The sequence below is a fragment of the Agromyces mariniharenae genome, assembly GCF_008122505.1.
Lineage (GTDB): Bacteria > Actinomycetota > Actinomycetes > Actinomycetales > Microbacteriaceae > Agromyces > Agromyces mariniharenae.
Genome location: NZ_VSSB01000001.1, coordinates 227,755 through 285,425, shown reverse-complemented (window position 1 = coordinate 285,425; position 57,671 = coordinate 227,755). Strand labels below are relative to the sequence as shown.

Below are 57,671 nucleotides of genomic sequence, written 5' to 3'. Positions count from 1 at the left end.
CCGGTTGCCGCCGACGCACGGATGCCGCGGGCCCGTGCGGCCCGCGGCATCCTTCGCTGCCCGGATTCAGCCCGAGATGGCGCCCTGCGACGAGCCGCCGGACTTCAGCGCGGCGAGGCGGGCGTCGACCTCGGTGAGCTCGCCGAGGTCGTCGAGCTCGTTGAACTGGGCGTCGAGGCTCGAGGCGGTGAGCTCGGCCTGGCCGCGCACGACCGCCTCCTCGCGGCGGATCTTCTCCTCGAAGCGGCCGATCTCGCTCGTGGGGTCGAGGATGTCGATCGACTTCACGGCGTCGTGGACCTGGCGCTGCGCCTGCGCGGTCTTGGCCCGGGCGATGAGCTCGGAGCGCTTGTTCTGCAGCTGGACGAGCTTCTCCTTCATGCCGTTGAGGCCCACCTTGAGCTTGTCGACCACCTCGGTCTGCGCGGCGATCTGCGGCTCGGCCGCCTTGGCCTCGTTCTCGGACGAGATCTGGCGGCTCAGCGCCACCTTCGCGAGGTTGTCGAACTTGTCGCCGCCCGACGCGTCGCCTGCTGCGCGGAGCTCGTCGCCCTTGCGGCTCGCCGCGAGGGCCTTCTCGCCCCATTCGCGGGCCGCCTCGACGTCCTCGCGGTGGTCGTCCTCGAGGAGGCGCAGGTTGCCGATCGTCTCGGCGATCGCGGCCTCGGCGTCGGCGATGGAGTTGGTGTAGTCCCGCACCATCTGGTCGAGCATCTTCTGCGGGTCCTCGGCCTCATCGATGAGGGCGTTGATGTTCGCCCGCACGAGCTGCGAGATGCGGCCGAAGATGGACTGCTTCGTCATGGTGTTCCCTTTCCTGTGGTGCGTGTCCGTCGTGTCGTGGTCGTCGTGTCGTGTGATGGTCGGGTGTGTCGGCGGGTCGTCGCGTGGTGTCGGCGGGTCCTCCCGGAGTGGTCGGTGGGGCTCAGAAGCGGCCTCCGCTCCCGCGGCGCGATCGCGTGCCCGATCCGCCGAAGCTGCCGGGCGAACGTCGTCCGCCGCCACCGAATCCGCCGCCGAATCCGCCGCCGCTGCTGCGGCCCCCGCCGAACATGCCGCCCCCGCCGCCCCCGCCGCCGCCGAGGACCGAGTTGATGAGGATGCCGCCGAGCACCGCGCCGAACAGGTCGCCGCCTCCGCCGCCCTGCTGGCCGCCGTAGCCCGCGCCGAAGCCGCCGGCCATCCCGCCGCCGAAGCCGCCGACGTCCTGCTGGGCGAGCGAGAGCGCCGTGCGGGCGAGCGATTCGGCCCGCTGCGCGGTCGTGAGCGCGCCCGCGGGGTCGGTCGGTGCGAGCGCCTGCGCCTCGACGAGCAGGCGGCCGGCCTCGGCGAGGCGCGTGCGGGCCTCGGCGCCGACCGCGCCGCGCCGGGCGACGAGGTAGTCCTCGGCGGCCTGCACCTGCGCGCGTGCCGTCGCGAGCGAGCGGCCGAGCTGCGCCTCGGCCCTGGCGCGCTGCTCCGCGGCGTTGCGCACCCCGGCGATCGCGGCATCGATCTCGGCGTTCACCTGCTCGACGCGGGCCTGCGCCGCGAGGGGATCGCGTCCGGGGGCGCCGAGCCCCGCGCGCAGTGCCGCGGCCTCGCCCGCGACGCGGTCGGCGAGCGTCGTGGCGCCCGGGTCGCCGAGCCCGCGCGCGGTCTGCACGTCGGCCTCGAGGTCGGCGACGCCGGCCGACACGGCCTGGTCGGCGGCGGCGAGGTCGGTCGCGAGGCGGTCGATGGCGTCGGCGAGGAGCACGGCCTGGTCGACCGACTCCTCGGCCGCGCGGATGCCGACGGCGGCGTCGCTCGCGCGCTGTGCGGCGACCGCGGTCGAGGCCTGCGCGAGCTCCTCGCGCGCGAACGCGAGCCGGGCGTCGGCCTGCGCCGGGTTGTCGGCGACGGGGGCCACGGCGGATGCCGCGTAGGTGCCGGTGAGGGCCGCGAGCCGCTGCGGTGCTGCGGAGACGCGCGTCGCCGCGGCATCCGCCTCGCCCTGCACGCGCTGGAGCTCGGCGGGCGCGTTCCGCTCGAGCGCCCGCAGCTCGTCGAACCGGTCGGCCTGCTCGTCGAGGATCGCATCGGCCTCGCCCGTGAGCCGGATGATGCCCGAGTACCAGGCGCGGCGCTCCTCGTCGGTGTCGGGGTCGGCGTCGTCGAGCTGCTGCTGCAGCGAGAACGCCTCGGCGACCTTGGCCTTCGCACCGTCGAGGGCCGCCTTGAAGTCGGCCGTGGCCTCCTCGCCGTAGGACGCGACCGCGAACCCGAGTTCGTCGTCGCTCGTCTTCACCGCGTCGTCGGCCTGCACCAGGGCGCTGCCCGCCTGCCGCCGCAGCTCGTCGATCGAGGGCTGCGGCGGACCGGCCGGCCCGGCCTCCGCCTCCGCCTTCCGCCTGCGGCGTGCGAGGACGATGGCGATGATCGCGACGATCGCGGCCGCGATGACGAGGAAGAGCACCCAGCCCCAGCCGCCGCCTCCTCCTCCGCCCGTGCTGCCGCCGCCGATGGCGTCGGCGGCGGCGATCGCGGCGCCCGCCCAGTCGCCGTCGCGCAGCATCGGCTCGATGACCTGCTGGCTGATCCGCGTCAGCTCCTCGTCGGAGAGCGATGCGTTCGCGTCGGCCGAGAGGTAGTAGGCGCGACCGTCGACGGCGACCGCGAGGAGGTAGTCCTCGGCGCCCATGTTGTTGCCGATCGCGGTGTCGTTCGCCCAGGCGTCGGCCGCCTCGGGGTTGGTGAACTCGTCGACGTAGGCCACGAAGAGCTGGCGGCCGCTCGCGTCGGCGGCTCGTTCGATCGCCGCCTCGACCTCAGCGGTGTCGGCGCCGAGGGCGCCCACCGTGTCGACGATCGGGCCCTGCCCGAAGTCGACCGGATCCTCCGCCATGGCGGGCGCGGTCGCACCGAGTGCGAGCACCGCGCCGACGATGATCCCGAGAACAGCTGACGTGCGACCTCGCGACGACATGCACCAGTGCCCTTCCCCCGCCCCCGCGGGCCATCCCGAGTCTATGGGGGAGTCGGAGGCCCCGTCCATGCCGGACGCGTCCGCTCGCAGCGGCTCCACAGGTGCCGGGGGATCAGCCGACCGTCATCGGCACCAGCGGGGACGAGAGCAGCAGCACCATGCCCTCCGCGGGCGTCGAGAAGGCGACGGCCGCACCCAGGCCGTAGGGCCCGGGGGAGAGGGGCGGGAGGTCCGGTGGAAGGCCCGTGCCGTCGTCGTCCGCCGCCGTGCAGCGCAGCGCCTCCACCACGCCCGGGAGGGTGACGGACTCGCCCGGCGCGAGCGAGATCCCGATGGCGCCGGCCTCGGACGTGCCGGTCGAGTGCCAGGCCACGACGTCCACGTCGGCCACCGTGATCGCCGGAACGCGCGAGAGCTCGCCCTCGATGAGAACGGTGCCCGTGTTCGTGACCGTGACCATGACGGATGCCGATCCGCCGGGCGGCACCGGCGCGACCGGCGGCGCCACCGTCACCGCCAGCGGCGCGCCCGTCGGATCCGCGACCGGAGCGACGGCCGCCCCGCAGCGGTACACGCGCTCGGGCATCGCGAGCATGAGGCCCGAGCCCGCGTCTCCCTGCCCGGCTTCGGCCTCCCCGTCGGCCGACTCCGACACGACGGGCGCGTCGGCGGTCGACGAGCCGCCGGAGACGCCGCCGCCGCGCAGGCCGATCACGAGTCCGCCCACGACGAGCACGGCGGCGAGCGCACCCGCACCGCCTGCGATCGCCGTGCGTCGGGTCCGGCGTCGGGAACGGCTCGCCACGAGCACGGCGTCGATGTCGACGGGACGCGGCGTCGCGGCATCCGCTGCACGCTTCAGGCCCTCGCCGAGGCCGTTGGTGGGATCAGGTGCTGACATGGTCGCCTCCCGTGCGCGCGGCGCGCGTCGCGGCCGGATCGAGGGAGGAGGCGAGCGCGTGCAGGCCATCGCTCAGGTAGCGCTTCACGGCGCCCGAGCTGATGCCGAGCACGGCGGCGATGCCGTCGACCGTGAGGTCCTCGTAGTAGCGCAGCACGATGCACGCCGCCTGCCGGGGCGGGAGCGCCCGGATCCGCTCGAGCAGGTCGAGCCGCTCGTCGGTCGCCGCGTTCGGCGAGTCGACGCTCGACGGCGCGGCCGCCAGGTGCCGCACCCGCCGCCAGGTGCCGTCGCGCCGGGAGCGGTCGATCACCTGGTTGAGGATCGCGCGGCGGACGTACGCCTCCGCGCGCGGCAGCGTGAGCCCGAGGCGGGGCGTGCCGAAGGTGCGGACGAGGGCGTCCTGCACGAGGTCGGCGGCGTCGTCGACGCTGCCGGTGAGCAGGTAGGCGTAGCGGCTGAGCGCGTCGCCGCGCTCGACGACCAGCGCCGTCGCCACCTCGTCCCACGGGCGCGCCACCCGAGTCCTCCTCCCGACGGCGGGACTCCGCCGTCACCTGTACCGACGAACGAGCGGGCCGTTTCGTTGGGTGCGCGGGCGGATGCCCCGTGCCGGAGTCGCGCGCGGCGCCGGCACGTCAGCGCGATCGCTCGGACTCCGACGCGCCGACATGGGCGTCGAGCCAGTCCGTGAGCGGGCGGGACGCGCGCAGCGCGTCGACGACCCGGTCCTCGGCCTCGGGCGTGTGCAGCCACGGCTCGACCGGCCAGTCGACCCACGCGGTGAGGTCCTTGTCGCGCAGCAGGTCGGCTCGCGGGTGGTCCGCATCGTACCCGCGCGGCACGCGCTTCAGGCGGTCGCTCGCCGAGACGCCGACGCCGCCGGCCTCCACGGCGGACACCGCCGCGACGAGCGCCTCGCCGCTGCGATCGTCCGCGACGGCCGCCCGGAAGCGTGCCAGCTGGTCGGGGGCCATCACGTGGCATCCGGCACCGACCCCGAGGCCGGACGCGGAGAACTGCACGTAGCCCGACCCGCCGACCGTCGCCCCGATCGCGGTCTTGTAGGGCGACTTGTCGGCGCTGAACCGGATGTCGCGGTACGGCCGGAAGACGCGACCCTCGCCGAACTCGCCGGCGAGATCGTCGAGCAGCGCCTGCATCGGAGCGAGCACGAGCTCGTCGTACTCGGCGCGATGCTCCGTGAAGTACGCCTTGGAGTTGTCGGCCTCGAGGCCCTCGTAGAACGCCACGGCACCCGGGAGCCAGCCGGTGAACACGCTCATCTCCGCCTCCTCTCGGGAGGTTCGGAACGGCTCGGCGAGGCTATCGCCTGGAGTGCCCCCGGAGGGATTCGAACCCCCGACCTACGGTACCGGAAACCGGCGCTCTATCCCCTGAGCTACGGAGGCGCACAGCAGTAGACACTACCACTGCCGGGGCCCGCGTTCCGACCACCGACGGCCCGACGAGGCCGCTTCGGGCGCCCCGATCGCCGGTCAGGCGAGGCTGACGCTGGCGACCGTGTCGAGCAGCTCCTCGCGCACGCGGGCGGCGAGCTGGATGCGCGCGCCGCGGAGCACCGGGTCCCGGTCGACCCGGGTGGCGACCACCTCGGGGTACCAGCGGCTGATGCGACGGATGCCGCGCTCCACCTCGGCCGCGAAGGCGTCGCCGCCGAGGCTCGCGGAGGGCCCGGCGAGCACGAGGCGCCCCGGGTCGAGGGTCGCGAGCAGCGGCAGCGCGACGTGGGCGACCCGCTCGGCGAGGTCGTGGAAGACGCCGGCGCGAACGGCCTCGGCGTCGGGCTCGGCGAGCGCCTCGCGCACCGCGTGGTAGCCGGCCACGTCGAGGCCGTGCCGACGCGCGAGCAGGGCGACGGCGCGGCCGCCGACCAGGTCTTGCGCGGTGCGCGCGCTCGGGTCGAGGGCGCTCGCCGCGACCGACAGCGGCAGGAAGCCGATCTCGCCCGCGCCGCCGAAGCTGCCGCGGTGCAGGTCGCCCGCGACGTCGAACGAGGCGCCGACGCCGTTGCCGAGCCAGAGCACCGCGAACACGTCGCGGTCGACGCCCGCGCCGAGCTCGCGCTCCGCGACGGCGGCGAGGTTCACGTCGTTCTCGATGCGCACCTCGCGCCCGAGCTCGCCCTCGAGGATCGACCGCAGCCCGCGCACGGGCCACCCGGGCAGGGTCTCGCTGAACAGCTCGCCGGTCTCGCCGGGGTCGACGTAGCCGGGGATGCCGATGACGACCGAGTGCACGACGTCGGGGTCGGTGCCCGCGGCTTCGCTCGCGTCGGCGATCGCGCGCGACACCTCGTCGACGGGGGAGCGCTCGGTCGGGTCGTGGGGGAGCGTCCGGCGCACGACGGGCCGCTCGTCGCCCGTCGCGTCGACCACGGTGGCGCGCAGCTCGAACGCGTCGAGGTCGAGTGCGACGCCGAGCGGGCGGTCGGTGCGCGCGGCGTACACGACGGCGCTGCGTCCGGCCGAGCCCGACGTGCGCCCGCGCTCCTCGATGAACCCCGCTGCGAGCAGCCGCGACATCATCTGCGAGGCCGTGGGCTTCGACACCCCGACGAGCTCGCAGATGCGGTTGCGCGTGAGCGGACCCTGCTCGAGCAGCACTGCGAGCCCGGCGCGGTCGTTGACGGCGCCCAGCCACGAGGGCGTTCCCGTCGAGGAGTTCGCCGCCATGCGCCGCCCCGTCAGGCCGCGGGCAGGTTGGCGATCACCGAGGCGACGAGCTGTGCCGCGTCGCCCGGCTCGAACAGCGCGGGCGACTGGATCACGATCCAGTACGGACCGTGGAAGACCTGCGCCTCGCCGGTGCCGCCCGCCTGCGTGAAGTAGCCCTCGACGTCGGGCGGGGTGCCGTAGGTCGGCACGGGTTTCGACGAGAGCGCCGCCTGGTTCCGGCGCTCCTCGCCGGCCGCGGTCGTCGGCGTCGCGACGCCGACCTCGATGACCTCGCCGCTCGTCTGGTTGAGGTAGCCGCACGCCGTGCCCGCGTCCTCGTCGACGAGGGTCGCGATGTCGTCGCCGTCGGGCTCGTAGCCGGGGTCGGCGCCGACGTTCGGGTTGTAGGCGTAGAGCTGGTCGGCGGTGAGCAGCGCGTCGCACGCGATCTCGAACGGGACGGGCGGCTCGGCCGACTCGGTCGGCTCGGGTGCTGCCGTCGCCGAGTCGCTCGGCGAGGTCGTCGCGGCCGCCGTCCCGGTGGGTTCGGCTGCGTCGGGAGTGCAGCCGGCGAGCAGTGCCACGGATGCCGCGGCCACGAGTGCGAGGCCGGCAGGACGGGTACGGGCGAGGTGGGGCGAGCGCGGCATGTGCGAAACCCTATCAACCGTGCCGGGTAGGATTTGCGGGTGACTCCCGACGATCTCTCGCGTGCCCTGTTCGACCTCGTGAACGGGCTCGTGGAGCGACGCCGGGCGGCCGGCGCGGAGGTCTCGCTGGAGCTCTCGCCCGACCAGGTGACCCTCGAACGACCCAAGCTGCGCGAGCACGGCGACTGGGCGTCGAACGTCGCCATGCGCGTCGCGAAGCCCCTCGGCGCCAACCCCCGCGAGATCGCCACCGAGCTCGCCGACGCGCTCGCCGGTCTCGACGGCGTCGCCAGCGCCGAGGTCGCGGGCCCCGGCTTCATCAACATCCGGCTCGAGGCGGCCGCCGCAGGTGCGCTGGCGAAGGCCATCGTCGAGGCGGGCCCCGCCTACGGCCACAGCGACTCGCTCGCGGGCGGCGCCCGCGTCAACCTCGAGTTCGTCTCGGCCAACCCGACGGGCCCCCTCCACATCGGCCACACGCGCTGGGCCGCGCTCGGCGACTCCATCGGCCGCGTGCTGCGCGCCGCGGGCGCCGACGTCGCCAACGAGTACTACATCAACGACGCCGGTACCCAGATGGACAGCTTCGGGCGGTCGGTGCTCGCGGCGGCGAAGGGAGAGCCGACCCCCGAGGGCGGCTATCCGGGCAGCTACATCGCCGACCTCGCGGGGCGCGTGCTCGAGCGCGAGCCGAAGCTGCTCGAGCTCGACGAGGCGGTCGCCCTGCACACGGCCACCGAGATCGCCTACGAGCTGCAGCTCGCCGAGATCCGCGCCTCGCTCGAACGCTTCAACGTGCACTTCGACGTCTGGACCAGCGAGCGCCGCCTGCAGGACAAGGGCGACGACGGACTCTCCGACGTCGACACCGCCGTCGAGCGCCTCAGGGCGCAGGGCCACGTCTTCGACGCGGACGACGCCGTCTGGGTGCGCACGACCGACTTCGGCGACGACAAGGACAGGGTCATCCGCCGCGGCACCGGCGCCTACACGTACTTCGCCGCCGACGCGGCGTACTACCTCGACAAGGGCGACCGCGGGTTCGGCCACAAGATCTACCTCCTCGGGGCCGACCACCACGGGTACGTGCACCGGCTGCGCGCGCTCGCCGGGGCCGCGGGCGACGACCCCGAGCGCGACATCGAGGTGCTCATCGGGCAGCTGGTGAGCATCAACGGCGCGAAGCTCTCCAAGCGCGCAGGCAACATCATCGAGCTCGACGACCTGCAGGCGTGGCTCGGCACCGACGCGCTCCGGTACACGCTCGCGCGCTACCCGGCCGACTCGCCGCTCACGATCGACCCCGAGGTGCTGAAGCGCCGCACGAACGACAACCCCGTGTTCTACGTGCAGTACGCGCACGCGCGCACGTCCGCGGTCGCCCGCAACGCGGCATCCGTCGGCGTCGACCGCTCGTCGTTCGCGCCCGAGCTGCTCACGCACGAGACCGAGTCGGCGCTGCTGGGCGGCCTGCAGGAGTTCCCGCGCATCGTCGCGCAGGCCGCCGAGCTGCGCGAGCCGCACCGCGTCGCACGCTACATCGAGGAGCTCGCGGGCCTCTACCACCGCTGGTACGACAACTGCCGCGTGCTGCCGCTCGGCGACGAGCCCGTCGGCGACCTGCACCGCACGCGCCTCTGGGTGAACGACGCCACCGGCCAGGTCATCCGCAACGGGCTCGACCTGCTCGGCGTCTCCGCTCCGGAGCGCATGTGACGCAGGCGGTTCCGTCGACGGATGCCGCGGGGACGCCCCCGCGGCGGCGGAACCGCGCCGCCCGCGTGTGGATCACGGTGCTCGTGATCCTGGGCGTGCTCGTCGCGCTCGCCGTCGTCGCCGACCTCGTCGTGCGCAACGTCGCCGAGCAGCGCGTCGCCGAGCAGCTCGAGCAGAACCTGCCAGAGGGCGTCGAGGGCGACGTGCAGGTGCGCCTCGGCGGGTTCTCCGTCATCGCGCAGTACCTCTCGGGGTCGATGGACCAGGTCGAGCTCTCGGCGCCCGAGCTCACCGTGAACGGCGTGCCCATCGCGGTGCACGTCGAGGCGCAGGACGTGCCGCCGGGGCTCGACGCGCCCGTCGGCCGGGCGACCGCCACGATCCAGGCGACGGAGGCGGCGGTCAACTCGCTCATCGAGGTCCCCGACGTGCAGGGCGACGTGGTGCTCGGCGACGGCGCCGTCGCCTACTCCGACTCCGTGCGGGTCCTCGGGCTGCCGATCGACTACACGGTCACCGCGCGGCCGACGGCGGCCGGCGACACCGTGCTCCTCGAGCCCACTGGAGTCGAGGTGGGGGCGGGCGGCGGCGCCATCGACGTCTCGGGGCTCGTCGACCGACTCATGGGCGACGACCCCATCCCGGTCTGCGTCGCCGAGTACCTGCCAGAGGGCGTCGAGGTGCAGCAGATCACGGTCGAGCCCGGCTCGGCGACCGTCACGCTCGGCGCGACCGGCATCAGCCTCGACGAGCAGAGTCTCGCGACGCGCGGCAGCTGCGGCTGAGTCCGGGGCCGGCAGCGCGCGGTCGCCCGGCCGCACTCCGGATGCAGGAAGAACCCTGGTCCCGTCGGCATGTCGAGGATTCCGTCCCGGCGTGTCGGACGGGAGTTCCTGCATCCGCTTCGCGGACCGTCACCGATTCGGCCCGGCATACGACCCTCGGTAGACTCGCGGTGAGTCGCCCCACAAGGGCGGCGCGCAGCAGGCTTCAGGAACCGATCCGGGTTCGCTCGCCGCGAGCGACCCGTCGACACTCCGTCCCGTGAGGTTTCCCCCGTGGCATCCACCGCAGCAGTTCCCGGCTGGCTCCGCGTGCCCGACGACCCCAACGCCCTGGCGCCCCAGGTGTGGCCCGGGCGCGCGCACCGCGACGCCGACGGCCGCCTCGTGATCGGCGGCGTCCCGGCCACCGATCTCGCCGCCCGGTTCGGCACGCCCCTCTACGTCGTCGACGAGGCCGACGCGCGGGCGCGCGCGGCGCGCATCCTGGCCGCGTTCGAGGCGGCCGCGGCATCCGTCGGCACGACCGTGACGGTCTATTACGCGGGCAAGGCGTTCCTCTCCGGCGCCATCGTGCGCTGGGTGACCGAGGCCGGCCTGTCGGTCGACGTGTGCACGGGTGGCGAGCTCGCCGTTGCGCTGGCGGCGGGCGCCGACCCCGCGCGCATCGGCTTCCACGGCAACAACAAGTCGGTCGCCGAGATCGAGCGCGCCGTCGGCGCCGGCGTGGGCGCGATCATCATCGACTCCGAGGTCGAGGTCGAGCGGGTGGCGGATGCCGCGGCGCGCGCCGGTCGCGTGCAGCGGGTGCGCCTGCGCGTGAACAGCGGCGTGCACGCCTCGACGCACGAGTTCCTCGCCACCGCGCACGAAGACCAGAAGTTCGGCGTCTCGCTCGATCGCGCGGTCGAGATCGGCACGCGCATCCGGTCGCACCCGTCGCTCGACCTGCTCGGGCTGCACTGCCACATCGGCTCGCAGATCTTCGACTCGGCGGGCTTCGCCGAGTCCGCCGAGCGCCTGCTCACCGCGCACGCCGAGCTCGCGCGCGTCGCGCCGCTGCCCGAGCTCAACCTCGGCGGCGGCTTCGGCATCGCCTACACCTCGGCCGACGACCCGACGCCCATCGAGGAGATCGCGCTCGGCATCGCCGAGGCCGTCGCGAGCGGATGCCGCGACCGCGGCGTGCCCGTGCCGAAGCTCGCGTTCGAGCCCGGTCGCTCGATCATCGGCCCGGCCGGCGTCACGCTCTACACCGTCGGCACGGTGAAGCCCGTGCCGCTCGACGGCGGCACCTGGCGTCACTACGTCTCGGTCGACGGCGGCATGAGCGACAACGCCCGCACCGCCCTCTACGGCGCCGACTACACGGTGCGCCTCGCGGGGCGCGTCTCCGACGAGCCGCCCGCGCTCGTGCGCGTCGCGGGCAAGCACTGCGAGTCGGGCGACATCGTCGTCGACGCCGACTACCTGCCGCACGACGTCGCACCGGGCGACCTGGTGGCGGTCGCCGCCACGGGCGCCTACTGCTGGTCGCTCGCGAACAACTACAACCACGTGCCCCGGCCGCCGGTCGTCGCCGTGCGCGACGGGGAGGCCCGGGTGATCGTGCACGGCGAGACCGAGGCCGACCTGCTCGCCCGCGACGCCGGGCTCGAGGCATCCGCCGGCCTGGAAGGGACCCCTGCATGATCGAGTACCGCTCCATCCGCGTCGGCCTCCTCGGCGCCGGATCCGTCGGCTCGCAGGTGGCCCGGCTCCTGCTCGAGCACTCCGACGAGCTCACGCAGCGCATCGGCGCGCGCCTCGAGCTCGTCGGCATCGCCGTGCGCGACCCCGACGCCCGCCGCGACGCCGACCTGCCGCGCGACCTGTTCACGACCGACGCCGAGTCGCTCATCCTGGGCTCCGACATCGTGATCGAGCTCATGGGCGGCCTCGAGCCGGCCCGCACGCTCGTGCTCGCCGCCATCGCCTCGGGGGCCGACGTCGTCACGGGCAACAAGGCGCTCCTCGCCACGCACGGCCCGGAGCTGTTCGCCGCGGCGCAGCAGGTGGGCGCGCAGCTCTCCTACGAAGCGGCCGTCGGCGGCGCCATCCCCATCATCCGGCCCTTGCGCGACAGCCTCGCCGGCGACCGCATCGACCGCATCCTCGGCATCGTCAACGGCACGACGAACTTCATCCTCGACCGCATGGACACGACGGGCGCGTCGCTCGAGGACGCCCTCGCCACGGCGACCGAGCTCGGCTACGCCGAGGCCGACCCGACCGCCGACATCGGCGGCTACGACGCCGCGCAGAAGGCGGCGATCCTCGCCAGCCTGGCGTTCCACACGAGCGTGCCCGTCGACGCGGTGCACCGCGAGGGCATCACGGGCGTCACCGCCGCGCAGGTCGAGTCGGCACAGCGCGCCGGCTTCGTCGTGAAGCTCCTCGCGATCTGCGAGCGGCTCGTCGACGACGAGACGGGCGAGGAGGGCGTCTCCGCCCGCGTCTACCCGGCGCTCGTGCCGCGCAGCCACCCCCTCGCCGCGGTGCACGGCGCGAACAACGCCGTCTTCGTCGAGGCCGCCGCGGCCGGCCCGCTCATGTTCTACGGCGCCGGCGCCGGCGGCGTGCAGACCGCGTCCGCCGTGCTCGGCGACCTCGTCGCCATCGCCCGCCGCCACGTCATCGGCGGCCCCGGCACGGCCGAGTCGACCCACGCGGAGCTGCCGGCGCTCGACATCGGGAAGATCACGACCCGCTACGCGATCACGCTCGAGGTGGCCGACGAGCCCGGCGTGCTCGAGCGCATCGCGCACGTCTTCGCCGAGCACGGCGTCTCGGTCGAGCAGCTCCAGCAGACCGTCAGCAGCGCGACGGAGCGGGCTACGCTGGTCATCGGGACGCATGAGGCGAAGGAGTCCGCGCTCGCCGAGACCGTCGCCGCCCTCGCACAGAGCCCCGTCGTCGCATCCGTCGCGTCCGTCCTCCGAGTCGAAGGAGCAGTGTGAACCAGCCCACCCCCAAGCCGTGGTCGCGCCAGTGGCGCGGCGTCATCCGCGAGTACGCCGACCGCCTCGACGTGACGGATGCCACGCCGGTCGTCACCCTCGGCGAGGGCGGCACGCCGCTGCTGCCGGCGCCGGCGCTCTCGCGTCGCACGGGCGCCGACGTCTGGGTGAAGTTCGAGGGCATGAACCCCACGGGCTCGTTCAAGGACCGCGGCATGACCATGGCCGTGACGAAGGCCGTCGAGCGCGGCGCGAAGGTCGTGATCTGCGCGTCGACCGGCAACACGTCGGCGTCGGCCGCCGCCTACGCCACGCACGCGGGCATCACGGCCGCGGTGCTCGTGCCCGAGGGCAAGATCGCCATGGGCAAGCTCAGCCAGGCCATCGCGCACGACGCCGAGCTCATCCAGGTGCAGGGCAACTTCGACGACTGCCTCGACATCGCCCGCGACCTCGCCGAGAACTACCCGGTGCACCTCGTCAACTCGGTGAACAACGACCGCATCGAGGGCCAGAAGACGGCCGCGTTCGAGGTCGTCGAGGTGCTCGGCGACGCGCCCGACTTCCACTTCATCCCGGTCGGCAACGCGGGCAACTACACCGCGTACACGCGCGGCTACCGCGAGGACATCACCGCGGGCAACGCCACGCGCCTGCCCCGCATGTTCGGCTTCCAGGCCGCGGGCTCCGCGCCCATCGTGCGCGGCGAGCCCGTGCGCGACCCCGACACGATCGCGAGCGCCATCCGCATCGGCAACCCCGCGTCGTGGGAGCTCGCCCTGCAGGCGCGCGACGAGTCCGACGGCTACTTCGGCGCGATCGAGGACGACAGGATCCTCGAGGCGCAGCGCATCCTCTCGGCCGAGGTCGGCATCTTCGTCGAGCCCGCGTCGGCGATCTCGGTCGCGGGCCTCCTCGAGCGCTCGGCCGCGGGCGTCGTCCCGCAGGGCGCGCGCGTGGTGCTCACCGTCACGGGGCACGGCCTGAAGGACCCGCAGTGGGCCCTCCGCACCGCCGACGGCTCCGACGTGCAGCCCACCGTCGTGCCGGTCGACACGGCGCAGGTCGCCCAGGTCCTCGGACTCACCTCATGACCAGCGCGACCGTCGCCCCCGACTCGGGCGTCGCGGCATCCGTCGTCGGCCGCACCGTGCACGTGAAGGTGCCCGCCACCTCGGCGAACCTCGGCCCAGGCTTCGACACGCTCGGCCTCGCGCTCGCGCGTTACGACGAGCTCGAGATCGAGGCGACGGATGCCGCGACCCACGACATCCAGGTGCACGGCGTGGGCGCCGGCGAGGTGCCGCTCGACGAGACGCACCTCGTGGTGCGCGCCATCGCGCACACGTTCGACCGCGCGGGCGTGCCGCTGCCCTCGCTGCGACTCGTCGCCCACAACGCGATCCCGCACGGGCGCGGCCTCGGCTCGTCGGGCGCCGCCATCGTGGCGGGGGTCATGGCGGCGAAGGGCCTCCTCTCGGGCATCGTCGAGTTCTCGCCCGACGACCTGCTCGAGCTCGCCACCGAGCTCGAGGGGCACCCCGACAACGTCGCCCCCGCGCTCTTCGGCGGGCTCACGATCGCGTGGACGACGCCCGACGGGCCCCGCCACAAGAAGCTCATCGTGCACCGGGGCGTCTCGCCGCTCGTGCTCGTGCCCGAGCACGAGATGTCGACCGCGCTCGCGCGCTCGCTGCAGCCCGAGTCGGTGCCGCACGAGGACGCGGTGTTCAACGTCTCGCGGTCGGCGCTGCTCGTCGCGGCGCTCATCCAGAGCCCCGAGCTGCTCCTGCAGGCGACGGAGGACAAGCTGCACCAGAACTACCGCGCCCAGGCCATGCCCGAGACCGACCGGCTCATCCGGGTGCTGCGCGCCGCGGGGCATCCGGCCGTCGTGTCGGGTGCGGGCCCGTCGATCCTGGTGCTCGCGAGCGACCCGAGCGAGCGGGCCGACGCGATCCGCCTCGTCGAGGAGTCGGCCGAGACGGCATGGCAGGCGCTGCCGCTCGCGGTGGACTTCCTCGGGGCGACGGTCGTCGACGTCGAGCGGTAGCGACGGCGCCCCGGGGCATCCCCGGCGGCCTCGCCGTCGCGACCGGCGCGTCGCGCGTCCGGCGGACGTCCGTCCTGGTGTTAGGATTGGACAGCACCCGGAAGGCGACGCATCGTCAGCGTTTCCCACCCCGCTCGTGCATTCCCCAGCAATCATTTGCATTTCGCCCTCGCGCATGTCTGCGCCCCCGCGCACGACACGGCTCGTGCCGGCGATCAGCTCTCCTGGGTCGGCACCTCTTGCGACCAGGGGAAAGGAACATACCCAGTGACCAACGGAACCGACCACGCCGACGTGAGCGTGGCGAACCGCACCCGCCTGAACGGCCTCAAGGTCGCCGAGCTCCAGGAGCTCGCCGCCTCGCTCGGCATCGCAGGTGCCTCGAAGCGCCGGAAGGGAGAGCTCGTGGAGTTGATCTCGGCCCACCAGGACGGCGCCGAGGCGCCCGCGCTGGTCGACCAGGCCCTCCTGACCGTCGAGCCGACGTCCGCTGCTCCCGCCGCCGAGGCGCCCGAGGCGCCCGCCGCCGACGCTCCGGCCGTCGAGGCGCCCGCTGCGCCCGAGGCGCCTGCTGAGGCTCCCACCGCCTCGGCTCCGGCTGAGGCTCCCGCCGCCGAGGCCGCTCCGGCCGAGTCGACGGATGCCGCGGCCGACGCGGCGCCCGCCACCGCGCCGCCCGCGCGCCAGGGCCGCCAGCCCCGCCGTGCGACGAGCGCCACCACGGCCGCCGCGCAGCACGTGAACGCCGGCGGAGCCGGCGTCCCGCTCGTCCCCACCGACGCCGAGGCCCGCGAGGCCGCCCGCGCCGCCGTGCGCGAGGAGCTCGCGGCCGCCACCGGCGAGGGCGCCCGCAACGGGCAGCCCGCCGAGGGCGAGGGCGAGCAGCCCGCAGAGCAGCCCCGCCAGGGCCGCGGCCGCAACCGCGGCCGCCGCGGCGGCGACCGCGCCGAGCGTGGCGGCGACGACCAGCAGAAGCCCGCCGAGGAGCGCCAGGGCCGCCAGGCCGCCCAGGGCGGCAAGGGCGACGAGCAGGGCGGTCGTCCCGCCCGCGAGCGCCAGGCCGAGGGCGACGGCAAGCAGCAGGGCGAGGGCCGCGGCCAGCAGCAGCAGGCGCGCGGCGACCAGCAGCAGGCCGAGGGCGAGGGCGGCCGTCGCAGCCGCTACCGCGACCGCAAGCGTCGCGGCCAGGGCACCGGCGACGACCTCGAGCCCGAGATCCTCGACGACGACGTGCTCATCCCGATCGCGGGCATCCTCGACGTGCTCGACAACTACGCCTTCGTGCGCACGACGGGCTACCTCCCGGGCCCGAGCGACGTCTACGTCTCGCTCGGCCAGGTGAAGAAGTACAACCTGCGCAAGGGCGACGCGGTCGTCGGCTCGATCAAGCAGCCGCGCGACGGCGAGTCGAACAGCCGCCAGAAGTACAACGCGCTCGTCAAGGTCGACTCGGTCAACGGCCAGACGCCCGAGGAGTCGGCTGCGCGCGTCGAGTTCCAGAAGCTCACGCCGCTGTACCCGGCGGAGCGGCTGCGCATGGAGACCGAGCCCGTCAAGCTCACGCAGCGCATCATCGACCTGATCGCACCGATCGGCAAGGGCCAGCGCGGCCTGATCGTCTCGCCGCCCAAGGCCGGCAAGACGATCGTGCTGCAGCAGATCGCCAACGCCATCGCGATCAACAACCCCGAGGTCCACCTCATGGTCGTGCTCGTCGACGAGCGCCCCGAAGAGGTCACCGACATGCAGCGCACGGTGAAGGGCGAGGTCATCGCCTCGACCTTCGACCGCCCGGCTGAAGACCACACGACGGTCGCCGAGCTCGCCATCGAGCGCGCCAAGCGCCTCGTCGAGCTGGGCCACGACGTGGTCGTGCTGCTCGACTCGATCACCCGCCTTGGCCGCGCGTACAACCTCGCGGCGCCGGCCTCGGGCCGCATCCTCTCGGGCGGCGTCGACGCTTCGGCGCTCTACCCGCCGAAGCGGTTCTTCGGCGCGGCGCGCAACATCGAGAACGGCGGCTCGCTCACCATCCTCGCCACGGCGCTCGTCGAGACCGGGTCGAAGATGGACGAGGTGATCTTCGAGGAGTTCAAGGGCACCGGCAACTCCGAGCTGCGCCTCTCGCGCCAGCTCGCCGACAAGCGGATCTTCCCGGCCGTCGACGTGAACGCGTCGTCGACGCGTCGCGAGGAGATGCTGCTCTCGCCCGACGAGGTCAAGATCACCTGGAAGCTGCGTCGCGCCCTCGCGGGCCTCGAGCAGCAGCAGGCCCTCGAGGCGGTGCTCGGCCGGCTCAAGGAGACCCAGTCGAACGTCGAGTTCCTCATGCTCATGCAGAAGTCGATGCCGGTGGCCAACGGCGCGGCGCACTCGCACGGGCACGAGACCGACCACCGCTGAGCCGATGTTCGAGTCCGTCCAGGCCCTGCTCGCCGAGCACGGCGAGCTCCAGCAGGAGCTCGCCGACCCGGCGCTGCACGCCGACGCCGCGCGCGCGAAGAAGGTGAACCGGCGCTACGCCGAGCTCAGCCGCATCGTCGCCGCGCACGACGCGTGGCAGCAGGCGGGCGACGACCTCGAGGCCGCCCGCGAGCTGGCCAAGGAGGACGACGCGTTCGCCGAGGAGATCCCCGACCTCGAGGAGGGGCTCGCGCAGTCGCAGGAGAGGCTGCGTCGGCTCCTCATCCCGCGCGACCCCGACGACGGCCGCGACATCATCATGGAGATCAAGGGCGGCGAGGGCGGCGCGGAGAGCGCCCTCTTCGCGGCCGACCTGCTGCGCATGTACATCCAGTACGCGCAGTCGAAGGGGTGGAAGACCGAGCTCCTCGAGCGGAACGAGTCCGACCTCGGCGGCTACAAGGACGTGCAGGTCGCGATCAAGTCGAACGCCTCCGACCCGTCGCAGGGCGTCTGGGCGCACCTCAAGTACGAGGGCGGCGTGCATCGCGTGCAGCGCGTGCCGGTGACCGAGACCCAGGGCCGCATCCACACGTCGACGACGGGCGTGCTCGTGTTCCCCGAGGTGGACGAGCCCGAGGAGGTCGACATCAACCAGAACGACCTCAAGATCGACGTCTACCGCTCGTCGGGACCCGGCGGCCAGTCGGTGAACACGACCGACTCCGCGGTGCGCATCACCCACCTACCCACGGGCATCGTGGTCTCGATGCAGAACGAGAAGTCCCAGCTGCAGAACCGCGAGGCGGCGATGCGCGTGCTGCGCGCGCGGCTCCTCGCGCGCCAGCAGGAGGAGCTCGCGGCCGCGGCATCCGATGCCCGCAAGTCGCAGATCCGCTCGATGGACCGCTCGGAGCGCATCCGCACGTACAACTTCCCCGAGAACCGCATCGCCGACCACCGCACGGGCTACAAGGCGTACAACCTCGACCAGGTGATGAACGGCGCGCTCGACCCGATCATCGACTCGGCGATCCAGGCCGACGAGGAGGCCCGCCTGGCCGACCTCGCCGCCGAGTGACCCGCCCCTGACCCGGCGAGCTTCGCCCGACCTTCTTCTGCGCCACTTCGACGCCCTCTGCGCCAGTACATGTGGCGCAGACGACCGCAAGTTGGCGCAGGGGCCACCTCGGTGACCGCTCCTCAACAGGTCGAGGAGGGCGCCGAGCGTCGAGATGACTCCGGATGCCGCATCAAGCCGCCCGCTGTGCGGCGATGCTGTCGACGTGGACCTCGACTCGCTGCCGCGTGCCGCCGGAGCGGTGATCCCCTCGGCGCTGGCGCGTGCAGCCGGGGTCTCGGCCACGCTCCTGACGGCGCGCGACGCGGGTCGGCTCGTCGCCGTTCGCCGCGGCGTGTACGTTCCCTCGGCGGGCCGTGACGAGCTCGCGTCAGTCGTGCGCCACCGCGAGATGGCGTTCGCCGTCGCGCACCAACGGCCCCGAGTCGTCTTCGCCGGCATCACCGCGGCCGTGCTGTCGGGGATGCCGATCGTCGGAGGCGCGCCGCACGACGTCGTGGTTCTCGCGACCGGGAGCTCCGGGCGACGACGCAACGGCGTGGTCGAGATCGTTCGGCGAACGGACGCGCCTACCCTCACCGACGACGGAATCGCCGTGACGCCGGTCGTCGACACCCTGATCGAGGTCGCTCGCAGCAGGCCGCAGCTCACGGCCCTCACGATGGCGGATGCCGCGCTCTGGGTTCCGCGGTTCGGCTCGGGGCATCCGGCGACGACGATCGAAGCACTTCGCGACGCATTCGAGGCCCGATTGCCGTTCCCGGGCAGTCGCAGGGTGGCCGCGGTGCTCGACCGCGCGTCGTCGCGTGCCGAGACGCCGCTCGAGACGCTCAGCCGACTCCGCATCGAGGAGCTCGGGTTCCCTGCACCCGAATTGCAGCTCCGCGTGGATCGGCCACACGGGCGAGGGCCGGCGTTCCTCGATTTCGCGTGGCCCGACCATGGAGTGTGGGGCGAGGCGGACGGAGGAGGGAAGTATCTCGGCAGCGGGGTGGTCGACCGTGTTCGGCGTTCGCCCGCCGAGATCGTCCGCGACGAGAAGGAGCGCGAGAACGACGTGCGATCGGTGACCGGATGGACGTGCGGCCGCTGGGACTGGGACGAGGCGTGGAACGGCGGCGCGCTCCGCCGTATCCTGCTCCAGGCAGGACTGCCGCTCGTGCGAGCGGCTCGACGCTGACTCACGGGCAGCGACGCGTCACTGCTGCGCCCGTTTGGCGTCCGTTGCGCCACTTCAACTGGCGCGGAGGGCGTGCAAGTGGCGCAGACCGCGTGGGCGGGCGGATGCCGCGCGACGCGCACAGCGTGGGCGGGCGGATGCCGCGCGACGCGCACAGCGTGGGCGGGCGGATGCCGCGCGACGCGCACGCACAGCGTGGGCGGGCGGATGCCGCGCGACGCGCACGCACAGCGTGGGCGGGCGGATGCCGCGCGACGCGCACAGCGTGGGCGGGCCGCACCGCCCGGCGCTGCCGGATCCTGGCGCTGCCAGCCGGCGCTAGATGTGCCAGTCGTGCACGCCGCGGGCGGCGTCGGCGGTCGCGTGCGAGAGTGGGCGGACGCTCGCCGGCACGCCCACGAGGAGCGAGTGCGGGGGAGCGGGCTTGGTCACCACGGCGTTCGCGCCGACCGCGCTCCAGGCGCCGATGACGATGTCGCCGAGGATCTTCGCGCCGGCGCCGACCGTGACGCCGTCCTGCAGCGTCGGGTGGCGCTTCGTGCCGGGCGGCGTGTGGCGCGGCGCCTTCCCGCCGAGCGTGACGCCGTGGTAGAGCATCACGTCGTCGCCCACGATCGACGTCTCGCCGATGACGACGCCCATGCCGTGGTCGATGAAGAAGCGCCGGCCGATCGTGGCGCCGGGGTGGATCTCGATGCCGGTCAGGAACCGCACGAGCTGCGACACGAGCCGCGCCGGCAGCCGCCAACCGGCGACCCAGAGCCGGTGCGCGAGCCGGTACGACCAGATGGCGTGCAGCCCCGAATACGCGAGGAAGACCTCGAGATCGCTCCGCGCAGCGGGATCGTGCGAGCGAGCGGTCGCGAGGTCTTCCCTGAACGTCCTGAGGATGGGCACCCGCTCAGTCAAGCAGACCTTCGTACAGGACCGTGGACAGGTACCGCTCGCCGTAGCTCGCGACGATGACCACGATGGTCTTCCCGGCGTTCTCGGGGCGCTTCGCGAGCTGCGTCGCGGCGTAGACCGTGGCGCCCGACGAGATGCCGCCGAGGATGCCCTCCTCGATGCCGAGGCGGCGCGCGGTCGCGACGGACTGGTCGATGTTCACGTCGATGATCTCGTCGTAGACCTGGCGGTCGAGGATCTCGGGCACGAAGTTGGCGCCGATGCCCTGGATCTTGTGCGGGCCGGGCTGGCCGCCGTTGAGGATGGGCGACTCGGCCGGCTCGACGCCGACGACCTGCACCTCGGGCTTGCGCTCCTTGAGCACCTGGCCGACGCCCGTGATGGTGCCGCCCGTGCCGATGCCCGACACGAAGATGTCGACGCCGCCGTCGGTGTCGTTCCAGACCTCCTCGGCGGTGGTGAGCCGGTGGATCTCGACGTTGGCCTGGTTCTCGAACTGCTTCGCGAGCACCGCCCCGGGCGTCTCGGCCGCGATCTGCTCGGCGCGCGCGACGGCGCCCTTCATGCCCTCGCCGCCCGGCGTCAGCACGAGCTCGGCGCCGTAGGCGCGCAGCAGCGCGCGGCGCTCCTTCGACATGGTCTCGGGCATCGCGATGATGACCCGGTAGCCGCGGGCGGCGCCGATCATGGCGAGCGCGATGCCGGTGTTGCCGCTCGTGCCCTCGACGATGGTGCCGCCGGGCTGGAGCGCGCCGGCCGCCTCGGCGGCGTCGACGATGCCGATGCCGAGGCGGTCCTTCACGCTCGCGCTCGGGTTGTAGAACTCGAGCTTGGCGAGCACGGTCGCCTCGGCGCCGTCGGTCACGCGGTTCAGCCGCACGAGGGGCGTGCGACCGAAGACCTCGGTGATGTTGTCGAAGACCTGGGCCATGGCTGCTTCCTCTCGGATGGCGTCGTCGTCGGCGACGACCGGGTTCGCTGGCGGGGGCGGATGCCGCGGCCCAGCCTACGGCGGCGCCTGCCGGCGGTCACGTGCGTTACATTCCATTTCGTGGATGAGCGCGCGGATCAGGCCGGAGGACGCGACCTGCGCGCGGTGCGCGACGAGACGGTCGGGCGCCTCGCCGCGGCCGGCGTGCCCGACCCCGAGGTCGACGCCGAGCTGCTCCTCGGCCATGTGCTCGGGCTCTCGCGGGGCGGCGTGCAGGCCCGGCTCGTCGTCGGCGGTGCGCTCGGCGAAGCGGATGCCGCGACGCTCGAGTCGCTCGTCCGCCGCCGCGAACACCGCGAGCCGCTGCAGCACCTGACGGGCCGCGCCGCGTTCCGCTCGCTCGAGCTCGCCGTGGGACCGGGGGTCTTCGTCCCCAGGCCCGAGACCGAGCAGGTCGCCCAGCTCGCCATCGACGCGCTGCGCGCGACGGCCGAACCCGAGCCGATCGCGATCGACCTCGGCTCGGGCAGCGGGGCGATCGCGCTCGCGATGGCGACCGAGGTGCCGCACGCCCGCGTGTGGGCGGTCGAGAACTCGCCCGCGGCGTTCCCGTGGACGCGTCGCAACGTCGAGGAGGTCGGTGCGCCCAACCTCGAGCTCGTGTTCGGCGACCTGGCGACCGCGCTCACCGAGCTGGACGGGCGAGCGGCGGTCGTCATCTCCAATCCGCCGTACGTGCCGGCCGGCGAGCTCCCGCGCGATCCCGAGGTGCGGCTGCACGATCCCGAGGCGGCCCTCTACGGCGGCCCCGACGGGCTCGATGTCGTGCGCGTGCTCTCGACCCGGGCCGCCGAGCTGCTGCATCCTGGCGGCCTGCTCGTCATCGAGCACGCCGAGACGCAGTCGGCGCCGATCGCGGCGATCCTCGCGGCCGACGGCTGGCGCGCCATCGCGCACCACCGCGACCTCACGTCGCGCGACCGCGCCACGACCGCCCTGCGCTGAGCGGATGCCCCGGGGCGCGCGACCGGGCCACGACCGCCGTACCCTAAGCCCGCGGCATCCGTCGCGTCAGCGCGCCTCGTGGCGCGTCCGCGCCTCGCGCACCGCCTGGCGCTCCACCTTGCGCGCGTCGCGCAGGCGCTTCTCGGCCTCGCGCACGGCCTTGCGCGACTCGCGCACGCGCTTGTCACCCGACACCGCGGCCGGCTCGTGGGGCACGGCCGGGGGAGCGGGCCGCGGACCCTGCTCGCGCTTCGCGACGTAGTCGGCGACGCCGTCGAGCACCCGCTCGAGCCCGAACGCGAACGGGTCCTCGCCCTCGGCGAAGACCCCGGCGTCGACCGCACGTCGCAGCGCGGGGAACTCCTCGGCCGTGACGAACGCGTCGAGCACGGCCGACCGCCCGTCGTCGATCGCCTGCGGGTCGATCCCCGCCGCCCCGGCGGCGACCTCGTAGGAGCGCTCGATGGTGCTCTGCCACCGCAGCTGGCCGGTCACGAGCAGGATGACCGCCACCCGCTCGTCCTCGTCGAGCGGCACGTCGGACAGGGAGCCGAGCATCGCGTCCATCCACGCGAGGTTGTTCGGCGTCACTGGCGTGCCCTGGATGGGGATGTCGAGCAGCCACGGATGGACCCGGTGCATCTCGAGCTGCGCCCGGCCGATGGCCCGCAGGCGCTCCCGCCAGTCCGTCGGGTCGACCTCGGGATCGGGCTCTGGGGGCAGGCCGGTGCCGCGCTCCTGCATGAGCACGAGCAGGTCGTCCTTCGCGGTGACGTACCGGTAGAGCGACATCGTCGTGTAGCCGAGCGACTGCGCGACCCGGCTCATGGACACCGCCGCGAGCCCCTCGGCGTCGGCGATCTCGACGGCCGCGTCGACGATCCGCTCGATGCTCATCTCGCGCTTCGGGCCGCGCTGGGGGTTGGCGGCGACGCCCCACGCGAGGGCGACGCCCCGCGGCAGCTCGGGCTCGACGGGTGTCTCGGGGGTCATCCGGCTCCAATCGGCGGGAGATGCTTGCGTCCAGTGTAGAACTGTGTATTACTTAAACAGTCGTGCATGGCATAAACAGTTTAACTCGTACACCGGAAAGGCGCAGTCCATGACCCTCGCGATCGACGCGCGCGGCATCGCCAAGCGATTCCGCTCCACCGAGGTCCTCCGCGACCTCGAGCTCGCGGTCGAGACCGGCAGCGTGTTCGCCCTCCTCGGGCCGAACGGCGCCGGCAAGACCACCACCATCAACATCCTCACGACGCTCGTGCGGCCCGATGCCGGCACGGCCCTCGTCGCCGGCGCCGACGTGCTCGCCGACCCCGACGGCGTGCGCGCGCGCATCAGCCTCACCGGGCAGTCGGCCGCCGTCGACGAGGTCCTCACCGGGCGCGAGAACGTCGTCATGCTCGCGCGGCTCTCGGGCCTCGGCGCCCGTGCGGCCCGGGCCCGCGCCGACGAGCTGCTCGACCGGTTCGACCTCGCCGAGGCATCCGCCCGACGCGTGGCCGCCTACTCGGGCGGGATGCGACGGCGACTCGACCTGGCGCTCAGCCTCGTCGTGCCGACCCCCGTGATCTTCCTCGACGAGCCGACCACGGGCCTCGACACGCGCAGCCGGCAGGAGCTCTGGCGCATCATCCGCGAGGTCGCCGACCAGGGAGCGACGGTCTTCCTCACCACGCAGTACCTCGAGGAGGCCGATCGGCTCGCCGACCGCGTCGCGGTGCTCGATCGCGGGCGGATCGCGGCCGAGGGCACGGCGAGCGCGCTCAAGGCGCAGGTCGGCGGCGAGGTCGTCGAGCTCCTCGGGCCCCACGACGAGGTGCTCGCCGAACTGCCCACCGACGGCACGGTGCACGGGCTCCGCGCCGCCGTCGACGAGCTCGACCGCCTCGCGGCATCCGCCGTCGAAGGAACCCGCGTCGCGATCCGCCGCCCGAGCCTCGACGACGTCTTCCTGGCCATCACGTCGCACCCGGCGGAGTCCGGGCGCGAGGCCGACCTCATCGGAACGAAGGGCTGACCATGACCACCCTCATCGACACCGCACCGTCGCGCGCCGGCTCGGCACCCGCGCTCGTGCGGTCCCGCCCCGCCGGGCTCACGGCCGAGGCCGTCTTCATCCGCCGGAGCATCACGCACTCGCTGCGCGACACCGAGGCGCTGCTCATGGCGGTGTTCCTGCCGACCATGCTCATGCTGCTCTTCACGTACGTGTTCGGCGGCGCGCTCGATCCATCGGGCGGCTACGTGAACTACGTCGTGCCCGGCATCATCCTGCTCTGCGCGGGGTTCGGGGCGAGCTCGACCGCGATGTACGTCGCACGCGACATGACGACGGGGATCATCGACCGCTTCCGCACCATGCCGTTGCGCGCAGGCGCCGTGCTCACCGGCCACGTGGTGGCGAGCGTGCTGCGCAACCTCTTCGCGACCGGCGTCGTCATCGGCGTCGCGCTGCTCGTCGGCTTCCGTCCGACGGCGACGCCGCTCGAGTGGGTCGCCGCGATCGCGCTCATCGCGCTGTACATCCTCGCGATCACGTACCTGTTCGCGGCGATCGGCCTCGCGGCGGGAAGCCCCGAGGCGGCGAACGCGTACGGCTTCATCCTGCTGTTCCTGCCGTACCTGTCGAGCGCGTTCGTGCCCGTCGAGACGCTGCCCGACTGGCTCGCGTGGTTCGCCGAGCACCAGCCGATCACGCCGATCATCGAGACGATCCGGAGCCTGCTCATGGGCACGCCCATGGGCGACTCCGCCTGGTGGGCCGTGGGCTGGTGCCTGCTGTTCATCGCGGTGGCCGCGGTGTGGGGCGCGTGGCTCTTCCGCCGCAAGGCGGGCCGCCGCTGACGCGAGCGCGAACGACGACGGATGCCGCGGGCCGCACGGGCGCGCGGCATCCGTCGGCCCGTGCGAGCGCGCTGCCGCGGGCGACGCGCAGGGCCGTCCCCATGCCCCGGGGACGAGGAGTCCGCTGGTCTAGAATCGAGCGGTCATGACCTCCATCTACGACTGCTCGGTCGATTCCCAGCTGCTCACCGGCATGCGACTCGCACGTGGCGCCATCAGCCGCGGCGAGCTCGTCGTGATCCCCACCGACACGGTCTACGGGGTCGCCGCCGACGCGTTCGACCCGAAGGCCGTGGAGCGCCTCCTGCACGCGAAGGGCCGCGAGCGCACCTCGCCGCCCCCGGTGCTCATCCCCGGCATCCCGACCCTCGACGCGCTCGCGACCGAGGTGCCCGAGCCCGTGCGCCGGCTCGTCGCCGAGTTCTGGCCGGGCGGGCTCACCGTGATCCTGCACGCGCAGCCGTCGCTGCAGTGGGACCTCGGCGAGACGCGGGGCACCGTGGCCCTGCGCATGCCGGCCAACCAGATCGCGCTCGAGCTCCTCTCGGAGACCGGGCCGCTCGCGGTGTCGAGCGCGAACCTCTCGGGGCAGCCGTCGGCGACCACGGCCGTCGACGCGCAGGCCATGCTCGGCGAGTCGGTGGAGGTCTACCTCGACGGCGGCCCCGCCGGCGAGGAGTACGAGGCCATCGGCGAGCGGCCGGGTGACACGAGCTCGACCATCGTCGACGCGACCTCGTTCACGGGCGAGGGCGGCCTGCTGCGCATCGTGCGGGCCGGCGTCATCTCCCGTGAGCGCATCGCGGCGGTCGTCGGGGAGGAGCTCCTCGCGCCCGCCGACGGCGAGGAGGCCGCCGAGACCGTGCCGGTCGCGCCCGAGGACGAGGCGATCGCCGTGGAGGATGCGGCACCCGAGGCGCCCGCGGCATCGGAGGCGCCCGTGGCACCCGAGGCGCCCGCGGCATCCGCTCGCGCCACCGCCGACGATGGAGCGGATGCCGCCGCCTCATGACCCTCTTCCTCGCGCTCGCCCTCGTGGCCGCGCTCGTCACCTTCGGCGGCTCGGTGCTCGTCTGGAAGCTCAGCCTCAAGTACCGCCTCTACCCGAAGATCCGCGAGCGCGACGTGCACACCCGCCCGACGCCGAGGCTCGGCGGCATCGCGATGTTCGTCGGCATCCTGGCGGCGATCGGCGCGGCGGCGTTCGTGTCGACGCTCGGCTCGTCGCGGTTCTCGGTGGTGTCGATCATCTTCCAGAACCCGACGCAGATGCTCGCGATCCTCGGGGCGGCGCTGCTCATCGTGCTCATCGGCGTCGCCGACGACATCTGGGACCTCGACTGGACGACGAAGCTCGCCGGCCAGTTCATCGCGGCGGGCCTCATCGCGTGGCAGGGCGTGTCGATCGTGTCGCTCCCGATCGGCGGCATCACGGTCGGCTCCTCGTGGATGAGCGCGACGATCACCGTCTTCACGATCGTGCTCGTGATGAACGCGATCAACTTCATCGACGGCCTCGACGGGCTCGTCGCGGGCGTCGCGCTCATCGCGAACGGCGTGTTCTTCCTCTACACGTACCTGCTCGTGCAGAAGACGTCGCCGCTCAACTACTTCAACCTCGCGTCGCTGCTCGCCATCGTCGTGGTGGGCGCGTGCGCCGGGTTCCTGCCGCTGAACTGGCATCCCGCGAAGCTCTTCATGGGCGACGCCGGCGCGCTGCTCATCGGCCTGCTCATGGCGACCTCGGCCATCGCGGTCACGGGCCAGATCGACCCGGCGTCGCTCGGGCTCGGCGAGCTGTTCCCCGCGTTCATCCCGATCATCCTGCCGTTCGCGGTGCTCGTGATCCCATTGCTCGACTTCGGGCTCGCGGTCGTGCGACGGCTGCGCGCCGGCAAGTCGCCGTTCGCGGCCGACCGCAAGCACCTGCACCACCGCCTGCTCGACATGGGCCACTCGCACCTCAACGCCGTGCTCATCTTCTACGGGTGGACGGCGGTCGCCTCGGTCGGATGCCTCCTCTCGTTCGTGTTCCCCGTGTACTTCGGCATCCCGTCGGGATGGGCGTTCCTGCTGCTCGGCATCGGGTTCCTCGTGTGCGCGGTCTTCACGCTCGCGCCGCTCGGACGACGCAAGCGCCTCACGGTCGCGGCCGAGGCCGACGGCCACGACCGGGTTGCCGCGACGGTGTTCGACGAGCTCGAGTCGTCCGAGCCGGTGGCGGTGGCGACGGGTGCGGTGCCCGTGGCGACGGGTGCGGTGCCGGTGGCGACGGGTTCCGTGCCCACGGGGTCCGGCGACGCCTCCGGTCCGGCTTCAGGTCAGGGCCGCCCGGTAGAATCGGGCGACCCCGAACTGGAGCACGATGACCGACGCACGTCCTGAACCCGCCGACCGCACCCCCACCTCGAACCCGGTGCTCCGCAGGGCGCTCCTCTGGGGCGGGCTGCTCGCCGCGATCGTCCTCGTGGTGAGCGGGGTCCTCGGGCTCGTGTTCGCCGGCACCGAGGGGCTCGTGAGCGCCCTCGTCGGCACGCTCATGGCCGTGGTGTTCATGGGGATCACGGCGGCGAGCATCCTGCTCGCCAACCGGTTCGCCGCAAGCGACGTGTTCGTCGGCATCTTCTTCGGCGTCGTGCTCGGCGGCTGGCTGCTGAAGTTCATCGTCTTCATCGTGCTCGTGGTCGTGCTGCGCGACGCCGACTGGCTCAACCCGACCGTGTTGTTCCTCAGCCTCGTCGGTGGCGTGATCGCCTCGCTGGTGGTCGACGTGATCGTCGTCGCGACCTCGCGGATGCCCTATGCGAGCGACGTGAAGCTGCCCCAGGCGCCGACCGACGACTGAGCCCCATCTCGAATTCGTCTGCTCGTAGAAGTCTTGCTAGAGTAATGGCGATCCCCCCGGTTTCCGCGCTTTTTCACGTGTGCGGAAACTGTTCCGATGTTCGACGACGCGAGAGCCGAGCTCCACGCCCCGAAACAGGAGATAGCGCTGCTAGCTAACGCTCTGAACCTGCTGGTTCCGACTGCAACCGATGATGGTGAGTTCCACGGGCCGTCGATCATGGAGTTCTTCCCCGACCCGATCGCGTTCGAGGGAACCCCCTTCGAGATCAACCGCATCATCCTGGTCCGCTGGGTCGCCGTCATCGCGCTGCTCCTCGTGTTCTGGCTCGGCACGCGCCGCATGAAGGTCGTCCCCGGGCGGTTCCAGAGCCTCGTCGAGATGGGCCTCGACCTCGTCCGCGTGAACATCGCCGACGACCTGCTCGGCAAGAAGGACGGCCGTCGGTTCCTGCCGCTCCTCACCACGATCTTCTTCCTCGTGCTGTTCATGAACCTCACGGGCGTCATCCCGTTCCTCAACATCGCCGGCACGTCCGTCATCGGCGTGCCCCTGGTGCTCGCGATCGTCGCCTACGTCACGTTCATCTACGCGGGCATCAAGAAGAGCCCCAAGAACTTCTTCAAGAACTCGCTGTTCCCCTCGGGTGTCCCGTGGCCGGTGTACATCATCGTCACGCCGATCGAGCTGATCTCGACGTTCATCATCCGTCCGATCACGCTCACCCTCCGACTCATGATGAACATGATCGTCGGCCACCTCCTGCTCGTGCTCTTCTTCGCGGCCACGCAGTTCTTCATCTTCAACCTCGGCGGCTGGTACACGGCCCTCGGCGTCGGGACGCTCGCCTTCGGCCTCGTCTTCACGCTCTTCGAGGTCCTCGTCGCCGTCCTGCAGGCCTACGTCTTCGCACTCCTCACCGCGGTCTACATCCAGCTCGCGGTGGCGGAAGAGCACTGAGCCCGGGCACCCGCCCAGAACATCCCTAGGAAAGGAAAACCCCAACGTGGACGCAACTACCGTTCTCGCTGAGATCAACGGCAACATCGCGACCGTCGGCTACGGCCTCGCGGCGATCGGCCCGGCCATCGGCGTGGGCATCGTCGTCGGCAAGACGATCGAGGGCGTCGCCCGCCAGCCCGAGCTGGCCGGCCGCCTCCAGGTGCTGATGTGGATCGGCATCGCCTTCACCGAGGCGCTCGCCTTCATCGGCATCGCGACCTACTTCATCTTCGTCTGATCGACCCCGCGCACCTGAGGAGGCCAACGTGCTTCATGCAGTACTGAGGGCTGCTGAGGAGGGCCACGAGACGACCCCGAACCCGGTCCTGCCCGCGACCTACGACATCGTCTGGTCGGCAGTCTGCTTCGTGGTGATCCTCGTGTTCTTCTGGATCTACGTGCTCCCGCGCGTTCGGAAGCTGCTCGATGAGCGCGCCGAGGCGATCGAGGGCAACATCGCGAAGGCCGACGAGGCCCAGCGCAAGGCCGAGGCGGCGCTCGAGGAGTACACCGCCCAGCTCGCCGACGCGCGGGCCGAGGCCGGCCGCATCCGCGAGACCGCCCGCGACGACGGCCGGAAGATCGTCGCAGAGGCGAAGGACCAGGCGACCAGCGAGGCGGCCCGCGTCACCGCGACCGCTCAGGCGCAGATCGAGGCGGAGCGCCAGTCGGCGCTCGTGTCGCTGCGCTCGGAGGTCGGCACCCTGGCGATCGACCTCGCGTCCGGCGTCATCGGCGAGAGCCTCACCGACGACCGCAAGGCGCAGAACGTCGTGGACCGCTTCCTCGCCGATCTCGAGGCGAGCGAGCAGGCTGCTGCCGGAGGGAAGAAGTAATCCATGGGTAGCGCTACGAGAGGGGCCCTCGCCGGCACGCGAGCCGCGCTCGCGCAGCTCGGCCGGGCCGAGCTGCAGGTCGCAGAGGACCTCCTCGCGGTCGGCCGGGTCGTGGGCTCGTCGTCGCAGCTGCGCTCGGCGCTCATCGACGCCGAGGCGGATGACGCGCAGAAGCGCACGCTCGTCGAGTCCGTCTTCGGCGCCAAGGTCACGGCCGACGCGGTGACGCTCGTCACCGCGGCCGCGACGCGGCGCTGGTCGACCGGCGACGACTTCATCGCCGGTCTCGAGGACCTCGGCTACCGCGTCGCGGCGGAGTCGGCCCGCGAGGGCGTGGAGATCGACGCCGAGCTCTTCGCGTTCGAGCGCGCCGTGGCATCCGACGCCGAGCTCGAGCTCGCGCTCGGCAGCAAGCTCAGCCCGCTGCCCTCGAAGCTCGCGCTCGTCGACCGGCTGCTCGGCGGCAAGGCGTCGCCGCAGACCGTGGCGATCGTGCGGCACCTCGTGCAGCAGCCGCGCGGCCGCCGCATCGGCGAACTGCTGCGGCACGCGGCATCCGTCGTCGCCGACCAGCGCGGCTTCGACGTCGCGACGGTCACGACCGCGGTGCCGCTCACGGCCGAGCAGCTCGGCCGGCTGGCGCAGGGTCTCGTCGCGCAGGCGGGCCGCCGGGTCCGATTCGACACCATCGTCGACCCCGCCGTCATCGGCGGAGTCCGCGTGCAGATCGGCGACGACGTCATCGACGGCAGCGTCGCCTCGCGCCTCAGCGAGCTGAGGCAGAAGCTTGCCGGCTGACGCCGGATGAAACGACCGGCGCCCCGCGCCGAGACACACCAGTAGCTGGTCAACCGGCACAGAAAAGGGCCCGGCCCTTCAGAAAAGGAAATGGCAATGGCAGAACTCTCCATCAGCCCTGACGAGATCCGTTCCGCTCTCTCGGAGTTCGTCTCGTCGTACGAGCCCGGCCAGGCGCAGAAGACCGAGGTCGGGTACGTCAGCGACGCAGCCGACGGCATCGCGCACGTCGAGGGCCTGCCCTCGGTCATGGCGAACGAGCTCGTGCGCTTCGCGGACGGCACGCTCGGCCTCGCGCTGAACCTCGACGAGGACGAGATCGGCGTCGTCGTGCTCGGCGAGTTCACCGGCATCGAGGAGGGCATGGAGGTGACCCGCACGGGCGAGGTCCTCTCGGTGCCCGTCGGCGAGGGCTACCTCGGCCGCGTCGTCGACCCGCTCGGCAACCCGATCGACGGCCTCGGCGAGATCACCGGCATCGAGGGCCGCCGCGCCCTCGAACTCCAGGCGCCCGGCGTCATGCAGCGCAAGTCGGTGCACGAGCCGCTGCAGACCGGCATCAAGGCCATCGACGCGATGATCCCGATCGGTCGCGGCCAGCGCCAGCTCATCATCGGCGACCGCCAGACCGGCAAGACGGCGATCGCGATCGACACGATCATCAACCAGAAGGCCAACTGGGAGTCGGGCGACCCCTCGAAGCAGGTCCGCTGCATCTACGTCGCGATCGGCCAGAAGGGCTCGACCATCGCCTCGGTGAAGGGCGCCCTCGAGGACGCCGGTGCGATGGAGTACACCACCATCGTCGCGGCCCCCGCGTCCGACCCCGCCGGCTTCAAGTACCTCGCGCCGTACACCGGCTCGGCCATCGGCCAGCACTGGATGTACGACTCGAAGCACGTGCTCATCATCTTCGACGACCTGTCGAAGCAGGCCGAGGCCTACCGCGCCGTGTCGCTGCTCCTCCGCCGCCCGCCGGGCCGCGAGGCGTACCCGGGTGACGTCTTCTACCTGCACTCGCGCCTGCTCGAGCGCTGCGCGAAGCTGTCCGACGAGCTGGGCGCCGGATCGATGACGGGCCTGCCCATCATCGAGACGAAGGCGAACGACGTCTCGGCGTACATCCCGACCAACGTGATCTCGATCACCGACGGCCAGATCTTCCTCCAGTCCGACCTGTTCAACGCCAACCAGCGTCCCGCGGTCGACGTCGGCATCTCGGTCTCCCGAGTCGGCGGCGACGCGCAGGTCAAGTCGATCAAGAAGGTCTCGGGCACGCTGAAGCTCGAGCTCGCGCAGTACCGCTCGCTCGAGGCGTTCGCGATGTTCGCGTCCGACCTCGACGCGGCGAGCCGCCGCCAGCTCGCGCGCGGCGCCCGCCTCACCGAGCTCCTCAAGCAGCCGCAGTACTCGCCGTACCCCGTCGAGGAGCAGGTCGTGTCGATCTGGGCCGGCACCAACGGCAAGCTCGACGAGGTGCCCGTCGAGGACATCCTGCGCTTCGAGCGCGAGCTCCTCGACTACCTCGGCCGCAACACCGACGTGCTCAGCCAGCTCCGCGAGACCAACGTCCTCTCGGACGACAACGTCTCGACGCTCGAGGCCGAGGTCGACAAGTTCAAACTCGAGTTCCAGACCGGCGAGGGCAAGCCGCTCGCCTCGGTCGGACGCGAGGAGTTCGAGGCCAGCGCCGAAGAGGACGTCAACCAGGAGAAGATCGTCAAGGCTCGCCGCTAGGCGACCGCGATCGACGACGAACTCTAGGGATACAGGAGAGACATGGGAGCGCAACTTCGGGTCTACCGGCAGAAGATCAGGTCTGCCCAGACGACGAAGAAGATCACGAAGGCGATGGAGCTCATCGCCGCCTCGCGCATCCAGAAGGCGATGGCGCGCGTGACGGCTTCGTCGCCGTACTCGCGCGCCATCACCCGCGCCGTGTCGGCCGTCGCGACGTACTCGAACGTCGACCACGTGCTCACGACGGAGCCCGAGAAGATCGAGCGCGCCGCCGTGGTCATCCTCACGTCGGACCGCGGCCTGGCCGGCGCCTTCAACTCGCAGGTGCTCCGCGAGGCGGAGGAGCTCAGCGAGCTGCTCCGCTCGCAGGGCAAGGAGGTCGTCTACTTCCTCGTCGGGCGCAAGGCGGTGGGCTACTTCCAGTTCCGTCGCCGGGCGTCCGAGCGGCAGTGGACCGGCAGCTCCGAGAACCCCGAGTTCGAGCTCGCCAAGGAGATCGCGGACGCGGTGCTCGAGGTGTTCCTCCGCGACGCGGCCGACGGCGGCGTCGACGAGATCCACGTCGTCTACAACCGGTTCGTCAGCATGATGACGCAGTCGCCCGAGATCGTGCGCCTCCTGCCGCTCGAGGTCGTCGAGGGCGTCGAGGAGCCCGACGCCACGGTGCAGCCGCTCTACGAGTTCGAGCCCGACGTCGAGACGGTGCTCGACTCGCTCCTGCCGGTGTACATCGAGAGCCGCATCTTCAACGCGCTCCTGCAGTCCGCGGCCGCGAAGCACGCGGCGACGCAGAAGGCGATGAAGTCCGCGTCCGACAACGCCGACAAGCTCATCACCGACTACACCCGGCTGGCGAACGAAGCGCGCCAGGCCGAGATCACGCAGCAGATCGCCGAGATCGTGGGCGGCGCCGACGCGCTCGTCGCAAAGAAGTAATCCAGAAAAGAGAGAGCCAGAATGACTGACACCGCAACCGCGCCGGTCGCCGCGTCGACCGCCGGCGCCGTCGGCCGCATCGCCCGTGTGACGGGCCCCGTCGTCGACATCGAGTTCCCGCACGACTCGATCCCCGACATCTACAACGCTCTCAAGACCGAGATCACGATCGGCGACGAGACCTCCATCCTCACGCTCGAGGTCGCCCAGCACCTCGGCGACGACCTCGTTCGCGCCATCGCGCTGAAGCCCACCGACGGGCTCGTTCGCGGCCAGGAGGTCACCGACACCGGCGAGGCGATCTCGGTGCCCGTCGGCGACGTCACCAAGGGCAAGGTCTTCAACGTCATCGGCGAGATCCTGAACGGCGAGCCCGGCGAGCAGGTCGAGATCACCGAGCGCTGGCCGATCCACCGCAAGCCCCCGGCCTTCGACCAGCTCGAATCGAAGACGCAGCTGTTCGAGACCGGCATCAAGTCGATCGACCTCCTCACCCCCTACGTGCAGGGTGGAAAGATCGGCCTCTTCGGTGGTGCGGGCGTCGGCAAGACGGTCCTCATCCAGGAGATGATCCAGCGCGTGGCGCAGGACCACGGTGGTGTGTCGGTGTTCGCCGGCGTCGGTGAGCGCACCCGTGAGGGCAACGACCTCATCCACGAGATGGACGAGGCGGGCGTCTTCGACAAGACCGCCCTCGTCTTCGGCCAGATGGACGAGCCGCCGGGGACGCGTCTGCGTGTCGCCCTGTCGGCGCTCACGATGGCGGAGTACTTCCGCGACGTGCAGAAGCAGGACGTGCTCCTCTTCATCGACAACATCTTCCGCTTCACGCAGGCGGGCTCCGAGGTGTCGACGCTGCTCGGCCGCATGCCGTCCGCGGTGGGCTACCAGCCGAACCTCGCCGACGAGATGGGCATCCTCCAGGAGCGCATCACCTCGACGCGCGGTCACTCGATCACCTCGCTGCAGGCGATCTACGTGCCGGCCGACGACTACACGGACCCGGCGCCGGCCACCACGTTCGCGCACCTCGACGCCACGACCGAGCTCTCGCGTGAGATCGCCTCGAAGGGCCTCTACCCGGCGATCGACCCGCTGACCTCGACGTCGCGCATCATGGACCCCCGCTACCTGGGCGAGGACCACTACCGCGTGGCGACCACGGTCAAGCAGATCCTCCAGAAGAACAAGGAGCTGCAGGAGATCATCGCGATCCTCGGTGTCGACGAGCTCTCCGAGGAAGACAAGATCACCGTGGCCCGCGCGCGCCGCATCCAGCAGTTCCTCTCGCAGAACACCTACATGGCGAAGAAGTTCACGGGTGTCGAGGGCTCGACCGTTCCGCTCAAGGACACCATCGAGTCGTTCGACGCGATCGCCCGCGGCGACTTCGACCACGTGGCCGAGCAGGCGTTCTTCAACGTCGGCCCGATCTCGGACGTCGAGGAGAACTGGGCTCGCATCCAGAAGGAGAACGGCTGAGCATGGCCGCCCTCAACGTGAGCGTCGTCTCGGCCGACCAGGAGGTCTGGTCGGGCGAGGCGTCCATGGTGGTCGCCCGCACGGTCGAAGGCGAGATCGGCATCCTGCCCGGACACGAGCCCATGCTCGCGATCCTCGCCGGCGGCGAGGTGCGCGTGACGCTGCCCACTGGCGAGAAGGTCATGGCCACCGCCGAGGACGGCTTCCTGTCGGTCCAGTCGGACTCGGTCCAGGTGGTCGCGTCCCGCGCCGAGCTGTCCTGAGGAGTTCCGGATGCAGGGGGAGCAGCCGATCGACCGCCAGTTCGGTGACCTGAGCGTCACCCAGCTCATCGTCATGGCCGGGTTGCCGGGTGCGGGCAAGTCGACGATCGGGGAGATCGTCGGCGCCCGCCTCGGCGCCACGGTCGTCTCCGTCGACCCGATCGAGTCGTCCATCCTGCGTGCCGGGATCGACTCCGACCAGCCGACCGGCCTCGCCGCGTACCTGGTGGCCGAGGAGATCGCCGAGAAGGAGCTGCTCTCGGGGCGCACGGTCATCGTCGATGCGGTGAACGCCGCCGAGTCGGCCCGTCTGCAGTGGCGCGACCTCGCCGCGCGCACCGACGTGCGCCTGCGCGTGATCGAGGTCGTCTGCTCCGACGAGGCGCTGCACCGCGCGCGGCTCGAGAAGCGCGAGCGCGGACTGCCGCACCTCGAGGAGACCACCTGGCGGGCCGTCGAGCAGAGCCTCGACGGGTACGCGCCGTGGACGGGGCCCTCGTCGGCGTTGCCGCGCATCACGATCGACAGCGTCGAGTCGCTGGGGTCGAACGTCGACGCCGCGCTGTCGTTCATCGCCGCCTAGTGCTGCTCCTGCTGCCGCCGTCGGAGACGAAGCGCGACGGCGGGGACGGCATCCTCGACCTCTCGGCGCTCTCGTTCCCCGAGCTCACCGCAGCACGTGCCGAGCTCGTCGAGCGGGTGGTCGAGCTCGCCGAGGACCACGAGGCCGCGATGCGCGCGCTCAAGCTCGGGCCGCGTCAGGCCGCCGAGGTCGATCGCAATCGCGCGCTCCGCGAGGCACCGACGATGCCGGCGATCGACCGCTACACGGGCGTGCTGTACGACGCCCTCGACGCGCCGACGCTCGACGCCGAGGCCCGCGCCTTCGCACACCGCGCGGTGGTCGTGCACTCGGCGCTGTTCGGCCTCGTGCGGGCGATGGACCCGATCCCGGCGTATCGCCTCTCGCACGACTCCCGGGTGCCCGAGGTCCGGCTGCGCCGGTTCTGGCGCGAGCCGCTGTCGGCCCGGCTCGCCGCGACGCCGGGTGTGATCCTCGACATGCGATCCGAGGGATACGCCGACCTCGGGCCCGCGCCGGCGCGCGAGGGGAGCGTCTTCGCGCGCGTCGTGTCGGTGGAGGCCGACGGACGCCGTCGCGCGCTCAATCACTTCAACAAGCACGCGAAGGGCCGGTTCACTCGCGCGTTCGTCGAGTCGCGGCCCGAGATCGGCTCGCTCGAGGAGCTCGTCGAGTGGGCCCAAGCCGAGGGGTTCCGCCTCGATCTGCGGGAATCCGACCGGCCCGACGCCGTGCGCGAACTCGAACTGGTCGCCTGAGCGAGCGAGCGAGCGGTCGGGCGGGCGGGGCCGATTCGGCCGCCGACGCGCCCGACCCGCCGCGCGATCAGGCTCGAACCGCGGCGGCCGCCTCATCGGCGTGACGCTCGGCGTTCGAGCGGAAGCAACCGGCGAGGTGGTCGTCGACCATGCCCGCCGCCTGCATGAGCGCGTACATCGTCGTGGGACCGACGAACCGGAAGCCCAGCTTGCGCAACTGCGTGCTCATGGCGGTGGACTCGGGCGTGGTCGACGGCACCTCGGCGAACGAGACGGGCGAGTCGTCGCGGGGCGACGGTGCGAAGCTCCAGAGGAGCTCGTCGAGCGGCTGGTCGAGCGCGAGCGTCGCGCGGGCGTTCTGGATGGTGGCCTCGATCTTGCCGCGATGGCGGATGATGCGGGCGTCGCCCAGGAGGCGCTCGACATCGGCCTCGATCATCGCCGCGACCTGCGACGCGTCGAAGTCGTGGAAGACCTCGCGGAACGCGGGACGGCGTCGGAGGATCGTGATCCACGAGAGGCCCGACTGGAATCCCTCGAGGCACACCTTCTCGAACAGCCGCACCGGATCGTGCTGCGGCGTGCCCCACTCCTCGTCGTGATAGCGCCGGTACTCGGGGTCGGCGGCACCCCACGCACAGCGCGCGAGCCCGTCGTCGCCCGTGACGATCTCGGGCCGCGGAACCACGCTCACGCGGCGAAGCCGATGCGCTCGTGCCCGAGGAGCCAGAGCTTGGTGGGGATGCCCTCGCCGCCGGAGTAGCCGGTGATGCGCCCGTCGGACGCGAGCACGCGGTGGCAGCCGACGATGATGGGGATCGGGTTGGCGCCCACGGCACCGCCGATCGCCCGCGCGGATCCGGGCTTGCCGACGGCGGCGGCGAGTGCCCCGTAGGAGGTGGCCTCGCCCCAGCCGAGGCGTTCGAGCTCGGCCCAGACGGCCTCCTGGAACGGCGTGCCGGAGAAGCGGACGGGGAGGTCGAACTCGGTGCGGGAGCCGGAGAAGTACTCGGTGAGCTGCGTGCGCGCGTCGTCGAGCACCGCGTTGGACCGCTCGGGCTCCCCGTCGTGGGGGAGTGCGCCGTCGCGTTCGATGGTGAGGCCGGTCACGGCCTCGTCGTCGCCGGTGAGCTCGAGGCGCCCGATGGGGCTGTCGAGGCGGATGAGGAACACGTTGGTCATGCTTCGAGCGTAGCCGCGGCATCCGACATCGACTCGCGGGAATCGGACATCGCGAGCTGAGGTCCGGGACGTGCGGCTGGGGAGGACGAGTCCCGCGGGCGGTGCGGCGGCGCGGCATCCGATCGCCCCGGTCGCGACCCCCGCGAGGGCACGCCTAGGCTGGTCGGATGACCGATCTCGAGTACCGCTCGCTCGGCCGTTCGGGGCTCCGCGTCTCGGCGGTCGGCCTCGGCGGCAACAACTTCGGACGCACCGGAACCGCGACCGAGACCCAGGACGGCACGAACGCGGTGGTCGAGGCGGCGCTCGACGCCGGCGTCAACTTCATCGACACGGCCGACATCTACGGCAAGGAGTACGGGCTCAGCGAGGCGCTCCTCGGCGAGGCGCTCCGCGGCCGGCGCGACGAGGTCGTCATCGCGACGAAGTTCGGCCACGCCTCCCTGCCGTCGCCGCTGCCCGCATGGGGCGCGCGCGGCTCGCGACGGTACATCCGGCTCGCGGTCGAGGGCTCGCTCCGCCGCCTGCAGACCGACTGGATCGACCTCTACCAGCTGCACACGCCCGACCCTGCGACCCCGATCGACGAGACCATCGCGGCCCTCGACGACCTCGTGCGCGCGGGCAAGGTCCGCTACGTCGGCCACTCCAACCTGAGCGGCTGGCAGATCGCCGAGGCGGAGCTCGTCGCCCGGGAGCTCGGGGCGGCCCGGTTCGTGTCGGCGCAGAACGAGTACAACCTGCTCTCGCGCGGCGCCGAAGCGGAGGTCCTGCCGGCCGCACGCCACTTCGGGCTGGGCTTCCTGCCGTTCTTCCCGTTGCAGAACGGCCTGCTGACGGGCAAGTTCCGTCGCGACGAGCACCCGGCCGACACGCGCATCATGCGCCAGCGCCGGCACATCGTCGACGACGCGCCGTGGGACGTGCTCGATCGCTACCGGGCGTTCGCGGAGGAGCGGGGCATCACGATGCTCGAGGCGACGTTCGGCTGGATGCTCGCGCAGCCGGGGCTCGCGAGCGTGATCGCGGGCGCGACGCGTCCCGAGCAGGTCCGCCAGAACGCGGCGGCGGGCGGCGCGTGGCGGCCGACCGAGGCCGAGGCGGAGGAGGTCTCGGAGCTCTTCGCCGGGCGCTGACGCGCCGACGCGCCGATGCGGCGACCCGCTGGGGACTCGTCCTCGGCAGGTGGCGCGAGGACGGCATCCACCACATCGCGGCCGTCCTCCTCGGGCGACGGATGCCGCGGGCCCCAGGCTGCCGGCATGACCACCATCATCCGAGCCGCTGCGGCCCACGACCTGCTCGCGCTCGTCCCCGCCCTCGCCGGCTTCGCGCCCGAGCGCTCGATCGTCTGCGTCGCGTTCCGCGGTTCGAGATCGGCCGGACTGCTGCGCCACGACCTCCCGCGCCGCGCTCGCGACCGTCCGTCGCTCGTGTCGGCGATCGTGGGCACGCTGTGCCGGATGCCGGGCGTCGACGCCGTGGTCCCGATCGCCTACACCGACCGCACCTTCGAGGGGTCCCGCGGGCTCCCCGAGCGGGCGCTGCTCGCCCTCCTCGTCCGCCGGGCCGAGCAGGCCGGCTTCGACGTGCGCGACGCGCTCTGCCGAGCCGCCGACGGCTGGGGGTCGCTGCTCGATCCCGCGACGCCGGCCGGTGGGCACGCGCTGGCGATGATCGACGAGAGCCCCGCCGCGGCGGCCCTGCCCGAGCGGGAGCCCGTCCATGCGTCGTCGACCGCGAGCGGACGACTGCCCGAGCGCGACGTCGACCTCTCGGCGGCGATCGCCGCCGAGCTCGCCGCGTTCGACGCACTCGAGGGCATCGGGGCGCAACTGGACCGCCTCGGCGACCTCGCCGACCCGGTCGCCCTCGTGGAGGCGCTCCTCGACGAGCCGCCTGCCGGCGCGGCATCCGAGTCGCCCACCGCGTTGCGCCTCGCCTGGTTCCTGCACCTCGCGGAGCGGCCGCCCGTCCGCGACGCCATGATGCTCCAGTTCGCCTTCGGGCCGGTCGTGGGTGCGGCCGCGCACGATGACGCGGTCGAGACCGCGGAGCGCGCAGAGCGAACCGGCGAGACCGTCGACGAGCTGGTGCGGCGCGAGCTCACCGACGGGGCCGAGGGCGAGGTGTCGGAGCTGCTCGGCCGGCTGCTGCTCGGACGGTCCACCGTTCGGCCCGACCCGGGCCGTGTCGAGCGCGCACTCGAGGTGTCCCGCATCGCGGCGGCGAACGCCCCAGGCGACCTCCACGTCGCCCCGTTGTGCATCGCGGCCTGGCTCGCATGGTCGCTCGGCCGCGGTTCCGCGGCCGGCGCCCTCATCGACCTGGCCGTCGAGGCCTCGCCGGGCCACTCCATGGCCACGCTGCTGTCGGCGTTCATCGGCAGCGGCGCCCTGCCCGAGTGGGCGTTCGTGGACCCGCGCTCATCGAGCCGTCGCCGGCCGTGAGTCCGGGATCAGTGGCCGACGAGCGGCGCGATCAGGCGAGCGGCGAGCGATGGACGCCTCGTGATGCGCTCCTCCAGGTCGGCGAACTGCATGCCGAGGATGCCGAGGTTGGCCCCGGCGAAGCGCAGCGGCTCGGGCTCCCAGAGCGGCGAGCGGTGATTCGTCCACGGCAGCGTCGTCAGCTCGGTCTCTCGGCCGAGCACCAGGTCGGCGAGCGTGCGGCCGGCGAGGTTGGTGGTCGAGAGCCCATCGCCCACGTAGCCGCCCGCGAAGCCGACGCCCGTCCGCGGGTTGTAGCTCGCGGTGGCGTGCCAGTCGCGCGCGATGCCGAGGGGACCGCCCCACCGATGCGTGATCCGGGCGTTCCCGACGGCCGGGAACAGGTCGCGCAGTGCATCCTGCAGGTGCTCGAACACGTCGTCGACGCGCTCGTACGACGGGTCGACGCTGCTGCCCCAGTGGTAGCGGGCCCCGCGTCCGCCGAACGCGAACCGGTTGTCGGCGGTGCGCTGTCCGTAGATCAGCAGGTGCCGGTAGTCGCTGAACGTCTGCCCGTGGTCGACGCCGATCGCGTCCCACACGTCGTCGTCGAGCGGCTCGGTGGCGATCATGAGCGAGTACAGCGGCATGACCCGTCTGCGCACGCGCGGCAGCTGCGAACCGTAGCCCTCGAGGGCGACGATCACGTGCCGGGCCGACACCCGGCCCTCGAACCCCGTGTCCACCGAGCGGAACCGCACCGTTCCGGCGGCCCAGTCCCGCACCTCGGTGCGCTCGAAGAGCGAGACGCCCATCGCCTCGACCACTCGGGCCAGCCCGCGGACGAGCTTGGCCGGGTGCACGCTCGCGCACGCGGGATCGAACACGGCGGCCGGAGTCCGGCCGTCGCGGCCGGTCGCGCCGAAGCGCGCCCCGACGGTGCGCTCGTCCCAGTACTCGGTGCGATCGACGCCGTACTGCCGCGCCTCCGCCACGTCGGCGCGAGCGAACTCGCGCTGCACGTCGTTGCGCGCGAACACGACCGTGCCGCCGCGCTCGTAGTCGCAGTCGATCCCCTCCAGGGCGGCGACCCGGCCCACCTCGTCGACGGTGTCGACCATGGCGCGCCGCATCGCGACGGCAGCGTCGAACCCGTGCCGTCGTTCGAGCGAGCCGGGGGAGCGCGGGAAGAGGGCGGAGCACCAGCCACCGTTGCGGCCCGACGCCCCGAATCCCGAGATCTCGCGCTCGAGCACGGCGATGCGCAGGTCGGGGTCGGCCTTCGCGAGGGAGTACGCCGTCCAGAGGGCGGTGAGCCCGCCGCCGACGATGCACACGTCGAAGCGGGCGTCGGCCGTGAGGGCGGGGCGCGGCGTGAGATCGTCGCGCCCCGTCGTCACGAGGTCGTCGAGCCAGAAGCTCGCCCGGCGGTAGCCGGCAGCCGTGCCGTCGGTGGCGCGGTGCAGGCTCGCCATCAGACGCGCGCGGGCACGAGGAGGTGCTCTCCGCCGTGCTGGTGACCCTTGAAGTCCTCCGCTCGGTTGGACGCCTCGGTGAGCACCGAGCGCAGCGTCTGCTCGATCTCCTGGAACTCCGGCACGCCGATCGTGAGCGGCGGCGCGAGCTGGATCACGGGGTCGCCACGGTCGTCGGCACGGCAGTACAGCCCGGCGTCGAAGAGGGCCTTCGACAGGAACCCGCGCAGCAGGTGCTCGGACTCCTCGTCGTTGAACGTCTCGCGGGTGGCCTTGTCCTTCACGAGTTCGATGCCGAAGAAGTACCCGTCGCCGCGCACGTCGCCGACGATCGGCAGGTCGAGGAGCTTCTCGAGCTCGGCCCGGAACAGCGGGGAGTTCTCGCGCACGCGCTCGTTGAGGCGCTCCTCCTCGAAGATGTCGAGGTTCGCGAGTGCGACGGCCGCGGACACCGGGTGTCCGCCGAAGGTGTACCCGTGGTAGAAGCTCGTCGTGCCCTTCGAGAACGGCTCGTAGATCTTCTCCGACACGATCGTCGCGCCGATGGGGGAGTAGCCCGAGGTCATGCCCTTGGCGCAGGTGATCATGTCGGGCACGTAGCCGTAGGCGTCGCAGGCGAACATGTGGCCGATCCGGCCGAATGCGCAGATGACCTCGTCGCTCACGAGCAGCACGTCGTACTGGTCGCAGATCTCGCGCACGCGCTGGAAGTACCCGGGAGGCGGTGGGAAGCAGCCGCCCGAGTTCTGCACCGGCTCGAGGAAGACGGCGGCGACGGTCTCGGGGCCCTCGAAGAGGATCATCTCCTCGATGCGGTTCGCCGCCCAGACGCCGAACGCCTCGAGGTCGTCGGCGGGCGCGCCGACGTCGGCCGCGCGATAGAAGTTCGTGTTGGGCACGCGGAAGCCGCCGGGGGTGAGCGGCTCGAACATCTGCTTCATCGCCGGGATGCCCGTGATGGCGAGCGCGCCCTGCGGGGTGCCGTGGTAGGCGACCGCACGCGAGATGACCTTGTGCTTCGTGGGCTGGCCCTTCAGCTTCCAGTAGTACTTCGCCAGCTTGAAGGCGGTCTCGACGGCCTCGCCGCCGCCCGTGGAGAAGAACACGCGGTTGAGGTCGCCCGGCGCGTAATCGGCGAGCCGGTCGGCGAGCTCGATCGCAGAGGGGTGGGCGTACGACCAGATCGGGAAGAACGCGAGCTCCTGCGCCTGCTTCGCGGCGACCTCCGCGAGGCGGCGGCGCCCGTGGCCGGCGTTGACGACGAAGAGGCCCGAGAGGCCGTCGAAGTACTCACGACCGTGGATGTCGTAGATGTGATGGCCCTCGCCGCGCGTGATGATGGGGACGCCGTTCTCCTCCATCGTGGACTGCCGCGCGAAGTGCATCCAGAGGTGGTCCTTCGCCTTCTGCTGCAGTGCGGCGTCGTCGAAGCCGGACGAGCCGAGGCTCGTCGCTGCGTCGATGGTGGTCATCGGGATCTCCTTCCGGGCGGCCCGCGGTCAGCGGGTGCCCCAGTTGTAGAACTGCTTCTGCAGTTTCAGGTAGACGAACGTCTCGGTGCTGTGCACGCCGGGCAGGTTGCGGATGCGCGAGTTGAGGAGGTTGATGAGCTCCTCGTCGTTCTCGCACACGACCTCGGCCATGAGGTCGAAGCTCCCCGCCGTGAGCACGACGTAGTCGAGCTCGGGGATCTCCGCGAGTCGCTCCGCGAGCTCGCGGGTGTCCCCGCCGGCACGGATGCCGATCATCGCCTGCCGCGTGAAGCCGAGCTGCATCGGGTCGGTCACGGCGACGATCTGCATCACGCCCGACTCGGTGAGCCGCTGCACGCGCTGTCTGACCGCCGCCTCGGAGAGGCCGACGGCCTTGCCGATGTCGGCATAGGAGCGCCGGCCGTCGACCTGGAGCTGCTCGATGATCGCCTTCGAGACGTCGTCGAGGTGCACCGGGCGCGACGAGGCGGAGCGCGGGGCGTTCGTCATGCGACCGATTGTGTCAGTGGCGGATGCCGCAAGCAAGCGATTCCGTCGATTTCCACCCATTTCACAACTGATTCCTATGCATTCACTCGCGTTTCACCACGGATCGCGCCTATCATGGGCGCCACGGCGCCGGTCCGGCGCCGCGGGCGCGCGCGCCGCGCCGACGCCATCACATCCGAGGATCGACATCCATGAGCAGCGGCACCCTCCTCAGCACCGGCACCCTCCGGAACTTCGTCGGCGGCGAGTACGTGGAGTCGCAGGGCGACGACGCGCTCGACCTCGTCGACCCGGCGACCGAGGAGGTCTACGGCTCCGCGCCCATCTCCACCGCGGGCGACCTCGACCTCGCCTACCGCGCGGCGTCCGACGCGTTCGAGACGTGGGGGGAGACCACCCCGGCCCAGCGCCAGCTCGCGCTCTTCCGCATCGCCGACGCGATGGAGTCGCGCGCCGACGAGTTCGCCGACCTCGAGTCGCAGGACACGGGCAAGCCGCGCGCCTCGCTCGTCGCCGACGAGATCCTGCAGTCGGTCGACCAGCTCCGGTTCTTCGCGGGCGCCGCCCGCAACCTCGAGGGCCGGTCGGCCGCCGAGTACCTCGCCGGCCACACCTCGTTCGTGCGCCGGGAGCCGATCGGCGTCATCGGCCAGGTCACGCCGTGGAACTACCCGCTGAACATGGCCGTCTGGAAGGTCGCACCGGCCATCGCCGCCGGCAACACGGTCGTGCTGAAGCCGTCGGACACGACGCCCCTCTCGACGCTGAAGCTCGCCGAGGTCGCGGCCGAGTTCCTGCCCGCCGGCGTGCTCAACGTCGTCACCGGCGACCGCGGCACGGGTGCCGCGCTCCTCGAGCACCCCACGCCGCAGATGGTCGCGATCACGGGCTCGGTCCGCGCCGGCATGGAGGTCGCGCGCGCTGCGGCATCCGACCTCAAGCGGGTGCACCTCGAGCTCGGCGGCAAGGCGCCCGCGATCGTCTTCCCCGACACCGACCTGCAGGCCGCCGCGGCCGGCATCGTCACCGCCGCGTACTTCAACGCCGGCCAGGACTGCACGGCCGCGACGCGGGTCATCGTCCACGAGTCCGTGCACGACGCGTTCGTCGCCGCGCTCGTGGCCGAGGCCTCGGCCAACGCCCGCACGGGCGGCCCGCGCGAGGACGGCGTCCTCTTCGGCCCGCTCAACAACGCGAACCAGCTCGCGCACGTGTCGGGCTTCATCGACCGCCTGCCGGTCCACGCAGACGTCGCCCTCGGCGGCCGCCGCCAGGGCGACCGCGGCTACTTCTGGGAGGCGACCGTCGTGACCGGGCTCCGCCAGGACGACGAGGCCGTGCAGCGCGAGATCTTCGGCCCGGTGCTCACCGTGCAGTCGTTCCGCGACGACGCCGATGCGCTCGCCATGGCCAACGGCGTCGACTACGCGCTCGCGGCATCCGTCTGGACCGGCGACCACACGCGGGCGATGCGGTTCGCGAAGCACCTCGACTTCGGCTGCGTCTGGATCAACGCGCACATCCCGTTCGTGTCCGACATGCCGCACGGCGGCTTCAAGCACTCGGGCTACGGCAAGGACCTCTCCAACTACGGCTTCGAGGACTACACGCGCATCAAGCACGTGATGAGCCACATCGGCTGACATCGCGCACGCGTTCGCGCTCGCGGCGGTGCCAGACTGTTCGACATGGTCGCGGGAACCGTCACGAGCGCGGCGGTGCCCGGTGCACCCGCGTGGGACGTCGTGGTCGGCCACCGCTTCATCGTCGCCATCGCCGCGCCCTCGCCCGACGCGACCACGTCGGCGCTCGCCGCCGCGGCCGCCGACGACGCGGTGACCGTCGAGGCGCTCGTCGGCACGATCCCGCTCGGCGGTGCCGGCGCCGTCGAGTCGTTCGCCATCGTGTGGTGGCCCGGCCCCGGCACCGACGAGGTGACCGCCGTGGTGCGCGGCGACGCGGTGGTCGACCTCACGTCGCCCGGCGGCACTCGGCGTTTCGATGCCCGCGGCATCCGCCCGTGGCACCTGGCGGACTTCGGCTCCGTGATCGCGCTGCGCGTCACCGGGGTCGACGCGCCCCTCGACCGCCTCGGCGAGTCGGGCGACGCGGTGGGGCATGCGCGCGCCGGCTTCCGCGCGTCCGCCGTCGAGTGGTCGGCGGCGCCGCAGCCGCCCCGCCGACCCGATGCCGCGGTCGCCGACGCCGACACGGTGCTCCTGCCGCGTCCGCACGATCCCGACACGGTGCGCACCCGCCAGGACGACACCGCCGACGAGCACGCCGTCGCCGACACCGTCCGCACGACGAGCTCCCTGCGGGAGCCCCAGTTCGACCTCGCCTCGCCGCCCACGTCCCGCATCCGCGCCATCGCTCCGGCGGCGACGCCGTCCCCGTCGCCCGACCAGGACCTCGCCGGTCTCGAGCCGCGCGTGCTCGGCGCGGGCCTGCGGTTGGAGCCGGCGAGCATCCCGGTACCGCCTGAACCGCCGACGGCCGACCGGGACGCGCCGACCGGACACGACGGCCCCGCCGAGCACGACCGCGCGGCCGAAGCCCACGTCGTGGCATCGGTCGAGCCCCCCGCCGCGGCATCCGTCGAGCCGCGCGCGGCGCCCGGCGCGCCCGCGTTCCGCATCGGCACCGGCGAGCCGCGCCCGGTCACGGGCCCGGTGCTCATCGGCCGACGGCCGCACGCGCCGCGCGTCCCCGATCCTCGAGGCGTCGTCCCCGAGCTCGTCACCGTCGCGTCGCCGCGCGCCGTGGTGTCGGGCACGCACCTCGAGCTGCGCGTCGAGGGGACCCGCGTCGTGGCGACCGACCTGCGCTCCACGAACGGCACGATCGTGCGGAGTGCGGCGGGTGTGCGCCGCATGCGCGCGGGCGAGTCCATCGTGGTCGCACCGGGCACCCGCCTCGACCTCGGAGACGATACGATCATCGAGATCCTCCCCGCCCCCACCGCTCCACCCGAGTGACCCGAACAGACAGCAGGCACGTCCCGTGACCCAGATCGGCAACGGCAACGCCCGTCATCGCGTCACGCTGCCCGACGGCACCGAGATCACGATCGCATGGGCCGCCGTCACCGACACGGGCCTGCGCCGCGAGGTCAACGAGGACAGCTTCGTCGCGCAGGCGCCGATCTTCGCAGTCGCCGACGGCATGGGCGGGCACGCGGCCGGCGACTTCGCCAGCGCCGCCGTGGTCACCCGGCTCGCCGAGCACGGCGGCAAGTCGATGATGGGCACCCCCGAGATCGACGCGGCCCTCCGGCTCGCGGTGCAGGACATGGGCCGCGGCGCCGGCGTCACCGACGAGGGCAGCGGCACCACGGTCACGGGCGCCGCGCTCGGCAGCATCTCCGACGAGCCCGCCTGGATCGTGTTCAACATCGGCGACTCGCGCGTCTACCGGCTCGTCGGCGGCGTGCTCGAGCAATTGACCGTCGACCACTCGATCGTGCAGGAGCTCGTCGATGCCGGCCAGATCACGCGCGAGGAGGCCGACACGCACCCGCACTCCAACGTGATCACGCGCGCCGTGGGCTTCCACGAGGCGCCGATCCCCGACTACCGCGCCATCGCGGTCGAGCCGGGCATGCGCCTGCTGATCTGCTCCGACGGGCTCACGAAGGAGCTCACGTCGTACGGCATCCGGCACTTCCTCGTGGCCAACCCGAAGCCCGAGCAGGCCGCCCGCCAGCTCGTCGATGCGGCGGTCGGCAACGGCGGTCGCGACAACATCACGGTCGTCGTGGTCGACGTGCTCAAGGTCGTCCGACCCGCCCACGCGCCCCAGCACCGCAGCCCCGACAGCGACGTCGACTGACGGATGCCGCGGGCCGCCGCGGCACGTCCCCACAGCCGTCGTGGCGGCATCCGTGCGCCCGCCTACAATGGGGGTCACCGGGGCCCGCCGGGCGTTGGTGCGGGCGCCGACGGACTCGAACGCTGGGAGGATCGTGACGAGGCGCCTGCCGTCCACCCCGCCGAACCTGCCCGGGTTCGCGTTCATCCGCGTGCTCGGCTCGGGCGGGTTCGCCGACGTCTTCCTCTACGAGCAGAACATGCCGCGTCGGCTCGTCGCCGTGAAGGTGCTGCTCGCCGAGGTCGTGAACGACGACCTGCGCCGGATGTTCCAGGCCGAGGCCAACCTGATGGCCCAGCTGTCGTCGCATCCGTCCATCCTCACGGTGTACCAGGCGAGCGTCGCCGCCGACGGGCGCCCCTACCTCGTGATGGAGTACTGCTCGTCGACGCTCGGGCAGCGCTACCGCGCCGTGCAGCTGCCGCTCGCCGAGGTGCTCTCGATCGGCGTGCGCATCGCCAGCGCCGTCGAGACGGCCCACCGGCAGGGCGTCCTGCACCGCGACATCAAGCCGTCGAACATCCTCACCACCGCCTACGGACACCCCGTGCTCTCCGACTTCGGCATCGCGGCGACCCTCGGCGAGGCCGAGACGACCGAGGCCGTCGGCCTGTCGATCCCGTGGTCGGCGCCCGAGGTGCTGCACGACGACGTGTCGGGCACCGTCGCGAGCGAGGTGTGGTCGCTCGGGGCCACCGTCTACTCGCTCCTCGCCGGCCGCAGCCCGTTCGAGGTGCCGGGCGGCGACAACGCGCCCGTGACGCTCATGGGGCGCATCGAGAAGGCGAAGCCGGCGCCGACCGGACGGGTCGACGTGCCGCCGAGCCTCGAGCGCGTCCTGGCACGTTCGATGTCGAAGCGGCCCCAGGACCGGCAGGCGAGCGCGCTCGAGTTCATCCGCGACCTGCAGTCGGCGGAGGAGGAGCTCGGGCTGCCGCAGACGCCGCTCGAGGTCGCCATGGACGACTGGGCCCTCGCGACCGCGGTCGACCTCGACGAGCGCACGCGCGTGAGCGGCCATCACTCGAACGTCGACGCGCAGGGGAGCCGGCGCCGTTCGCGGCGCATCCCGGTGCGGGCCTCGAGCGCCGCGCAGGGGATCGACGGCCGCTCGCACGAGGTGTCCACGGGCCGCCAGCGCACCGCGCCGCCCACCATGAGGCGGCTCGTGTGGGGCATCTCGATCGCCGCCGCCCTCATCGTCGCGCTCGTCGGCGCCGGCGTCGTCGCGGTCCTGCAGGGCACCCGCTCGATCCCGGTCGTCGCGAACGTGCAGGGCTCGGTCGTCGGCGACTCGGCCGTGTTCACCTGGGACGACCCCGGGATCCAGGGCGGCGACGCCTACCTCGTCGCCGTCGACGGCGAGCCCGAGCCCATCCAGCGCGTCGCCCGCGTCGAGGTGCCCGTGCAGGAGGGCGACCGGGTGTGCGTCACCGTCACGGTGACCCGCGAGGGCAAGTCGGGCGACCCCAGCGCCGAGCGGTGCGTCGACGTGACGGGGGTCGGCTGATGCGGCTGCCGAAGCTCGGCGGCCACCGTTCCGCCCTCGTGACCGCAGGCGCGATCACGGGCGTGATCGCGATCGTGGTCGGGGTCGCCGTCGCCTCCGGCGGGTACGCCGCGCAGCGGGTCGACCTCGGCGACGCGGCGGTCTGGGTCGTGAACGGCGGCCTCGAATCCGTGGGCCGGGCCAACACGAAGATCCACGAGCTGAACTCCGTGGTGCAGACGGGCGGCTCCGACACGGAGGTCGTGCAGCAGGGCTCGACCGTGCTCGTCGTCGACCGCGACAGCGCGAGCGTCGGCGTCGTCGACGCCACGACGTCGGAGGTCGTCGAGACCGTTCCCGTCCCGCCCGGCGACACGTCGCTCGCCCTCGCCGGCGACCGGGTCGTCGTCGCCACGGACGGCGACCTCTGGTCGGTGCCCGCCGCCGACTTCGTCGACTTCGACGCGGAGGCCGATCCGCTGCTCACGTTCGGCCAGGGCACGGTCACGTCGGTCGACCCAGAGGGCGTCCTGTTCGCCTTCACGCCGTCGACGGGCGAGGTCGCCCGGGTCGACGCGGCCGGCGAGGAGACCGTCGCCGCCAGATGGCAGGCCGAGCCCGTCGACGACGACCACGACGTGCAGGTCACCTCGATCGACCAGCACTGGGTGGTGCTCGACGCGACCGACCGGACGCTCACGATCGACGGTCGCCGCATCGACCTCTCCACCATGATCCGGATCGGCGACGAGGTCCGCCTGCAGGAGCCGGCGTCGAACGGCGAATCGGTCGCCGTCGCGCACCGACGTGGTCTCGTCGTCGTGGACCTCGACGGCGGCGCGCCGGTCGCGGTCGTCGACGACGTCGCCGGCGCACCCGCCGCACCGGTGCGATTCGACGGATGCCTCCATGCCGCGTGGGCGGGCGGTGACGCGGCCGTCGCCTGTCCGGGCGGCCAGGGGGAGCGGTTCGAGCTCGACGACGGCGAGGGCGCGACCGCGCTCGACTTCGGCGAGAACGGCGACGCCCTCGTGCTGAACGATCGTCCCAGCGGCCACACGTGGGCGGCCTCCGCCGACTACGGGCTCATCGACAACTGGGCGGACCTGCTCGAGACCGAGCGCGACGACGAGACGATCGAGGAGAACGATCCCGACACGCCGCCCATCCTCGAGAAGGGCCAGGTGGCGCCTGTCGCGACCGACGACGAGCTCGGCGCACGACCGGGCCGGTCGACGCTCCTGCCCGTGCTGCTCAACGACTACGACGCGAACGGCGACGTGCTCGTCGTCGACTCCGTCGACGGCGAGCTGCCGCCCGGCGCGAAGGTCGACCGGGTGTCGAGCAACCAGCAGCTGCAGCTCACGCTCGACGACGCGGCATCCGGCGTCGTCTCGTTCGGCTACACCGTGGGCGACGGCCGCGGCGGCACTGCGCACGCCAGCGTGAACGTGACGGTGCGCGAGACCGAGGAGAACTCGCCGCCCGTGCAGCAGCGGGCGAACCACGCCGCCGTCGCGGTCGGCGGACGCGTCACCACGGCGGTGCTCGGCGAATGGATCGACCCCGACGGCGACCCGTTCTTCCTGCGCTCGGCCACGACGGAGGAACCCGATGCCGCCTCGTCGACGGCCGAGGGCGTGGTCGTGTTCGACGAGCGCGGCGGCGTCGGCGGGGAGCGCTCCGTGTCGCTCCTCGTGTCCGACGGGCGTGACGACGGCGGGGGTGAGCTCACGGTCGCGGTGCGCGCGCCCGGCGACGTGCCCCTCGTCGCGGAGCCGTTCGTCGCGCTCGCCACGGCGGGCGAGGAGATCCGGATCGACCCGCTTCGGCACGTGCGCGGGGGTTCCGGACCGGTGCGCCTGAGCGCCGTGCCGGCCAAGCCCGACGTCGAGGTCACGCCCGACTTCGACGGCGGCAGCTTCCGGTTCACGAGCTCGGCGGTGCGCACGCACCTCATCGAGTACTCCGTGACCGACGGCACCATGACCGCGACGGGCACGGTGCGTGTCGACGTGTCGGCACCGCCCGACCGCGACACGACCCCGATCACCGTGCCGCACACCGCGTTCCTGCGCGCGAACCAGCCGTTCGACGTCGACGTGCTCGCGACCGACATCGACCCCACGGGCGGCGTGCTCGTCGTCACGGGCCTCACCGACACCGCCGAGGACGAGGGCGTGCGGGTCGAGGTCGTCGACCACCGCATCCTGCGCGTCACCCTCTCGCGGCCGCTCGCGACGGGGTCGACGGTGTTCGGCTACCGCGTGAGCAACGGCCTCGCCGAGGCCGACGGCGAGGTCACCGTGGTCGAGGTGCCGCCACCGCCCGTCGACCAGCCGCCCGTGGCCGTGCCCGACACGATCTCGGCGCGCACGGGCGACGTCGTCGACATCGCGGTGCTCGACAACGACGAGCAGCCCGACGGCCTGCCGCTCACGCTCGCGCCCGAGCTCGTGCTGGAGCCCGCCGCCGGCCTCCTGTTCGCCGCGGGCGACCGCCTGCGCTACTTCGCACCCGACGCGCCCGGCGAGTACGACGCGCAGTACCGGGTCGCCGGGCCCGACGGGCAGAACGCCACCGCCGACGTGCACATCTCGGTGCGCGACGCCGACCCCGCGACGAACACCGCGCCCGTGCCGCCGACCATCACCGCGCGCGTGCTCGCCGGCGAGACCGTGCGCATCCCGATCCCGCTGGGCGGCGTCGACCCCGACGGCGACTCGGTGCAGCTGCTCGCGCAGGAGTCCAACCCCGACCGCGGCGCGGTCACCGACCGCGGCGGCGACTGGCTCGAGTACCAGGCCGGCGAGTACTCGGCGGGCACCGACGCGTTCCAGTACTCGATCATCGACGCGCTCGGCGCCCGCGCCGACGGCACCATCCGAGTGGGCATCGCGCCCCGCATCGACGGTTCGCGTCCGCCGATGGCCGTCGCCGACGAGGTCACGGTGCGCCCGGGCCGCACCATCGCGGTGCGCGTCCTCGCGAACGACTCCGACCCCGACGGCGGCGGGCTCGCGCTCGTCGACGTGGAGGCCAACGGCAACGACGCCCAGGCCTCGATCGACGAGGACGCCGGCGTAGTGCGCGTCGACGTGCCCGACCACGAAGGCGTCTTCGGCTTCGTCTACACCGTCGAGAACGAGGGGCTCGGCTCGGCGCAGGCGTTCCTCACGGTCACGGCCGACGACGACGCGCCGTTCGCCCGCCCCGAGGCATCCGACACCGTGCTCAGCCTGAGCGACATCCTCGACGAGGAGTTCGTCGACGTCGAGGTGCTGCGGAACGTGTTCCTCGCCGACGGCAACCCCGCCGACCTGCAGGTCGGCCTCGTCGCGAACTACGATCGGGGCGCGCAGGTGCGCCGCGACGGCAGCATCCGGGTCGCCGTCGAGGACGAGCGGCGCATCATCCCGTTCTCGGTCACCCACCCTGAAGACCCCGAGGTGACGGCGTACGCGTTCATCTGGGTCCCCGGACGCGACGACGCGCTGCCGCAACTGCGCCGCGACGCGCCCGACGTGAGGGTCGAGAGCGGCGAGGAGGTCGTGCTCGACCTCGACGACTACGTCATCGCGGCATCCGGTCGGCCGGTGCGCATCACCGACACCGCGACGGTGCGCGCCTCGCACAGCGACGGCAGCGATCTCGTGGTCGACCAGGACACGCTGCGGTTCCGCAGCGAGCCGGGCTACTTCGGCCTCGCGTCGCTGTCGTTCACGGTGACCGATGGCGAATCCGACGGCGATCCCACGGCCCGCACGGGCACGATCGTGATCCCGATCACGGTCGAGCCGACCGAGGACCAGCCTCCCGCGTTCACCGGCGGCGTGATCGACTTCGAGCCCGGCCAGTCGAAGACCGTCGACCTGGTGCGCCTCACCAACTACCCGTATCCCGATGCGATCGACGAGCTGACCTACCGCGTGCTCGCGCCCGAGCCCGAGGGCTTCCGCCTCGTCGCGACGGGGCGGGAACTCGAGATCACCGCGCTCGAGGCCACGCCGACCGGCGCCCGCCAGTCGGTCACGGTGGCGGTCGAGGACGCCTCGGGCCAGGGCACGCCGGGTCGCATCGAACTGCGCGTGGTCCCGTCGACGCGGCCGCTCGCCCAGCCCGCAGCCGACCTCGCCGTTGCCGCGCGCGGACGCACGACGACGATCGACGTGCTCGCGAACGACTCGGCCACGAACCCGTTCCCGGGAACCCCGCTGCGGGTGGTCGGCGTCCGCGGCATCGACGACAGCCTGCCCGCAGGCGTGTCGATCGAGCCCAGCGCCGACAACGCCACGCTCACGGTCGACGTGTCGCAGGGCGCGGCTCCCGTGAACACGACGCTGCAGTACCAGGTCGCCGACGCCACCGGCGATCCGAGCCGGTACGCCTGGGGCACCATCACGATCTCCGTCCAGGACCGGCCCGAGCCGGTGAGCGCCCCGCAGGTGACGGGCTTCGGCGACGGGACGCTCGACGTCGTGTTCGGCGCCGGCGGGTTCAACAACTCGCCGATCACGGGCTACGAGATCGCACTCGTCGACCCCGCGAACGGCGGAGTGGTCGGCACGTCGACCTGCGCGGCGACGACCTGCACCGTCGGCACGCCCGGCAACGGCCAGGGCAATGCGGTCGTCGTGCGCGTGCAGGCCCGGAACGCGATCGGCCTCTCCGACCCGGTCGACGCACCCGGCCCGATCTGGTCCGACGTCGTCCCGCCGCCCCCGCAGGGCCTCCGCGCACTGCCGCTCGACGGCCGCCTCGCGATCGAGTGGCAGCCCGTCTCGACGGGTGCGGGCAGTGCCGTCCGCTCGTACGTCGTCACGGTCGCCGGCGTCTCGAGCGAGGTGGATGCCGCGACCTGCACCGCGACGGCCTGCTCGACCGTGTCGCAGGGCATCCCCAACGGGACGCAGGTGCCGTTCACGGTCAGCGCGCGCAACCAGGCCTACCCGGCCCTCGCCGCGTGGACCGAGGCGGGCGGCACCGGCACGCCGTTCGGCCCGCCGATCGCGGGCGGGATCACCGTCACGGGCGACGCGCTCGCCGGCACGGTCACGGTCGCGTGGGCGCCGTTCAACGGCAACGGCGACGCCATGGGCGGCTACTTCGTGCAGCGCCTCGCCGACGGGCAGTCGGCCGTGCCGAGCGGTCCGCAGGCGTGCTCGGTGACGAGCCCGGCTCCGGGAAGCGTGGTCGCGCCGGCGAGCGGCGGCACCGTCGCCGAGGTCGTGCAGGTGGGGCCGGATGCCTCGAGCGTGCAGTTCACGGGCACCGCCACCGAGTCGGCGCGCTACTCCTTCGTGGTCTGGGGCTACAACCGGTCGGCCTGCGTCAACACCGAGGTCGCCGGGATCGTGGTACGGCCGGCGCCGGGCGCCGTCGGCGGCGTGGACAGCCGCATGGACTGGATGAACACCGAGACCTGGGATCGCTACATCGACCGGGTGGACGCGGGCGGCCCACGCCTGCAGATCGTCGCCGTCGACGCGAACGGCGCCCAGATCGGCAGCCCTGCCGAGTTCCGCGGCACGGGCTGGCTGCGGACGCTCCTCAACCGGCCGTTCGGCGAGGCCGCGCGGTTCCAGGTGCGCTCGTGCTCGGTGTGGGGCAGCTGCGGTCCGTGGTCGGCGATCCTGCCGGCCGACGCCCAGCCGTCGCTGACCTTCGCCCTGCCGAGCCGGGTGTGGAACGAGGCGACGGGCACCTGGTCGTGGACGGCCGCGCCCGACAACTCCGGACTGCCCGCCGTCTTCCGCTGCGGGATCGAGGGCGCGGGCGGACCCCCGCGCACGGCCCAGACGGCGACGACGTGCCAGGTGCCGGAAGCCAAGCCCGGGGACCGGGTCTGGTTGGATGTTGAGGTGGCGGGCGTGGTCGCCCGCTACTGGAACCGATGAGCGAGGAGCGAGCATGACGATGACCCCCGAGGAGGCGACGCGGTTCGCCGCGAACCTCGACCGACTCGTCGGTGCGGTCGAGGAGGTGCTCCTCGGCAAGAACCGGGTCGTGCGCCTGGCGTTCACCGCGTTCCTCAGCGAGGGCCACCTGCTGCTCGACGACGTGCCCGGCACCGGCAAGACGTCCCTCGCCCGCGCGATGGCGCAGTCGGTCGCCGGCTCGAGCAACCGGGTGCAGTTCACGCCCGACCTGCTCCCCGGCGACATCACGGGCGTGACGGTCTACGACCAGCGCAGCGGCGTCTTCGAGTTCCACGCGGGTCCCGTCTTCGCGAACATCATCCTCGCCGACGAGATCAACCGCGCCAGCCCGAAGACGCAGTCCGCGCTCCTCGAGGTCATGGAGGAGGGACAGGTCACCGTCGACGGGCAGACGCACCCCGTGGGGCATCCGTTCATGGTGATCGCGACCCAGAACCCCGTGGAGCAGGCCGGAACGTACCGGCTGCCCGAGGCGCAGCTCGACCGGTTCCTCATGAAGTCGTCGATCGGCTACCCCGACCACGCCTCGACCATCCGCATCCTCGAGGGCGCCGACCAGCGCGCCCACGACCACCGCGTCGACGCGCAGCTCAGCGCCGACGAGATCGTCGAGATGGCCGCGCTCGCGCGCACCGTCTACGTCGACCCGACCATCCACGACTACGTCTCGCGCCTCGTCGACGCCACCCGCACCGCGCGCGAGGTGCGGCTCGGCGTGAGCGTCCGCGGCGCCCTGGCCCTCATCCGCGCGGCGAAGACGCACGCCGCCGGACGCGGCCGCCACTACGTGGTGCCCGACGACGTGAAGGCGCTCGCCGAGCCCGTGCTCGCGCACCGGCTGATCCTCGACCCCGAGGCGGAGTTCGACGGGGTGACGACGTCGAACATGATCTCGCAGGTGCTCATCGAGACCCCGCCGCCGTCCAGCAGGCAGGCCGTGTGACGTTCACCCAGACCCGCACGTCGATCCCCGAGGAGGCGAAGAGAGAGGGACTCCTCGCGGTCGTCATCGGACGCGCCGTCCGCGGCATCGTGGCGGCGGCCGGGGTCGTCCGGGACTGGGCGCGCGCCGTGCAGGGCGTCGTCACGCCGCTCGGCTGGGCGGTCGTCGCCGGCGCGGTCGCGGCGCTCGCCGTCGGATACACCTGGGGCTGGGTCGAGTTCATCGCCATCGGGTGGGGGCTCGTGCTGCTCGTCGGCGTGGCATCCGTCTGGCTCATCGGCCGCGGCGCGTCGACCATCGAGCTCATGCTGCCCACCCCGCGCGTGGTCGTCGGCGAGCAGGCGCAGGCGCGCCTCATCGCGGCGAACCCCGGGCGACGTCGCTTCGGCGGGGTGCAGCTCGAGGTGCCGGTCGGGAACAGGGTCGTCGAGCGCGTGCTGCCCGGGCTCCCGCGCGGCGGGGCGTTCGACGACCAGTTCCGCATCCCCACCGAGCGACGCGGCATCGTGCCCGTCGGGCCCGCGCGCACGGTGCGCGCCGATCCCATCGGCCTCATGCGCCGTGAGATCGTGTGGTCGCAGTCGGTCGACCTGCACGTGCATCCGCGCACGATCGCGATCGGCACGCTCAGCACGGGCTTCATCCGCGACCTCGAGGGGTCGCCCACTCGCGACCTCACCGCGAGCGACATCGCGTTCCACGCGCTGCGCGAGTACGTGCCCGGCGACGACCGCCGGTTCATCCATTGGAAGAGCTCGGCGAAGACGGGCACCTTCATGGTGCGCCAGTTCGAGGAGACCCGGCGCAGCCGGCTCATGGTGCTGCTGGACCTCGAACCCGGCGCCTACGCCGACGACGAGGAGTTCGAGCTCGCGGTGAGCGCCGCGGCATCCCTCGGCGCCCGGGCCATCCGCGACGCACGCACGGTGTCGTTCGTCGTCTCCGGGCGCGGCCGCGTGGGCACGCGCGGCAGCGGGATGCGCGAGCTGCCGACCGTGTCGCGCGACCGGCTGCTCGATGCCCTCTGCGTCGTCGAACGCGACGACGCCGCGGTCCTGCTGCCCGACGTCGCGCGTGCGGCCACCGAGTCGCTTCCCGGCGTCTCGCTCGCCTTCCTCATCACCGGCACGGCCCGCGGCGCCGGAACGCTGCGCGCGGCGTCATCGCGGCTGCCGGCCGGCGTCGAGGCGATCGCGGTGCAGTGCTCGCCCGGCGGTGAGGCCTCCGCTCGGACGGTCGCGGGCCTGACCGTGTTCGGCATCGGGTACCTCGAGGACCTCCGCGCGATGCTCGCCAGATCGGCGTCGGTCGCATGAGCGCGCAGCAGCGGTCTGCGGCGCCCGAGGGCGTGTGGTCCACCGCGATCTCGATGGCCCTCGTGGCCGCGATGCTCGTGGCGGCGATGATCCCGTGGTGGCCGATCTACGAGAGCACCGCGTTCGTCGTGGCCGCGACGGTCGCCATCGTCGCGGGCTCGGGCATCGGGCTCGCGGGCGCGCGGTTCCACTGGCCGGCCTGGGCCGTCGTCGTCGCCGTCTTCGGCGCCTACGTCACCCTCGGCGTCCCCGCCGCGGTGCCCGGGAGCGCCATCGCGGGCGTCATCGTCACGCCGCACGGGCTGGTCGAGCTGCTGGCCGGGGCCGCGCTGTCGTGGAAGCAGCTCGTGACGATCGCCGTGCCCGTCGGCTCCTACCAGGCCCTGCTCGTGCCGGCCTTCCTCCTCGCGCTCGTCACCGCCACGACCGCCGTCACGATCGCCCTCCGCAGCCGGCGGCCGGCTGCGGCCGTCATCCCGCCGGCGCTGCTGCTCCTGGCTGGTATCGCGCTCGGGGTCGTGCACGCGACCCTCGCCGTCGAGACCGGCCTCGCCTTCCTCGTCACCTCGATCGCGTGGCTCGTGCGCGTCGCCATCGCCCGACGGCGCGCGATCACCACCGGACGGCCGGTCGAGGCCGCCCTCGCCGACGCCCGACGCGTGCTCGGGGCATCCGCCCTCGTGGCCGTCGCGCTCGTCGGTGCCACCGCGGCCGCCGTCGCCCT

50 protein-coding genes and 1 tRNA gene (1 of these 51 running past the window's edge) are annotated in these 57,671 nt (G+C 72.5%); 35 read left to right on the top strand and 16 right to left on the bottom strand.

What is annotated here, in order from left to right:
* Positions 1–66: 66 nt before the first annotated feature.
* From FYC51_RS01330 to FYC51_RS01295, 8 genes are all read right to left on the bottom strand, one after another.
* A complete protein-coding gene (locus FYC51_RS01330; RefSeq protein WP_148731899.1) occupies positions 67–804 on the bottom strand; it encodes a PspA/IM30 family protein in 738 nt (245 codons plus the stop codon).
* A 121-nt stretch (positions 805–925) separates the two neighbouring features.
* Positions 926–2,896: a TPM domain-containing protein gene (locus FYC51_RS19710; protein ID WP_274379473.1), complete on the bottom strand. Its 1,971-nt coding sequence runs from the start codon at positions 2,894–2,896 to the stop codon at positions 926–928.
* Positions 2,897–3,059: 163 nt separating this feature from the next.
* A complete protein-coding gene (locus tag FYC51_RS01320; RefSeq protein WP_148731898.1) occupies positions 3,060–3,848 on the bottom strand; it encodes a hypothetical protein in 789 nt (262 codons plus the stop codon).
* A complete protein-coding gene (locus tag FYC51_RS01315; RefSeq protein WP_148731897.1) occupies positions 3,835–4,368 on the bottom strand; it encodes a sigma-70 family RNA polymerase sigma factor in 534 nt (177 codons plus the stop codon). The genes FYC51_RS01320 and FYC51_RS01315 overlap by 14 nt, the downstream gene beginning before the upstream one ends.
* Positions 4,369–4,486: 118 nt before the next feature.
* Positions 4,487–5,134, bottom strand: coding sequence for a DUF2461 domain-containing protein (locus FYC51_RS01310; RefSeq protein ID WP_148731896.1), 648 nt, complete (start codon positions 5,132–5,134; stop codon positions 4,487–4,489).
* A gap of 53 nt (positions 5,135–5,187) precedes the next feature.
* Positions 5,188–5,260: transfer RNA gene (locus FYC51_RS01305), tRNA-Arg, on the bottom strand.
* A gap of 87 nt (positions 5,261–5,347) precedes the next feature.
* On the bottom strand, positions 5,348–6,544 hold the full coding sequence (locus FYC51_RS01300) for an ROK family transcriptional regulator (protein WP_148731895.1): 1,197 nt from the start codon (positions 6,542–6,544) through the stop codon (positions 5,348–5,350).
* An 11-nt stretch (positions 6,545–6,555) separates the two neighbouring features.
* Positions 6,556–7,176 (bottom strand): iron ABC transporter ATP-binding protein, encoded by a 621-nt coding sequence (locus FYC51_RS01295; RefSeq protein WP_148731894.1) that lies wholly within the window; start codon positions 7,174–7,176, stop codon positions 6,556–6,558.
* 39 nt (positions 7,177–7,215) lie between these two features.
* Here FYC51_RS01295 and FYC51_RS01290 point away from each other — a divergent pair, with 39 nt between their 5' ends.
* The 9 genes from FYC51_RS01290 to FYC51_RS01250 all read left to right on the top strand — a co-directional run bounded on the left by FYC51_RS01290 (position 7,216) and on the right by FYC51_RS01250 (position 19,390).
* Complete coding sequence (locus FYC51_RS01290; RefSeq protein WP_148731893.1) at positions 7,216–8,892, top strand: arginine--tRNA ligase; 1,677 nt, start codon at positions 7,216–7,218, stop codon at positions 8,890–8,892.
* On the top strand, positions 8,889–9,677 hold the full coding sequence (locus FYC51_RS19070; RefSeq protein WP_187432435.1) for an LmeA family phospholipid-binding protein: 789 nt from the start codon (positions 8,889–8,891) through the stop codon (positions 9,675–9,677). Before FYC51_RS01290 ends, FYC51_RS19070 begins: the two co-directional genes overlap by 4 nt.
* Positions 9,678–9,950: 273 nt before the next feature.
* The gene (gene lysA / locus FYC51_RS01280) at positions 9,951–11,366 is read left to right on the top strand and encodes a diaminopimelate decarboxylase (protein WP_148731891.1); all 1,416 of its coding nucleotides are present in this window, start codon (positions 9,951–9,953) and stop codon (positions 11,364–11,366) included.
* On the top strand, positions 11,363–12,673 hold the full coding sequence (locus tag FYC51_RS01275; RefSeq protein WP_148731890.1) for a homoserine dehydrogenase: 1,311 nt from the start codon (positions 11,363–11,365) through the stop codon (positions 12,671–12,673). The genes lysA and FYC51_RS01275 overlap by 4 nt, the downstream gene beginning before the upstream one ends.
* A complete protein-coding gene (gene thrC, locus FYC51_RS01270) occupies positions 12,670–13,767 on the top strand; it encodes a threonine synthase (RefSeq protein WP_148731889.1) in 1,098 nt (365 codons plus the stop codon). The genes FYC51_RS01275 and thrC overlap by 4 nt, the downstream gene beginning before the upstream one ends.
* On the top strand, positions 13,764–14,726 hold the full coding sequence (gene thrB, locus FYC51_RS01265) for a homoserine kinase (RefSeq protein WP_148731888.1): 963 nt from the start codon (positions 13,764–13,766) through the stop codon (positions 14,724–14,726). Before thrC ends, thrB begins: the two co-directional genes overlap by 4 nt.
* Positions 14,727–14,993: 267 nt before the next feature.
* Positions 14,994–17,129 carry a transcription termination factor Rho gene (gene rho, locus FYC51_RS01260; protein WP_148731887.1) on the top strand — a complete coding sequence of 712 codons (2,136 nt, stop codon included), beginning with the start codon at positions 14,994–14,996 and terminating at the stop codon, positions 17,127–17,129.
* Positions 17,130–17,133: 4 nt separating this feature from the next.
* Positions 17,134–18,210, top strand: coding sequence for a peptide chain release factor 1 (prfA, locus tag FYC51_RS01255; RefSeq protein ID WP_148731886.1), 1,077 nt, complete (start codon positions 17,134–17,136; stop codon positions 18,208–18,210).
* A gap of 205 nt (positions 18,211–18,415) precedes the next feature.
* A complete protein-coding gene (locus FYC51_RS01250) occupies positions 18,416–19,390 on the top strand; it encodes a hypothetical protein (RefSeq protein ID WP_148731885.1) in 975 nt (324 codons plus the stop codon).
* Between the two features lie 318 nt (positions 19,391–19,708).
* Here FYC51_RS01250 and epsC read toward each other — a convergent pair whose 3' ends face one another.
* Together epsC and cysK are read right to left on the bottom strand one after the other, a co-directional pair.
* On the bottom strand, positions 19,709–20,287 hold the full coding sequence (epsC, locus tag FYC51_RS01245; RefSeq protein ID WP_238476161.1) for a serine O-acetyltransferase EpsC: 579 nt from the start codon (positions 20,285–20,287) through the stop codon (positions 19,709–19,711).
* 4 nt (positions 20,288–20,291) lie between these two features.
* On the bottom strand, positions 20,292–21,227 hold the full coding sequence (gene cysK / locus FYC51_RS01240; RefSeq protein WP_148731883.1) for a cysteine synthase A: 936 nt from the start codon (positions 21,225–21,227) through the stop codon (positions 20,292–20,294).
* A 156-nt stretch (positions 21,228–21,383) separates the two neighbouring features.
* On the opposite strand from cysK, the gene prmC reads away from it, so the two are divergent.
* The gene (gene prmC, locus FYC51_RS01235) at positions 21,384–22,232 is read left to right on the top strand and encodes a peptide chain release factor N(5)-glutamine methyltransferase (RefSeq protein ID WP_238476332.1); all 849 of its coding nucleotides are present in this window, start codon (positions 21,384–21,386) and stop codon (positions 22,230–22,232) included.
* A gap of 66 nt (positions 22,233–22,298) precedes the next feature.
* Here the strand turns inward: prmC and FYC51_RS01230 are convergent, their stop codons facing one another.
* Entirely contained in the window at positions 22,299–23,225 is a 927-nt protein-coding gene (locus FYC51_RS01230) for a TetR/AcrR family transcriptional regulator (RefSeq protein WP_148731881.1), read from the bottom strand.
* 109 nt (positions 23,226–23,334) lie between these two features.
* On the opposite strand from FYC51_RS01230, the gene FYC51_RS01225 reads away from it, so the two are divergent.
* The 15 genes from FYC51_RS01225 to FYC51_RS01155 all read left to right on the top strand — a co-directional run bounded on the left by FYC51_RS01225 (position 23,335) and on the right by FYC51_RS01155 (position 36,322).
* The gene (locus FYC51_RS01225) at positions 23,335–24,252 is read left to right on the top strand and encodes an ATP-binding cassette domain-containing protein (protein ID WP_148731880.1); all 918 of its coding nucleotides are present in this window, start codon (positions 23,335–23,337) and stop codon (positions 24,250–24,252) included.
* A 2-nt stretch (positions 24,253–24,254) separates the two neighbouring features.
* Positions 24,255–25,079, top strand: a complete 825-nt coding sequence (locus tag FYC51_RS01220) for an ABC transporter permease (RefSeq protein WP_148731879.1) — start codon at positions 24,255–24,257, stop codon at positions 25,077–25,079.
* A gap of 145 nt (positions 25,080–25,224) precedes the next feature.
* Entirely contained in the window at positions 25,225–26,091 is an 867-nt protein-coding gene (locus tag FYC51_RS01215) for an L-threonylcarbamoyladenylate synthase (protein WP_148731878.1), read from the top strand.
* Complete coding sequence (locus FYC51_RS01210) at positions 26,088–27,464, top strand: MraY family glycosyltransferase (protein WP_148731877.1); 1,377 nt, start codon at positions 26,088–26,090, stop codon at positions 27,462–27,464. The genes FYC51_RS01215 and FYC51_RS01210 overlap by 4 nt, the downstream gene beginning before the upstream one ends.
* Positions 27,445–27,924 carry a Cg1360 family ATP-synthase-associated protein gene (locus tag FYC51_RS01205; RefSeq protein ID WP_148731876.1) on the top strand — a complete coding sequence of 160 codons (480 nt, stop codon included), beginning with the start codon at positions 27,445–27,447 and terminating at the stop codon, positions 27,922–27,924. Before FYC51_RS01210 ends, FYC51_RS01205 begins: the two co-directional genes overlap by 20 nt.
* A gap of 162 nt (positions 27,925–28,086) precedes the next feature.
* Positions 28,087–28,884: a F0F1 ATP synthase subunit A gene (gene atpB / locus FYC51_RS01200; RefSeq protein ID WP_148734058.1), complete on the top strand. Its 798-nt coding sequence runs from the start codon at positions 28,087–28,089 to the stop codon at positions 28,882–28,884.
* A 46-nt stretch (positions 28,885–28,930) separates the two neighbouring features.
* Positions 28,931–29,164, top strand: a complete 234-nt coding sequence (atpE, locus tag FYC51_RS01195; RefSeq protein WP_022888426.1) for an ATP synthase F0 subunit C — start codon at positions 28,931–28,933, stop codon at positions 29,162–29,164.
* 28 nt (positions 29,165–29,192) lie between these two features.
* Positions 29,193–29,762, top strand: a complete 570-nt coding sequence (locus FYC51_RS01190) for a F0F1 ATP synthase subunit B (RefSeq protein WP_148731875.1) — start codon at positions 29,193–29,195, stop codon at positions 29,760–29,762.
* 3 nt (positions 29,763–29,765) lie between these two features.
* Complete coding sequence (locus tag FYC51_RS01185) at positions 29,766–30,560, top strand: F0F1 ATP synthase subunit delta (RefSeq protein ID WP_148731874.1); 795 nt, start codon at positions 29,766–29,768, stop codon at positions 30,558–30,560.
* A gap of 96 nt (positions 30,561–30,656) precedes the next feature.
* Positions 30,657–32,297: a F0F1 ATP synthase subunit alpha gene (gene atpA / locus FYC51_RS01180; RefSeq protein WP_148731873.1), complete on the top strand. Its 1,641-nt coding sequence runs from the start codon at positions 30,657–30,659 to the stop codon at positions 32,295–32,297.
* A gap of 42 nt (positions 32,298–32,339) precedes the next feature.
* Positions 32,340–33,236: a F0F1 ATP synthase subunit gamma gene (locus FYC51_RS01175; protein ID WP_148731872.1), complete on the top strand. Its 897-nt coding sequence runs from the start codon at positions 32,340–32,342 to the stop codon at positions 33,234–33,236.
* Between the two features lie 21 nt (positions 33,237–33,257).
* Positions 33,258–34,718 carry a F0F1 ATP synthase subunit beta gene (atpD, locus tag FYC51_RS01170; protein WP_148731871.1) on the top strand — a complete coding sequence of 487 codons (1,461 nt, stop codon included), beginning with the start codon at positions 33,258–33,260 and terminating at the stop codon, positions 34,716–34,718.
* Positions 34,719–34,720: 2 nt separating this feature from the next.
* Positions 34,721–34,981: a F0F1 ATP synthase subunit epsilon gene (locus FYC51_RS01165; RefSeq protein ID WP_148731870.1), complete on the top strand. Its 261-nt coding sequence runs from the start codon at positions 34,721–34,723 to the stop codon at positions 34,979–34,981.
* A gap of 10 nt (positions 34,982–34,991) precedes the next feature.
* Positions 34,992–35,564 (top strand): P-loop nucleotide/nucleoside kinase family protein, encoded by a 573-nt coding sequence (locus FYC51_RS01160; protein ID WP_148731869.1) that lies wholly within the window; start codon positions 34,992–34,994, stop codon positions 35,562–35,564.
* The gene (locus FYC51_RS01155; protein WP_148731868.1) at positions 35,564–36,322 is read left to right on the top strand and encodes a YaaA family protein; all 759 of its coding nucleotides are present in this window, start codon (positions 35,564–35,566) and stop codon (positions 36,320–36,322) included. The genes FYC51_RS01160 and FYC51_RS01155 overlap by 1 nt, the downstream gene beginning before the upstream one ends.
* A gap of 67 nt (positions 36,323–36,389) precedes the next feature.
* On the opposite strand, the gene FYC51_RS01150 is transcribed toward FYC51_RS01155, so the two are convergent.
* On the bottom strand, positions 36,390–37,016 hold the full coding sequence (locus FYC51_RS01150) for a DNA-3-methyladenine glycosylase I (protein ID WP_148731867.1): 627 nt from the start codon (positions 37,014–37,016) through the stop codon (positions 36,390–36,392).
* Positions 37,013–37,504 carry a methylated-DNA--[protein]-cysteine S-methyltransferase gene (locus tag FYC51_RS01145; protein WP_148731866.1) on the bottom strand — a complete coding sequence of 164 codons (492 nt, stop codon included), beginning with the start codon at positions 37,502–37,504 and terminating at the stop codon, positions 37,013–37,015. The genes FYC51_RS01150 and FYC51_RS01145 overlap by 4 nt, the downstream gene beginning before the upstream one ends.
* Before the next feature lie 167 nt (positions 37,505–37,671).
* Here FYC51_RS01145 and FYC51_RS01140 point away from each other — a divergent pair, with 167 nt between their 5' ends.
* Complete coding sequence (locus FYC51_RS01140) at positions 37,672–38,640, top strand: aldo/keto reductase (protein ID WP_148731865.1); 969 nt, start codon at positions 37,672–37,674, stop codon at positions 38,638–38,640.
* Between the two features lie 126 nt (positions 38,641–38,766).
* Positions 38,767–39,954: a DUF4192 family protein gene (locus FYC51_RS01135; RefSeq protein ID WP_187432433.1), complete on the top strand. Its 1,188-nt coding sequence runs from the start codon at positions 38,767–38,769 to the stop codon at positions 39,952–39,954.
* Between the two features lie 8 nt (positions 39,955–39,962).
* On the opposite strand, the gene FYC51_RS01130 is transcribed toward FYC51_RS01135, so the two are convergent.
* Genes FYC51_RS01130 through FYC51_RS01120 form a run of 3 tightly spaced genes read right to left on the bottom strand, consistent with a single transcriptional unit; the run spans position 39,963 to position 43,390 of the window.
* Positions 39,963–41,408, bottom strand: a complete 1,446-nt coding sequence (locus FYC51_RS01130; RefSeq protein ID WP_148731863.1) for an NAD(P)/FAD-dependent oxidoreductase — start codon at positions 41,406–41,408, stop codon at positions 39,963–39,965.
* On the bottom strand, positions 41,408–42,880 hold the full coding sequence (locus FYC51_RS01125) for an aspartate aminotransferase family protein (RefSeq protein WP_148731862.1): 1,473 nt from the start codon (positions 42,878–42,880) through the stop codon (positions 41,408–41,410). The genes FYC51_RS01130 and FYC51_RS01125 overlap by 1 nt, the downstream gene beginning before the upstream one ends.
* Positions 42,881–42,907: 27 nt before the next feature.
* Positions 42,908–43,390, bottom strand: coding sequence for an Lrp/AsnC family transcriptional regulator (locus tag FYC51_RS01120; protein WP_148731861.1), 483 nt, complete (start codon positions 43,388–43,390; stop codon positions 42,908–42,910).
* Positions 43,391–43,581: 191 nt separating this feature from the next.
* Here FYC51_RS01120 and FYC51_RS01115 point away from each other — a divergent pair, with 191 nt between their 5' ends.
* The 8 genes from FYC51_RS01115 to FYC51_RS01080 form a co-directional block, all read left to right on the top strand.
* Entirely contained in the window at positions 43,582–45,033 is a 1,452-nt protein-coding gene (locus FYC51_RS01115; RefSeq protein WP_148731860.1) for an aminobutyraldehyde dehydrogenase, read from the top strand.
* A gap of 45 nt (positions 45,034–45,078) precedes the next feature.
* Positions 45,079–46,368, top strand: coding sequence for an FHA domain-containing protein (locus FYC51_RS01110; protein ID WP_148731859.1), 1,290 nt, complete (start codon positions 45,079–45,081; stop codon positions 46,366–46,368).
* Between the two features lie 25 nt (positions 46,369–46,393).
* The gene (locus tag FYC51_RS01105) at positions 46,394–47,221 is read left to right on the top strand and encodes a PP2C family protein-serine/threonine phosphatase (RefSeq protein ID WP_148731858.1); all 828 of its coding nucleotides are present in this window, start codon (positions 46,394–46,396) and stop codon (positions 47,219–47,221) included.
* 133 nt (positions 47,222–47,354) lie between these two features.
* On the top strand, positions 47,355–48,770 hold the full coding sequence (locus FYC51_RS01100) for a serine/threonine-protein kinase (RefSeq protein ID WP_238476160.1): 1,416 nt from the start codon (positions 47,355–47,357) through the stop codon (positions 48,768–48,770).
* Positions 48,770–54,646, top strand: a complete 5,877-nt coding sequence (locus tag FYC51_RS01095) for an Ig-like domain-containing protein (RefSeq protein WP_148731857.1) — start codon at positions 48,770–48,772, stop codon at positions 54,644–54,646. Before FYC51_RS01100 ends, FYC51_RS01095 begins: the two co-directional genes overlap by 1 nt.
* Positions 54,647–54,659: 13 nt before the next feature.
* The gene (locus FYC51_RS01090) at positions 54,660–55,631 is read left to right on the top strand and encodes an AAA family ATPase (protein ID WP_148731856.1); all 972 of its coding nucleotides are present in this window, start codon (positions 54,660–54,662) and stop codon (positions 55,629–55,631) included.
* Positions 55,628–56,947, top strand: coding sequence for a DUF58 domain-containing protein (locus FYC51_RS01085; protein WP_238476159.1), 1,320 nt, complete (start codon positions 55,628–55,630; stop codon positions 56,945–56,947). The genes FYC51_RS01090 and FYC51_RS01085 overlap by 4 nt, the downstream gene beginning before the upstream one ends.
* Positions 56,944–57,671, top strand: the 5' portion of a protein-coding gene (locus tag FYC51_RS01080; protein ID WP_148731855.1) for a transglutaminase TgpA family protein. The gene runs 1,570 nt beyond the window's last position; the window shows 728 of its 2,298 coding nt (coding positions 1–728); the start codon lies at positions 56,944–56,946; its stop codon lies off the right edge, out of view. The genes FYC51_RS01085 and FYC51_RS01080 overlap by 4 nt, the downstream gene beginning before the upstream one ends.

Coding starts and splice junctions, on each gene's coding strand:
- FYC51_RS01130 (WP_148731863.1), bottom strand. CDS start 41,408: ATGGCGAGCCTGCACCGCGCCACCGACGGCACGGCTGCCGGCTACCGC.
- FYC51_RS01275 (WP_148731890.1), top strand. CDS start 11,363: ATGATCGAGTACCGCTCCATCCGCGTCGGCCTCCTCGGCGCCGGATCC.
- FYC51_RS01310 (WP_148731896.1), bottom strand. CDS start 5,134: ATGAGCGTGTTCACCGGCTGGCTCCCGGGTGCCGTGGCGTTCTACGAG.
- FYC51_RS01090 (WP_148731856.1), top strand. CDS start 54,660: ATGACGATGACCCCCGAGGAGGCGACGCGGTTCGCCGCGAACCTCGAC.
- FYC51_RS01135 (WP_187432433.1), top strand. CDS start 38,767: ATGACCACCATCATCCGAGCCGCTGCGGCCCACGACCTGCTCGCGCTC.
- FYC51_RS01160 (WP_148731869.1), top strand. CDS start 34,992: ATGCAGGGGGAGCAGCCGATCGACCGCCAGTTCGGTGACCTGAGCGTC.
- FYC51_RS01330 (WP_148731899.1), bottom strand. CDS start 804: ATGACGAAGCAGTCCATCTTCGGCCGCATCTCGCAGCTCGTGCGGGCG.
- atpD (WP_148731871.1), top strand. CDS start 33,258: ATGACTGACACCGCAACCGCGCCGGTCGCCGCGTCGACCGCCGGCGCC.
- thrB (WP_148731888.1), top strand. CDS start 13,764: ATGACCAGCGCGACCGTCGCCCCCGACTCGGGCGTCGCGGCATCCGTC.
- FYC51_RS01095 (WP_148731857.1), top strand. CDS start 48,770: ATGCGGCTGCCGAAGCTCGGCGGCCACCGTTCCGCCCTCGTGACCGCA.
- FYC51_RS01215 (WP_148731878.1), top strand. CDS start 25,225: ATGACCTCCATCTACGACTGCTCGGTCGATTCCCAGCTGCTCACCGGC.
- cysK (WP_148731883.1), bottom strand. CDS start 21,227: ATGGCCCAGGTCTTCGACAACATCACCGAGGTCTTCGGTCGCACGCCC.
- FYC51_RS01225 (WP_148731880.1), top strand. CDS start 23,335: ATGACCCTCGCGATCGACGCGCGCGGCATCGCCAAGCGATTCCGCTCC.
- FYC51_RS01115 (WP_148731860.1), top strand. CDS start 43,582: ATGAGCAGCGGCACCCTCCTCAGCACCGGCACCCTCCGGAACTTCGTC.
- FYC51_RS01220 (WP_148731879.1), top strand. CDS start 24,255: ATGACCACCCTCATCGACACCGCACCGTCGCGCGCCGGCTCGGCACCC.
- FYC51_RS01185 (WP_148731874.1), top strand. CDS start 29,766: ATGGGTAGCGCTACGAGAGGGGCCCTCGCCGGCACGCGAGCCGCGCTC.
- FYC51_RS01320 (WP_148731898.1), bottom strand. CDS start 3,848: ATGTCAGCACCTGATCCCACCAACGGCCTCGGCGAGGGCCTGAAGCGT.
- prfA (WP_148731886.1), top strand. CDS start 17,134: ATGTTCGAGTCCGTCCAGGCCCTGCTCGCCGAGCACGGCGAGCTCCAG.
- FYC51_RS01300 (WP_148731895.1), bottom strand. CDS start 6,544: ATGGCGGCGAACTCCTCGACGGGAACGCCCTCGTGGCTGGGCGCCGTC.
- FYC51_RS01120 (WP_148731861.1), bottom strand. CDS start 43,390: ATGACGAACGCCCCGCGCTCCGCCTCGTCGCGCCCGGTGCACCTCGAC.
- FYC51_RS01295 (WP_148731894.1), bottom strand. CDS start 7,176: ATGCCGCGCTCGCCCCACCTCGCCCGTACCCGTCCTGCCGGCCTCGCA.
- FYC51_RS01140 (WP_148731865.1), top strand. CDS start 37,672: ATGACCGATCTCGAGTACCGCTCGCTCGGCCGTTCGGGGCTCCGCGTC.
- FYC51_RS01205 (WP_148731876.1), top strand. CDS start 27,445: ATGACCGACGCACGTCCTGAACCCGCCGACCGCACCCCCACCTCGAAC.
- FYC51_RS01175 (WP_148731872.1), top strand. CDS start 32,340: ATGGGAGCGCAACTTCGGGTCTACCGGCAGAAGATCAGGTCTGCCCAG.
- FYC51_RS01110 (WP_148731859.1), top strand. CDS start 45,079: ATGGTCGCGGGAACCGTCACGAGCGCGGCGGTGCCCGGTGCACCCGCG.
- FYC51_RS01210 (WP_148731877.1), top strand. CDS start 26,088: ATGACCCTCTTCCTCGCGCTCGCCCTCGTGGCCGCGCTCGTCACCTTC.
- atpA (WP_148731873.1), top strand. CDS start 30,657: ATGGCAGAACTCTCCATCAGCCCTGACGAGATCCGTTCCGCTCTCTCG.
- FYC51_RS01230 (WP_148731881.1), bottom strand. CDS start 23,225: ATGACCCCCGAGACACCCGTCGAGCCCGAGCTGCCGCGGGGCGTCGCC.
- FYC51_RS01145 (WP_148731866.1), bottom strand. CDS start 37,504: ATGACCAACGTGTTCCTCATCCGCCTCGACAGCCCCATCGGGCGCCTC.
- FYC51_RS01125 (WP_148731862.1), bottom strand. CDS start 42,880: ATGACCACCATCGACGCAGCGACGAGCCTCGGCTCGTCCGGCTTCGAC.
- FYC51_RS01165 (WP_148731870.1), top strand. CDS start 34,721: ATGGCCGCCCTCAACGTGAGCGTCGTCTCGGCCGACCAGGAGGTCTGG.